A 57671-nucleotide genomic window follows, 5' to 3' on the forward strand; every position below is an offset into this window, starting at 1 on the left:
CAAAGGATTGTTCATCCCTCCATCTCAACCGCTATCACCCTCCACTCATATAGCAATTAAGATGCGTCGGCCCTGCGCCAGCTCGCCTAACACTTGACAGAACGGGCTTGCGCCCATAGTCTACTAATACTCGCAGCGTTGAGCGCGGGGAAGGATTTTCATGGTGAATCGTTCGATCTCCGCGTGTTGTCTGTGCTGCTGTGAGAGCAGCGCTACGCGAGCGTCTCGATAAGCTAGGAATCCGACAGACAGGATTGAGCTAAAACGAGACCCACCCGCGACAAGCGTGGTGGGATTTTTATTTTCGGGACGAGTTACGAAGGACCAGGACGAAAACCTTCGTGGCTTATGAGCACCGGTGGCGAAGTGGTTAACGCGCTGGTCTGCAAAACCAGTATTCATGGGTTCAAATCCCATTCGGTGCTCCATAAATTCAATAACTTACTGGATTTTCCGTAGGGCCTTAACACCACTAAACACCACTGAGATAAAATATGAGTATTGCTGGAGGCCCGCAATGCTCAAGAAAACGGTCGATCGGTATCAACACGGCTCTGTACGAAAAGTAAAACGGGCACAGGGATTCGCCTGGGAGTTTCGCTACTACCTCATGGAAGGGTCGGTACGGAAACCGAAAGTACAGACCTTCGACTCGGCGATCTACAAGACCGAAAAAGCTCTCCGTCAACACTTGGAGAGCTTCGTCGTTAAGCTGAACGAGAAAACCGAATACGCCCGCTCTGCCGGCGTTACGTTCGGCGCTCTGCTCGACCGCTACATAGCCGAGGAGATGCCTCCGCGAAAGTCCACGAAGGGTGGATACCTCTCCATCATCAACAGCAAGCTGCGGCCTCAATGGGGCTCCCTTCTCTTGTCTGAGATTCGGCCCGCTCAGGTTCATACGTGGTTGCAACATCTCGACCTCGCACCTGTGACGAAGGGGCATATCAAAAGCCTCATGCACAAGCTCTTCGATCTTGCGACATTGTGGGAGTATCTGCCCCTTGAGCGGCGCAATCCCATCGAAATCGTCAAGGTGAAGAACGTCACGATGCGGACGAACGAGGTGATTGTCTTATCGGCTGAACAGTTCCGTGAGATCGCGCCGAAACTGCCTGAGCACGTCAACATGATCGCGATGGCTGCAGCATGCCTCGGTCTTAGAGTGAGCGAGATTTTGGGCTTGCAATGGTCGGACATCGATTGGGAGAAGCAGACAGTTTCTATCCGGCGTAGCGCCTACCGTGGTGCTATCGACGACACGAAGAATAACTCCTCGAAGGCCAAGCTCCCCTTGCATCCCACCCTCGCGACATTGCTCCTTGCCTGGAAGATCAAGTGGTCTGAGCGTGAGGAGCTAATGCAGAAGCGCGCGGCATTACGGACGCGTAAACGGCCTCTCAAGAAGAACGAATTTGGATGGTTGTTCGCCAATCCCAACACTGGAATGCCTTACATGTCGCCCAGCCTTCAGCAGCGTTGGATTCGGCCCGCTGGCGAGGCAATCGGACTGGAAGGTTTAGGCTTTCATTCGTTGCGCCACTCGTATCGGACTTGGCTGGATTCGGCGGGCGTAGCCCCCGGCGTCACCAAGGACTTGATGCGTCATTCCGCCATCAGCACGACGTTCAACGTCTATGGGCGAGCGCTGTCACCTGAGAAGCGAGAGGCAAACAACAGAGTCATCGAAATGCTTCTGCCCTCTCTACCTTCTCCCGCTGAACCTAGCTAGCCTCAAGCCAATCTCTGAGCCGTTCTTTAGAGAAACGCCACAGCTTCCCTACGCGGACGGCAGGGATTTTGTGAGCTCGTGCCATCAGTCGCAGGGTCTTTGGGTGGCAATGTAGGACGGCGGCAGCCTCCTTGAGATTCAGCACATTGTCCGATGAACGATCCTGCTCATGGGGAAAGCGGGCCTCATGGATATTGTCCATCGTGACGCTCGCGGGGGGCTTCTTCATGTCAACCATGGTGACTCCAGTACGCAAGGCTTACGTCCGATTCCAACTTGGCTGATGCCGTAGCTGTATGTCCAATGAAAAGTTGTGCGGGAACTATTACTCGGAGGAATAGTGCTTCGGCCAACCCAGAGGAAAGTCACTCACATCTTACTGACGAACAGGGGTTCACAGGTTTCGTCCGGAGTTTTGGGCCCATGAGTCAGATTGATTTTCGTCTCCTTCAATCCGCCATTGTGTTAGCCGACGAGTTGAACTTCTCTCGTGCCGCTTCCCGCCTCCACTTGACCCAGCCTGGGCTTACCAAGCAGATACAGGATCTGGAGTCTCAACTGGGCGTCATACTCTTTGAGCGAAGCAGCCAAGGCGTTGAGCTCACGGAGCCTGGCCGGGTCTTCATAGAACATGCGAAACTCGCTGTGTTTCATTTGGAACGTGCCGTGCATTTGACTCGCGCGGCGGCCAAAGGAGCGGAGGTCGTCGTCAACTTCGGAAGCTCTCCATATATTGACCCGTACATCGTTTCGACTGTGCTCTCCGTTCGGCTTCCGCTATTTCCAACGATGCGTGTCCATACTCACAGTCATTTCTCGCACGAACTGATGCGCCAAGTCAGTTCGGGTGAACTGGATATTGCTATCGTCGCGGCTGGAGAAGAGAACTCACGCTTGAACTTCTTGGAACTCGAACGCCATCCCCTGTTCGCCCTTATGAAGACTGAGCATGACGCCGCGCGAAAGAGATCCGCCTGTTTAGAAGACTTTGACGATCGAGTATGGGTGCTATTTGGAAAACATGTTCACCCTACGATGCACGACTTGATCCTCTCCCGTGCCGAACTACTCGGTGTTAAGCCTAGCGAAATTCACTATTTCACGACGGCGGAAGAGGCAGCTTACCTTGTGGCCAAGCATGAAGGAATAGCCTTCTTGAATCGCACTAGCGCTTGGCGGGTCGCTCGAAACGGACTGACGATGCGCCCCTTAGATGAACCGACCCTTGCGGTAAAAACAACGCTCATCACTCGCGCGGAAGACAGAACTCGTTTGACTAGCGAGTACGTGAGATCAGCTAAGAGGAAGCTCGAACGGAAAAGTGACGGCGACCAGCAGAGGCTTCCATTGGCCGTCTAACGGCGGAGACGCTCGTCTGTCTCTTCAATCACCGCTTCGTTCAAGGGGCCTTCACGTCCACACTGCGAGCAATGAAAAACACCAGCGGCATCAGGCATCCCATCTGGATCTTCGCGCCGCGATGCACGGCCGCATTCAGGGCAAATATGTGCGTGAGTTAACTGAATCTCCTTAAGATCTTCCTTCTTGTTGTCCAAAATTTACGCCTATCTCGACTGTTGTCGTAATTTCGGAATGCGGTGTTGACTGCGATTCGGCAAAGCACAGCGCGTCATCACCCGAATTGTGACTAATCACGGTTCATGAGCCCTTCCGGCCTGACCTCAGCTCACCGCCTGAGCAGACGAGGGCGCGTTGGCGCTGAGCGGAGTGAAGTTGATCATCCCAGCCCGCGGTCGTCCGCCGGTGCTCAGGTGTCCACGATCTTCGGGATGATGTAGGTACCGTCGCGCAGGTCGTAGTTGATGAGGTCGGGCTTGCCGTCCTTCATCTCGTACACGCTGAACTTCTCGCTGGCCGTAGTCTTGATGTAGGTGAACTTGTCGTCGTGGTAGATCGACTGGACGGCGAAGGGGTCTTCGTTCTTGAACGTGTAGTCGAACTTGAGCTGCAGCGGATACGCACTCTTGTACTCGTCTACCGCCTGGGTGACATGGCTCTGTAAAGTAGCGAGCTGCTGTTTGGCCTGGTCAAGCTGTGCAGCGGGAACGTACTGCGCCGGTCCTGCCGAGGCTGTGATCGAGGATTGGTCGGCAGGCTGGACGATGACCTTCAGGTCAGGGTCTCATGGAGCTGATTCAGTTGGCGAAGCTATACAAGAAGCCTATACAGTTCTTCTTCGGCAGTTGAGCGCCATACAGTCATAACAAGCTCGGGTTGGAGGCCGGAATTGCGAGGCTGTGCGAACTCCTGACCTTGTGGTGTCCATCCTGTAATGACAACAAGCCGACGTAGTATTACCAATCGAATGCCGGGTGCGTAAGCCATCAAGGCCTACGCATCTTGCATGCACAGGCTTTGATTTCGTTTCACCTTCGACGATCTGTCCCAATGCTTCATAGCCTTCAGATCCTCGCGCTCCTCACGTTTACTTCCAATAGCTCCTAAGTAGACAGAAGCTGTTATTCCTTTGAGGCACCGGATCGGCCGGATCGCTTAGAGATTGCACTCTTCGGCAATCGCGGTACCGACTGAACTCCCGCCCAAAGCGTTGCGATCGTCTGCTCGGTCACGAGAGTCTGGTCAGACAATCCAGGTACAACTCCTTGAATAACAAATAGTGTGGCGAGGCCAAAGATCGTAAACCACCAGGTGTGGGCTATCACGATGTCACCCCTATTTGGCAATCCTTCATCCTTGGCAACATCGAAAAAGAGCTGCACGAAACGCGCGAACAACGGCGCGCCCAGGTCGTCGATGTATTGTCCAGCGCGGACGCCGTTTCTGTTTTCAGGCCCGAACCAGACGTTGCGGAACTGCTGTGGATGGGCAATGCAGAATTGAATCAAGCCGCGTGAAGTCGCAAAAAGACGCTCTTTCGGTGACAGATGTTTCGCTGCAACCGCGTCGAAGTCCTGAACCATCAGCCCGATCGTCTCGCTGCTCAACTCAGCAAGAATGTGCCACTTGTCGGGGAAATGCTGATAGATGACGGCGTGCGTATAGCCGATCTCTTTAGCGATCTCGCGAAGCGTCACGGCTTCGTAGCCGCGATCGGCAAACATCTTGCTGGCGGCGGCAAGGATTTCGCCCCGCAACCTCTCCTTGCGCTCTAGCCGTCGACTTGGTGATGTGGATGTCACTTCCATAGCTTAGTCTGTTTGGCCGCTTGCTGCGACCAAATGTAGATTTATAACCATTGGATACAAACCATCGATTATTTTGCAACCAATGGTTACATTAGACCTCTAATTGTCAGACCGCGTATTTGGATTGGCGGCCATATACGAGGCAAAAGGAGAATGCGATGAAAGTTCTAGTGATAGGAGCGGCGGGCAAGAGCGGCGAGGCGCTGGTAAATGAGGCGCTTGCGGCCGGACATAAGGTGACGGCTTTCGTGCGCGGTACTTCGCAGTACAAGAAGGAGAACGTCAGAGTTATTACGGGAGACGTGCTGGACGCGGCTGCGGTCGACGTTGCAGTTGCCGGACAGGATGCTGTCATCGACGCGTTGGGCGGCAAGACGCCTTGGAAAGTGACGACGATGGAAACGAACGCCGCACACAATATTGTGGACGCGATGCGGCGCAATGGCGTGCGCCGGCTACTCAAGATTTCAGTGGTGGGTGCGGGCGAGAGCGTCAAGAACGCCGGCTTCTTCAACGAGCACGTACTCATGCGGACGTTTTTGAAGGGTCTGCTGGTGGACAAGGCGGGCATGGAAGCCAAGATCGAAGGCAGCAACTTGGACTGGACGCTCGTGCGGCCGCCGATGTTGACCGACCACGAGAAAACCGGCATTGCTAGGGTGCTGAGCACGGAGGGTGGCGAGAAGGCGCACAAGATCGGGCGGACCGATCTGGCAGCCTTTATAGTGCAGCAACTGGAAAGTGGCCAATATGTGCGGCAGGCAGTGACGGTCACGACCACATAGCAAGGCCTCCGCGAGGATCAACCAACTCATCGAGGCGATCCGATCGGCTTTGTAAAGGCCTGTAACGACTCATGCGACAGATAGCTGTGGAAACTCACGGGACTAGCGGAGTGCTAGCTGCGCAAATCACGCTGCAAGAACGAACAAGGAGAAACGAGCATGTATTTAGTCATGGGCATTACAGGAAACGTTGGGGGCGCCACTGCGCGGCACCTGCTGAAGCAGGGAAAACAGGTACGAGCACTAGTGCGCGATCGCGAGAAAGCGGCGAAGTGGGTAGACCAAGGTGTGGAGTTGGTTGAGGGCGACTGGAGCGATGCGGCAGCCATAGCGGCGGCGCTCAAAGGCGTTGAGGGCGCGTTTGTCATGTTGCCGGCTGTATGGGCGCCCTCGCCTAATTTCACAGAAGCAAAGGGCCTGATTGCGAACTATGTCGAGGCGCTGACCAAGGCAGTGCCTCCGCGGGTGGTAGCGCTCTCGTCGATGGGCGCGAATAGAACAAGCGGGTTGGGGATGATTACGGCCTTAGCGCTTTTGGAGAATGGTTTTCGCAACCTGACCTTTCCAGTCGCATTTGTCCGCGCAGGCGGCTTCTTCGAAAACTTTCTTTTCGGCTTGCAGGCCGCCCAGGGCGGAACATTACCGGTCTTCTACAATCCTACCAACCGAAAATTGACAATGGTCGCGACGGATGACATCGGCGCAGAGGTGGCAACTCTTCTCGCCGGGCCGACGTGGTCAGGGCATCGCGTCATCGAGCTGGGTTCGATGGTAAGCGCGGATGAAGTGGCCGCACAATTGGGTGAAGTCCTGACACTCGACGTAAAAGCCTTCGCACTTCCGCGTGCCGCCTGGGCGGAAGCGTTCGAGCAGTTCGGTGTCCCGAAGGGCCACACTGGGCCCGCCGAAGAAATGTACGAGAGCGTTAACGCGGGATGGATGGACCTCGGAGTCACGGGTACGGAGCACGTAGCGGGTACGACGTCTCCACGCGATGTATTTGCGGCTGCACAGAACGCCGTCAAGGCGTAGGTCCGGGGCAAGCTTAACCAGCCCGGTTCCCTGGAAACTGCGGAGCTAACGTCAGCGGGTGGAACCGGACGGCTCATCGTCCGGTTCCACCCTGTCGAAAGGCCATCCGATCCCAACCGCAAGACGAGGATTCTTATGAAAACTGAACAGACAATAGATAAACCCGTGCGGGCAGGTCGAGCAATTCAAATAGCCGCGATGGTAACAACCGGCCTTGTCGCTTTCATGTGGGTGTACTTCGGAAGGCTATATCTCATTCACGATCCCGGAGAATGGAGGATTGCCAATCAGCAGCTCGGATACCCGCTCTATATCATCCCTCTGATTGGCGTAACCCACATCCTTGGTGGCGTGGGCCTTCTGATTCCCAATGTGCCTCGATTGACTGAGTGGGTCTATGCTGGTTTCTCGATCACTCTTTTACTCGCGTTCTATTCACAACTGAACGGCGGTGGCAGTACCTGGGATAAGTTTGATCCGATTCTCGTCATGGCGTTCGTCTTCGCTTCGTATGTATTGAGACGCTGCATGCGCGCAAACAGGTGGTCGATATGAAGAAACGCTCGGCGCAGTTTTGTTTTCCAGGCACGCCGTTAGCGGCACCATCTGTCCGGCCAAACGCTCTTATGAGGACTTCCTTAATCTAAGAGCACTACCTTTAAAAGTGTAAACTGTCATTTGACAATTTACACTTTATCTCTTACCTTCAGTCTGTGGCCCTCCTGCGACTACCCGAGCTGCGACCTTGGCTTCTCCAACGCTATGGCTCGGCGAGTACGCTGGCTGCCGCGTTGGGCGTGACCCGGCAAACTGCGCACAATTTGCTCACCGGCCGCACGTTGCCAAATTTGGCGAACTGCACAAAGCTAGGACTGAGCCCGGCTTTCGTTTGTGAAGAAGCGATGGGAGGCAAGGAAATAATGAGTCTCGATCAATATCTCGTACAACGCGACTTGGATCGTAGATCCGCCAGTCTTCTCTCTAAAGCAGATCTGAACGCCGCATTGGCCGGTCCACGCGGCGCGACAATGATGAAGAGTTTGATGAAGGAGACCCACGCTGCGGCATCCCTGATCGGAGCCATCGATGGCATCCTCTTTCAATGGGATGATGGACGACAACCGGGAGGAAGTCTATCGGAGCTTCTGAAGCTGTCCCCTGTCGGCGCGCAATTCAAACGGATCATGTCTGCACCGGCGGGAGGTTCCGTTCGTGGCTATCGAATCGATTTCGGTTGGGTGACTACTGCTTCAGGACGCGGAGCGAAAGAAGTGCCAACTGAAGTGTGGAGGCTCACGCTCACCGCGAAGGATGGCGTTCTTGGTTGGAATGTGAACACGAATGAGATCGTCGGCGCGTCGTCAGTTGTATTGGCAGGACAGATCGTGAAGCGGTTGATCGAGTATCGAGATGAATTCATGAAAACCCGTTAAAGATCCAAGCCATGACTTCCAGTTGCTTATAGCAGCGGCTAGTTCCAGACTTTGCGAATTAGTACCGCTAAACGCGCTCGTCATCAAGAACCACCCTGATTTCACATCGGCTGCACGCGTTACAGCCGCATCGAAAACAACACCACTTTAATACCACTGAGAAGATTCCTTTGCGTACTTTTCAGGGTTTTTGAGGGTGGTGTAGTTCACATAAGTATCTGAAAGTAAAGGTTATGGCGCATCTGCAAAACCAGTATTCGCGGGTTCAATTCCCGCCCGGTGCTCCAAAATCCAAAGCCATAAAGAGGCTAAGAAATCCGAAGGGCCGCTTTCCCATTGCAGGAGGCGGCCCTTTCGGTTACGGCTATTAGGGAGGTAAGAGTGCAGATACGCTTACTGTATCTAATGACTCTTGTATACCTTAGAAACCATTAAGACCTGATAAAGATAAGCATTAAAGTACGATAAGGGACCTGGGCAGGCGTGGCCGGGTGCTGTCGAGAAAGATCCTCATACGGAGCGCTTCGGCGCGCTGAACAAAGATAAGGCGCTTCTGGCGGCGGATGTGGTCCGCGTTTTCAAGGAAATCGAGTTGGGCCTCATCGTAATCTGCGCCCTCATCCAGCCGAACGATGCGTTCCTCAATGGTCTTGCGGAAGCGCGGGCTGATCTCAATGCCTTCAAGGGTGGAATTTTCGCCGGTCATTCTTGCTTTGCTCCCGTTTTTCGCTTTGATTCCTGCATAGACCAAAATTTTGCGGTGCGGCTCAAGTTTTCCGCCGATGAGTCGATAGTATCGATGCGCCTAACTCTCTGCCAGATTACGTCCTGTGTAGGATGACGGCAGACTTTGGTAACAAGTGTCTGAAAACAGGACAATTAGCCGGTACGACTTGCACAGTCCTCTCCCGGGTCCGGATTACGCGTTCCTCATTCGCGTCAACCCGGACCCGGGATTCATAGCACGTTAGCGCTGTGCTGCGCCCGTGCCGGGAGAAGACGTGGCCATGGAGAGAACCATTTTGGTTCCGTCATCGAGTTGCACGTCCTGACGTGCGCTTAGAAGCGCTCCGGAGGCGTTTGAGAATGGCTGGCCGGATGAGCTGGAAGCGATGAGCACTCCTGGGACAGCCGTGGTCTTGATGACGACATTGCCGTTGCGGGCGACCGTTGTTCCGGGTGCGGGACCACTGGTTGAGTTGGTTGCGGGGCTGGCGCCGGGGCTAGAGTTTTCTGTGGCGGAACGAGCGCCTGCTGCTGTGGCCGCTCCAGTGCCGGGACTGGCTGTACCGTTGGGGGCAGAGCCGCTGGAAGTTTGAGGCGATGAGCTGCTGCTGTTCGGCATTGCAGCGCTGGCATCCATGCTGCTTGAGCCAGCGGGGGTAACGGTCTGGATCGCGGATTTGATCGGCATGCTCTGGCCGGATTTGATCTCGGCCTGATCAAACTGAAGTGTGACGCGACCGTTGTCTTTATTCGCTATATAGGCCTGTGCCTCCGTGACGTGGCCGACGATCTTTGAGCCTTTGGGAATGACGGTGCCGTCCGCCATGGTGGCTTTTTCAGTGGTTTTCAGCTCAACTTTGTCGCCGGCTTTCGCAGTTTTGGAGTTGAGTTTGGACGTGAGCTCTCCGGTAACGGGGCTGAGAGCGAGGGCTTCCGGCTGAGCTGGCTGCCCGGGGGCGGCCTGACTGGACTGCGCGGTTGGGGCCGACTGTGCATTGGGCTGTGGTTGAGGCTGCGGGGCATCGGGTTGCTGCGCGGCGACGGAGAAGGTGCAACAAGTCGCCAGAACCAGGGGAGCAAGACTGAGGTGCTTCATTCGGGGAAACCTCCTTGGAACTTCCTTGCTTCGGTCTGCCATCCCGTTTCATGGAGGGCAGGCAGGCCGAGTTGCCAGAGTAGGACGGAGCCTTATGCAAAGAGGTTGCCAGAAGGTTCCAAATAAGAGCGAGGCATGCATAAAATGAAAATCGCTATCGCAAGTGCGTGCCTGAATTGCAAAGTGGGCGCAGACGAGAGCCCTTTCGAGCTTTCATCCTGCGCCCACTGGCGTCCTGGGGGAGGACATCGAGAATCTTTTTTGTATTTTTTCTAATCAATTTCGCGCAGCCTGCCTCCTCGGCAGCGGGGGCCCATGCAGAACTGCGCGAAAACCACCTATTGCCGTTCACTGCCGAAGAAAATGAAGAAGTGCCTGCGTGCCGTCACCGGAAATAAATATTTTGCGCGCAGGGTGAGAGGTTATGAATGGACATAAACCCCTTGCGCCGCAGGCAGCCTTGCTTTGAAAACAGTGCTGCCGGCGGCTAAGGCTGTTTTGTTTATGTTTTGAAAATTCGCAAGAGGAATACCAACCACTGCAATTGGTGCCATAAGTACAATCTTCATGAGAAAGTGCCTCTTTATCTTTAAACGAAACGTGCTCTATATACAGTGGGCTGGAGGATATATATAAACAACAGCCAGCCCGGTTACTTATATAGATGCAGGTATAGAGCCAAATGGCTGCCTGATCAGGAAAGTATGGTGTAAACAACGGAATATCTATGAATTGCGGAAGGCTGGCGCAGGTTGGATGATAATCGTCTCGCGCAGACGAGGGTGTAACTTCTTCCTAGTTAGGGAAAGATTTCCTCGGTGCTATCTGAGCTTCGGGGTTACTGATCTTCGCTCTTAGGCGCGTAGTAGCCTTTACGGACCTGAACCTTCATGTCGTCCCCTTTGCAGGTGATAGAGACCTTGCGGAAGGTGCCATCCATCTTTTCATTGGTGGGCTTATAGGTGGCAACGTACTGCGAGCGCAGTTCATCGCCTATCTGCTGGAAGGCAGCTTCAAGCTTTTTACCGTCATGGCCTACGTTGATGAGCCGGCCGCCGGACTCCTCGCTGAGGCGCTTTGCCGCCGAGTAGCCGGAATAGCCAAAATTGCCATAACCCTGCACATCGGCGATGAGGATGACGTAGATGAGCGAATTGGCGCGCACGGCGGATTCAATGGCCTCGCCGATCTTGTGGTCGCTGCCCTGGTCGTCGCCGTCGGTCAGGATAATCATGGCCTTGCGGCCTGTCTCCTGGTTGAATTTCTCGCGGGAGGTGAGGTAGATGGCGTCGTAGAGCAGTGTGCCCTTGGGGTCGCCGTGGATGGGAATGGTGCCGCCGCCTGCGCCGGGAATACCCGTGCCGTTGCCGCCGGCGGTGTTGATTTCTGCTTTCTGCAGGGCGCGTGTGAGCATGCGGGTGCTATTGGTGAAGTCCTGCAGTAAATCGACGTTTACGTCAAAGGAGAGGACAAATGCCTCGTCTTTTTTGCGGAGGACCTGCTCAAGAAAGCGGCTGCCGGCGTCCTGTTCAAGAGGAAGAACGCGCTGCTGGCTGCCGGAGGTATCGAGCAGGATTCCCAGGGTAAGCGGAAGGTCGGACTCAGCGGTGAAGTTCTTCCAGGTCTGCGGATCTTTGTTCTCCGCCACGGAGCAGTCGTCTTTGGTGAGATGCGGAGCGAGCTGGCCGCCCTTGTCTTTCACGGTGAAGTAGAGATCGACAAGGTTGGTGTTGATTCTGAGAGTTGGCGTCGGGATGTCCTCGACCGGCTGGGCGGGTGCATTGCTGACCGGTGGCGCATCCGGCGAGGGCGGAAGCTGCGCATGCGCTTTTCCGCAGAGGAAAAATGCGGTCAAAAGCGCGGCGGAAAGCAAAGGAAGCTTCTTCATCGGCATCTCATCTAATTAGACGTTAAGGCGCGTTGAAAAGAGCATAGCGCATTACCGGTATCAGCGGGTTCGGTTATGGACAGAGCAAACAACGCGCAGGGTCATGCGTCTGATAGTCTGAACCATGCGCGAGTCCCTAAACGACTGGGAGGACCGCCATCGCGGCCCTCGGATGGGACCGTGTGGAGGACGTGAGATACCTGTGAAGCCTGGATTGCACATTTCGGCGCTAACGGCGCTTTTGAGCCTGACCTTTGCTGCCGCAGCTCAGCAGCAACCGCAGCAGACCCCGCAGCAACCGGTTCCGGATGCTCCTACGCCGCAGCAGGCGACGCAGCCGCTTACCAACGCGGCGAGCGGGCCGATCAAGCCGGGCGGAGGAGCTGGAACCGAGCAACCAGCAGCCGGAAGCTCCGGATCGCAGGATATTCAGGGGCCGGTGCCACAGCAGCCAACAGCGCAGCCTCCACGGTCAACTCTGCAGCCGCAGGATAACCAGGCTCCGCCCGTGACCATGACACCGGCTGAGATTGGCGCCGCAATCCGAATCAACGTGACATACGTTGAAGTTCCGGTAACGGTAAAGGACTCGAAGGGCAATGAGGTTCCGGGGTTGCAGTGGCGCGACTTCAAAGTTTACGAAAACAACAACTATGCGCCTCTGAAGGTCTTTACTACGGATTCTTACCCGCTTTCGATTGCATTTGTGGTGGATCAGAGCCTGCCGCGCGACCAGATGGAGCAGGTGAATACTTCGCTGGGGGCCCTGCAGGGCGCGCTGACGCCGTTTGACGAGATCGCTGTTTTTACCTACGGCAATGGAGCGCGCAACCAGTCGGGCGGGTTCACGGGAGCCCAATCGGCACGCGTACCGTACATCCTCTCCATGACGAAATCCGCGGGTGCCGAGCAGCTGAATCCGGTGAACGATGGCCCGTTTGCGAGCTGTAACATCCGCGAAAACGGCAACTGCATCGATCCGAATCTGCAGGCAGGCAAGTCAGCAGGCAGCGGCTACTTCATGAATATCCCCAAGGAGATTCACACGCTGAATGATGCGATTCTGGCGGCGGCGAAGGAGCTTTCCTCACGGCCACAGGGACGGCGGCGCATCATCTACGTGATCTCCGACGGTAAGGAAAGCGGCAGCAAGGCCCCGTACAAACAGGTGCTGCAGTATCTCCAGACCAACCACATTCTTGTGTACGGCACGCTGGTAGGTGAAGCCGCACGCTGGGGCGAGGGACGGCTGAGCCGCATCCACCTGCCCTTTACGATGTATGACAACATCCTTGTGAAATACACGCTCAACACCGGCGGCACGCTGGATTCAGCCAATGGCGTGAACCACATTGAAAAGACCTACAGCGACCTGGCCCGCGAGGCGCGCACGCGGTACACGCTGGTGTATGCAAGCCACGAGCCGCTTCTTGACGGCAAATACCGCAAGATTGATGTGCGCGTGAGCCGCCCGAACCTGGATGTGACTGCACCGCTGGGTTATTATCCCGCGGCCTCCGATGCGGCCACTCATTGATTGCTTGCTTCGGGAAAAAGAACAGGGCCTGTGCAGAGGATGCACAGGCCCTTGGTCTTTAGCGCTACCAGGCAAGAATCAGCTGGCGCGCGGAATCTTCTTATGCGCTTACGACTGCTTCTGCCCGTCCTGCGGAGGCGCTGGCGGGGGGGTGACAGTGTGCTGCGCGGTGGTCGTAGGAGCGGGATCGGTTATGCCCTTCAGGCCTTCCTTGAAGCCCTTGAGTCCCTCACCAAGTCCTTTGCCCAGTTCCGGCAAACGACGTGCACCGAAAAGCAGAAACGCCACGACGGCAAGTACGATGAGATGCCACGGCTGCAATAGATCGCCCATTACCTGACTCCTTTACGCGTCCTCCTGATGCCCGGCGCGCTTCCCTGAAAGATTATTGTCGCACAAAAGACAGAGACCAGAGAGCAGGGCTCAGAGATCAGAAAAACTCAATAGAGCATTCGTTGAGACGCTCGGGGCGAACTAAGCCGGGCTAATTGACTCGCGCGGGGTTCCCCAGGCGTTCGGTCACCATGGAGACAAAGCTGCCGAGATCTTCCTCTTCGCCCATAGTGAGCCGGCGATGGACCTTCATGAGCGGAAAGAGACGTGAGCCGCGCACATCTATAGCAGGCATAGCGGATTGCGCGCCTACCTGCGCGCCCGGATATTGCGTCATCTCCCAGATGCCGGCATAGCGGCGGCGAAGGACTTCGCCCAGGTAGCTGCCCCAGAGACGCGTCTCAAACTCCACATCGCGCTCCGGGCTTTCACTGACCAGGATGAGAATCTCATCGAGCGCATCGATAGAGCTGGAGGAGTAATCGAGGGTATGGTGGTACTCGCGCCGCGCCGCCTCAACGGCTCCCGAGGCGTAGCCCTCCATCATCGCATTCAGATCGGCGAATGCCGTGGACTCCAGACGTTGGCGCAGATTGCTCATTGCTTTAAGGATAAATCCCCGAAGGGCTGCAGGAAACAGCCCTAGACCAATGGCGCCATTTGCTTGGTGTTCTGGTAGGTGTGCTGGATGCGGTGAATGACCGTGATGGTAGAGAGCACGGCGAGAATCCAGAGAACCGGAGCCATTACGCCCCAATGATTGAAGAGCGCGCCGAGGATGATGAGCACAATGCGTTCCGGGCGCTCCATGAAGCCCACTTTGCAGGAGCCGATGAGAGCTTCGGCACGGGCGCGGGTGTAGCTGACCATGAGCGACGTGACCATGACAAACGCCGCGAGCACCACGTAACGGAAGTGGTTGACGCGGGCGTAATAGACCAGCAGGCCGAAGAAGAGCACCACGTCCGAGTAGCGGTCAATCACCGAATCGAAGAATGCGCCGAAGACTGTGACCTGGCCTGTACGGCGCGCCACGCGGCCATCGACCATATCAAAGAGGCCGGCGCCGATGATGACAAGTCCGGCGTAAAAGAACATGCGTCCGGCATTGGTGACGTCCGCGTGGCCGAAGAAGAAGGCCGCGAGGATGTTGATCATCAGGCCGATGAATGTGAGCACGTTTGGGGAGATGCGGGAGAGTGCGAGTCCGTGGACAATCTTGTCCAGGAGCCATCCGCAGGCGCGGCCAAAGCCACCTGTCCAGGTCATTAAAGGCTACCTCTGATCATTCGCTCCACTTTTACTTCCCTGAGCCGGATTCCGCCGGAGCGCCGTCTGGCTGAGTCTCGCTGGCTGCGGCAGTTGCAGCGGCTTCATCGTGGATGGTGGTCAGCTTGAGAACCTCAAGCTCGCGCTTGCCGTTGGGCGTGACAATGGTGGCGACATCCCCCACACGCTTGCCCACCAAGCCGCGGCCAATGGGCGAAGTGGTGGAGATCAGCCCCTTGGTCACATCCGATTCCTCGCTGGTGACAAGGCGATAGAGAATCTCTTCGTTCTTCTGCGTGTCGAAGACCACTACTGTGGAACCGAAGCCGGCCTTGTCGCGCGGAATGTTGGCGAGATTGACGAGCGACAGCTCAGCCATGCGCTTCTTGAGCTGGCCCAGGCGCGCGTTGACGAAGACCTGGCGCTGCTTGGCCATGTGGTATTCGGCGTTCTCGGAGAGATCGCCCAGCGCTACGGCCTTCTTGATCTCGGCAGGCAGCTCATGCGCCAGCTCGTACTCAAGCGCCTCGATATCTTTTTGAAGCTGATTTTTAATGTGTTCCGGCATCCAACGTCCACGGCGACAGCGCCAGCAAATGCGCTCCGCATCAGGTAGTAATACTTAACAATCCATTATAAAGCAGGCAGATGAGCGGGGTTCCTGGGCCAAAGGCACTCCGTTTGCCGACCGCTGCGATATGCTTTTTAGAGAGGATTCCCACTTGTTTCGTTTTCGTCTCTCTGCCTGCATGCTTGCTCTTGCTCTGGCTGTCGGATGCAAGGCCCAGCCGCCTGCCAACGCAAATGCTCCAACCGGCTCTGATCTGAACCGCCGTATCGAAGTCATGGTCCGCGCCAAGTTCGAGCTGCCGCAGGATTACAGCGTCAATATCGGCGCTCGCAAGCCCTCGCAAATGCCTGGGTACGATTCGCTGACGGTCACACTGACCAAGGGCACCGAGACGGCGAACCTTGATTTTCTCATTTCTACCGACAACAAGAAGCTGGCGCGTCTGCAGAATTTTGATCTGGCGAATGACCCGGTCTTTCATATCGATCTGGCCAACCGGCCTGTCCGCGGCAACGCCTCCGCGCCGGTCACGATCATCAATTTTGATGACCTTGAATGCCCCTACTGCGCACGCATGCATCAGACGCTTTTCCCTGCTACGCAGGAGCGCTACAAGGACAAGGTTCGCTTTATCTACAAGGACGATCCGCTCACCGAGATTCACCCCTGGGCGATGCACGCCGCGGTGAATTCCAACTGCCTGGCCGCGCAGAGCGGACCTGTCTACTGGCAATACGTGGACTACCTGCACGGGCACGGACAGGAGATTACAGGCGAGGACCGGAACCTGACGCGCAGCAACGCTGCCCTGGATCGCATTGCCCGCGATTTTGCCGCCGTTGCACATCTGGATGACGCAAAGCTCAACGCCTGCCTGGCAAAGCAGGATGAGACCGCGGTGCGCGCCTCTGCGAGTGAGGCCGACAAACTGGGCATCAATGGTACTCCAGCGCTGTTTGTGAACGGCGAGCGGATTGACGGCGCACAGCCACGCGAGGAGGTCTGGATGGTGATTGATCGCGCATTGCGCGAGGCTGGCGTGGAACCGCCGCCGGCAGAAGCGCCCGCACCTGCAAAGGAAAAGCAGGGAGAAGGTGGCACGAAGTAGAAATCGAAGGCAAAAGATTGCCTTTCCGGCTCACAATTCCCGTTTCGTCCGGTCTTTACAGCCTGTTATCCTGATGTACTGGAAGCTGCTCCGCTTCCGTGAGGAGATTCAGGTTGCAACTCGAAGCTCGTTTTCCGGAGCGCGCGCGTCCGGTTTTTGCTCTGTTTGGCACAGTTCTTCTGCTTGCCTTTGCCGGTTGTCATCACGCTCCCGGTCCGGATGTCGTAGCAACAGTCAACGGCAAGGAGATTCTCCGCGCCGACCTGGAGAAGTACTACACCGCCAGCCAGACCGACAACGCTCAGCCGCCCGCACCGGAGCAGGCAGATATGGTCCGCCTCAATATTCTTGGCGGCATGATCAATGATGAGATCGTGCAGCAGCGCGCAGCCAAGCTGAACCTTGTGGCCAGCGACGAGGACGTGAATGCCAAGATCACTGAAATGAAGACTCCTTATACGCAGGAGGAGTGGGATAAGCAGCTCAAGCAGCGCAACATTACGATGGACGATCTTAAGCGTGACGTCCGCCGGCAGATCACGGCCACAAAGCTAGTCAACAAAGAGATCGATTCCAAGATCAACATCACGGACGCAGAGATCAGCGCCTATTACAACGCGCATAAGGCCGAATTTAATTTGATTGAACCGCGCTATGGGCTCTCACAGATCCTGGTCAGCGGCAATCCTCCTCAGCAGGGCGCGGCACAACAGCAGCGCAAGGCTCCGAATGAGGCCGAGGCGCGAAAAGAGATCGAGACCATTCGTGGGCGGCTTCTGAATGGCGAGGACTTTGCCAATCTGGCCGCGCAGTTTACGGAGAATCCGAATCTGGCGCAAAATGGCGGCAATATGGGCCTGGTGACCGAGACCGACCTGCACAGGGACCCAGATGTTTATAACGCTATCGGCGCGCTCAAGCCAGGCCAGCTTACGCCATCTCTGCCGGTCTACGATCCCCGAGATCCCGGCCACAAGGTCGTCATGGGCTACCAGATTTACAAGCTGAACAGCCGCGAGCCTGCGGGACAGCGTGATCTGAGCGATCCACGCACGCATGAGTTCATCCGCGAGAGCCTGCGCAATGGCAAAGCACAGCTACTCAATAAGGCGTACCAGGAGATGCTGCACGATCAGGCCGCGGTGCGAAACTACCTGGCCGAGCAGATCCTGAAAGAGGGCACGCCGTAGAGAAGAGATCAGGGGTCAGAGATAAAACAACAAGGCCGGGGATTGCTCCCCGGCCTTGTTGTTTTGAGTGTTGCGCTGCTTTAGAAGTTCAGTGTGATCTTCGCCGTCAGCGCGCGCGGTGTGACATAGTGCGTACCGCTGAAGGTGGAGAGGAAGTTGTAGAGCGCGTACTTGTCAGTGAAATTGATGGCCGTCAGGTTGAGATTCACCTTGTAATGGTCCGTGCGGAAGATGTTGTCCTGGCCGACTGTTGCGTCAAACAGGTTGCGCGGAGCGATGCGTGTGGGACTGAGGTCAGCATCTTCGGTGCCGGGCTTCGGGATCGAGATCAGGCTGGAGGTTAGCTGCGTGGCGATGCAGCCCGGCTGGCCATCGGTCATGATGGGGTTGCCGATTGTGGCCTTGGCCCCGTTGCAGGATAGACCCGCTTCAAACTGCTGGTCCGCAGTGAGGCCCCCCAGATTGATGAATGGCTGGCCGTTGAGCAGGTTGGGATTGCCGTTTGCATCCACAGAGAACGGAGAACAATCTGTGTTCGCATTGGGGTTCGCGTTGTAGCAAGGTGCTGACCCGGCCACGAGACCTGAATCGTAGCGCCAGTTAAAGCCTGCCCATGGCCCGCGCTTGCCGATCTGATATTGCAGGTGCGTGGTCTGGTTGAACTTTTCGTCGTGGTCAATACGGAACGGCGCGCCACCCTGGCCTACGGTGGCGCCGGCGCCGGCCGACTGCGGCGGGAAGAAGCGGGCCGCAACTGAGGAGGCCACGAAGTACGCGCTGATGTGACGATGCTCCGGCATCTCGGCACGCAGGGCGTAGCCGGGAATCTTGGAGTTGTGCCAGTCGATGGGGAAGGTGATGGGCGTATTGCCGAGCACCGAGAAGTCGAACGCGTTGTGCGTGTACTTCCAGATGTACTCGCCGCTTACAACCGCCCAGGTGCTGAAGGCCTGCTGAATGCTGGCGTGAAATTCATTGCGGAAGCCGGGCTGGAGCGTGCCTGAAGCGCCCGGCGAACAGGCCAGCAGCGGCGACAGCACAGGGTTCGCGCAGCCTTCGCTCGAAAGCACGAGGTTCTCGTTGAAGGGAGTCTCGAGGGTACGCGCATACGAGACACCGAGAACTGTGTTGGAAGGCTTGATCTTGTACGCGACACCGGCACGCGGCTCGGCCTGGCGGGCAACAGTGAGGCCGTTGTAAAGGTCGCCGCGAATGCCAACGTTGGCGGTCCAGTTGCCGATCTTGATCTGATCCTGCGCGTAAAGGGCAAGCTCTTTTACATCCGTGTGGCCAAAGTAGAAGTAGGATGCACCGCCGCGCGTCAGGTCGTATGGCGTCAGCACCGGAAGATAGTTGGGATTTTGCTGGCCCTGTGGACAGGAGTCCGCGGTATAGCCCGGCAGAGGATTGCCATTCGCATCCACGCAAGGAGCGCTCAGGCTGTATGTAGAATCCACGATGCCCAGCGCGTCGCTTTCACGCAGGAAGGTCTGGCCATACTGCGCGCCGAGCTTCACGTTGTGAATGCCGCGCGTCCAGGTGAAATCCGAGTGCACGGCAGCGTTGGTAAGCGTGCGGTTCTGGAAGATGGATGAGGTTTGCAGGTTCGCCGGCCCCAGATCCGCCAACGCATCGTCGCTGGGATAGTAGTGGTACAGATCCTTCCGCATAAAAGCGCCGAAGTTCCATACAGTGTGGTCATTGAGAACACGCGTATAGGTGGGCGAAATATTGAAGGTGCGGATCTGCGAGCGCTGGTCCGCATCGCCTGCATTTCCGAAGACCGGGCTGGCGCTTGTCCCATCGCTGACGATGTTCTGCACATTTAAATTGTCGTAGGTATTCGGCGTCTGGAACCATGAACGGCTGTAGTTCAGATCGAGGTGCATCGAGTCGACCGGGGTCAGCATGTAATCGATGCGGTCAAAGACATTTTGCTCGTTTCCCTTGTCATGAAAGACCGAAAACTCCGGTGGGTCGAGAAAACGGCCACTGTTCATGCCGTCGGCTTCGAGGAAGTTGCCCCAGTTCTTGCCGCCGTAGGAGAGATCGAAGCCGCCGGTAACGGAGCCAAAGGAGCCATAGGTGGAACTGATGCTGCCGGTGGGCTTGGTGATTCCCTGACCGGAGCGGGTGGTGGCCACGATTACGAGGCTGGTCTTGCCGCCGAACTCAGCCGGCGGAGCGCCGGAGATGACTTCAATGGACTGAATCGAGTCCGAGGGAATCTGGTTAGAGAAGACCTTGCTTTGCTGATCGGTGATGGATTGGCCATCAATCGAGAATGAGTTGGAAGCGTGATCGCCAAGGCCATGGAAGAGGCCGTTCGAGTCCGCCGCGACGCCGGGGGTGGTACTTGTCACAAGCGAACTGAGCGAAGAAGACTGGCTTTCCATCGGCACCTTGATGAAGAGATCACGATCCACATCGGTATGGAAGGTTGGATCATTCTCGGTAAGATCGCCGCTGCTGGCTTCCACTGTCACGGTGTCGATGTTTCCGCTTATCTGCAGAACAAGCTTGAGCGTGAGGCCGACGCTCGAACGGAGCTCGGCGGGCTGGCTCAACGATGCAAACCCCTTGGCCGAAACCGTGACCTTATACCCGTTAAACGGAACGTTGGCGAAGACAAACTGGCCGGTAGGATCACTGGTTGCCGTCTTGTTGAAGCCGCTGATCGTATCGGTGAGATGAATGACGGCGCCCGGAATGACCGCGCCAGAGGAATCGGTGACTGTGCCGCGAACCGCGCCGGCATTGCCTGACTGACCAAAGACTGTGACTGGCAGGAACAGCGCCAGGGTAAGAAGGATGCGGCGATTCAGGCCGCGAAGATGCAGCATCATTAAGCTTCTCCAAAAGGGTTTGCATGTGCGTCTGCGGGCCTGTTTGGCTCCGGAGCACAATGCGCGCTGAAAAATATGAAAAGTCGCCAGCCGGATACGCCAAAGCCGCTGTTTAAAATTGCGGATGGAGTTCAGGCTGCGGAAGGCGCGCTACCGGACCGAAGGAGGAGGGCGGGTGAAGAGAGTGGGATGCCAGGGGCGGCGCGCAATTGTGCGAACCTGAACGGCAGGCGCATGCGTGCCCAGCGTGACAATAACGATGGCGGCAACCGCAGCCGCAACAGGCGCGGCCGAGTGCATCACGATACAGAGCGGGCAGTTATCCGCGTCCGCGGAGAGCGGGTGGACGTGCGCCACCTGCACCACGGCCAACAGAGCCAGCAGGATCAGACAAACCACCGTTACCACCGCCGCGTTGCGCGGCAGGGCGAACAGCTTTCTGCTCCCGTTGGATTGAATTCTGCTCAGCACCAGATCCGTATCTTCCTCAACTTAAGAATACACAGAATGGGCCGCTGCGTGTATTCCTTGCGCCAAAAGAGGTCTTTGCCCACCCCCTTGGACGCCGCGCGTCTAAAATGGTGGGGCTGTCTGGGTTTCCTACCGGGATCAAGAATGAAGCACGTCGGACGACTTCTGTGGAGTTTCGCCGCGCTGCTGGCATGCGCCGCGCTCTCCTGCACGTGCGCCGCCGCGCAATCCGATCCGCAGCAACCGCCTCCGCAACAGAAGCCGCTGCCGCTTAAACCCGCTATGCCCAACACGGGACAGAACCATCGGCTGATTCTCAAGGACGGCAGCTACCAGATCGTGCGCAAGTACGAGGTTGTGGGCGATCGCGTGCGCTATATCTCCGTGGAACGCGGCGGCGACTGGGAAGAGCTGCCCGCCGATCTGATCGACTGGAATGCCACGCATAAATGGGAGCGCGACCAGGCGCAGCTTGCCGAAGACAATGCCTCACCTGCGATGAAAGAGGCTGCGGCGATCGATAAGGAAGAAGCTGCGGAACGCAATGAGCAGCTGGCGCGCATGCCTGAGGTAGCCAAGGGCCTGGAGCTGCCGGATGAGGACTCGGTCTTTGCGCTGGACACCTACCAGGGCACGCCGGAGCTGGTGGAGCTGCTGCCGAACGAGCTGGGAATTGACGCCAAGACGCACAAGGGGCTGAGCACTATCAATCCGCTGGCCGGGCAGCGCGCCGCCATTGAGCTGCCCGGCGCGCACGCCAAGGCACATCTGCATGTAAATGATCCGGCCATTTATCTTTCGCTGGACGTAACGGACGATGCTGAAAAGGTGGTCTCCCACGCGCTGACGGTGCAGACCAACAACGCGAAGGAAGTTGCCAATCGCAAGCATGGCGCACACTCGACGCAATCAGGCTTTGCCATTGTGCATGTGGATGAACGCAAAGCCGTGCGGATTGTGGGAGCGATCCACATCAGCCCGACGGGAACTGTATCTCAGACAGAAGATGTCATGCCGGCCAAGGTAGAGGTGCTGCCGGGCAAGCACTGGGTCAGGATCGTGCCGTCGCAGCAACTGGTCATCGGCGAGTACGCGCTGGTGGAGATCATCTCGCCGTCCGAGATCAACCAGCGCGTATGGGACTTCCGCGTCGATCCGCAGGCGGGCGACAACAAGGGCTCAATCGGGCCGATTTTGAAACAGTAGCTTCGAGCACCAGCCGCTAGTCGCCGGGCGCTTCGCGTCGCGCGAACTTGAGCCGTCGCTGCTCCCACTCTTCGCTGTTGAAGATGCGCGGGCCTACTTCGATCAGCCGCGGCATCATGTTGAAGACCGCAACGCGCGACCATGGACGTCCCTCGCGGGTGCGAAAGCCGCTCTCATTCAGAGTGCTGACAATGTTCGAGTAGGAAAAGTCCTGCGCGAGCAGATCCATCATCATCAGAAGAACCCGGTTTTCTGTGGGGTCTTCTTCCAGCCGCTTGCAGTCGTCCGAGATCCGCAGGCCGTAAGGAATCTCCTCACTGAAACCGCCACCCGTTTGCGCTTCCGAGTCCGGCAGCTCACGCCGCCACTCGATTGAGACCATCTGCCACCCAGATGTCATGCGCTGCTCAATGATCTGCGGACTGAATGCTCCGGAAACCACATCGCGCATCCGCTCAAAATACGCCATAACCGCCTCCTGAAACTACTGCAATACGCCGACAGAGAGCAATCGGCCTGCCATGCCGTGAAGAAGCCGCCGATTCCGTAAATACTTGCTCGCAAATGAGCTTGCGGAAGTTGCCGATCGTTCTCCTCAAGGCAGAAACTGTCCGCTTCCGGCAAAGGATGTCCGCTTTTGGACAAGCCGCGGCTATTCGCGCACAGTGATTCCCAGCGCCTTCATCTTGCGGTAGAGATGGCTGCGCTCAAGGCCCAGCAGCTCCGCGGCGCGGCTGATGTTGTTCCGCGCCTCCTCAATCTTCTTGAGGATGTAGTCTCGCTCGTAGGCGTCGCGCGCCTGCTGCAGCGTGGAAAAATCCTCCGTTCCGCGCGCGCCGGCTTTGTGCGTCAGCGGCGGCAAATGGCGTCGCTCGATCCGAAGCACACGGGGGTTCAGGATCAGCACCCTCTCTACTACGTTCTTCAGCTCGCGCACATTCCCTGGCCAGTGATACTGGCCCAGCGCCTCAAGTGCCTCTTCGGTAATCTCCATGCGTGGCCGGCCGTACTGCCGTCCAAACTCGCTCAGAAACTCGCGTACCAGCAAAGGAATGTCTTGCCGGCGTTCACGCAGCGGCGGTACAAAGAACGGCACAACATTCAGCCGGTAAAAGAGATCTTCGCGAAAGTTGCCCTTGGCAATCTCCTCTTCGAGATTCTTGTTGGTGGAGGCAATCAGACGCACATCGACACGGATGGGCTGCATGCCGCCGACGGGCGTGAAGCTATGATCGTCGAGCGCGGAGAGCATCTTGGCCTGCGTCTTGAGGCTCATGTCGCCCACTTCATCCAGAAACAGCGTGCCTCCATCGGCGCGTTCCAGAGTGCCGCGCTGCTCGGGCCTACCACCAGGCTGGCCGTGCCGCGTACCGAAAAGCTCCGCCTCGATGTGCGCCTCAGGAATTGCAGCGCAGTTCAATTCCACAAAAACGCGGTCGCGGCGTTGGCTTTCCGCATGAATGGAGCGTGCAATCAGCTCCTTGCCCGTACCGGATTCGCCGTAGATGAGCACGCGCCCGTTCGTAGGGGCCATCAGTCGAATCTGCTGCCGCAGCGCCTTGAGCGGCACGCTGTCGCCGGTAAGCACCGCACCAGCGCTGAATTGCTTCTTGAATTCAAGGTTCTCGGTGCGCAGCCGCCGCGCCTCAATCGCGTTTTTCAGCACAATCAACGTGCGGTCAATCGAGAGCGGCTTCTCGAGAAAATCGTATGCTCCGAGCTTCGTCGCCTTCACCGCCGCCTCAATGGTGCCGTGGCCGCTGATGATCACCACCTCGGGCCGCGTCTCCTTTGGAAGATTGCGTATCTCCGCCAGAACATCCAACCCGTCGCGGTCCGGCAGCCAGATGTCCAGTAGCACAGCATCGTAGGGCGCGTCTTCCACCAGCAACCTGGCCTCAGCCGCGGTGGCCGCGGTGGCTACACCGTAGCCCTCTTCACGCAAAATCTCTTCAAGCGACGAGCGGATCTCGGCCTCATCGTCCACGACGAGGATATGATTCATGAGCGGGCTTCCTTCACAGGTTCAGAATCTGCCATAGCTGGCGCGGAATACGCCGCCAGCAGCGCCGGATTTTCAATCAGCGGAATCCGCAGCAGGAACCGCGCACCCTTTGGCGTATTGCTCTCCGCACGAATGGAGCCGCCGTGCTCCTGCGCGATCTTGGCTGCAATCGAAAGACCAAGGCCTGTGCCGCGCTGCTTAGTGGAATAAAACGGCAGAAAGAGCCGCTCCCGAATCTCATCCGTCAGGCCAGGTCCTGTGTCCCCTACGCTTGCTTCCACAGCGGCGCCGTCTTCGCTGACTGTGGTGGAAACGCTCAGCACCTTGAGCAGGCTGCCTTGCATGGCTTCCGCCGCATTGTCGATCAGGTTGGCCAGCGCGCGGCGAATTGCCTCGGGGTCTGCAAAGACCGGCGGCAGATCGGGTGCAAGATCGAGCCGCAGCTCAATGCTATCCAGCCGGCCCGCAAAAAGCGCCAGCGCTTCGTCCACAATGCGATTCATCTCGCAGACGCGCGGTTGCGGCGCGGGGAACTGTGCCAGCGCGGAGAACTGATCGACCAGTGTGCGCAATGTACCCACGCAGGTAAGAATTACCTCACTGCACTTGCGAATGATATTTGCCGAATCAGGCTGGACTCCGTTCGTGCCTTCGGTGCGGCCACGATCGAGATGGCGCGCGATACGCTCGGCTGAGAGCTGAATCGGCGTAAGCGGGTTCTTGATCTCATGCGCGACGCGCTGCGCCACTTCCTTCCATGCAAGCTGGCGCTGCGCGCGCAACAGCTCCGTAGTGTCTTCCATCACCAGCACGGTTCCCGGTTCCTCCGCCGTGTGGTCTGAGTCCGCACGCGTGCCGGTGCTGAGGCTGGAACCAAAATCGAGCCGCGCGCTAGTGAGCGCCAGATGTATGGCGCGCCCATGCATGCGCATCTCGATCTCAGTGGAAGCTGCGCCCATGCGCCGTCCGCGGCGAATGACAGCCGCAACCTCCTCGGCGTACTCGGCAGGCAGCAGCGAATCCATCTTTTGTCCACGCAGAGGCGCGCCTTCGCGGTGCGAGATCAGCGCAGCAAAGGCGCGATTGGCTTGGAGCACACGTCCAGCTCCATCCAGCGTAACCACGCCGCTGGGGATGGTTTCCACAATCGTCTCCAGCTCGTGCCGCCTCTCCTCGATTGCCTGGTTGGCCGCCGTCAACTGCGCTGAAGAGGTCTCCGCCACGCGCCGGCTGGTCTCCAGATCAGAGGCCATGCGATTGAACGAGCGCACAAGGTCGCCCATTTCGCCCGCCGCCGCAATCGAGACTCGCTGTTCATACCTGCCCTCTGCAATCCGGCTCATCGCATCTGCAAGCGCTTCCACAGGTCGCGTAATTTGCCGCGAGAGAAAGACCGCAAGCCACACGCTTGAGAAAAAAATGAAGACCGTAATCAGCAGCAGCAGCAGAAAGAAGTTGCCGCGAATGTTGTGCCGGAGCCGGTAGAGCTTCCAGTACTCCGTTGCGCCGGAGCGGATGCGAATCGCCGTCTCGCTCAGCCCCTGCGGCGTGGGCAGCGCCACCAATACCAGCTTGCCGGAGGCCGTGGCTGCGGTGCCCAGCGCAAACTGCTGACCTGCAATCTCCACTATCGACTCGTCACTGCGCCGCGCCGCGGCCAGCAGGCTGGAGGAGAGCGGCTTGCCGAGCGGAATGGCACGCCCGCCATTCGTCTCATCCAGCCATGGAAGCAGGCTGGCCTGGATGTTCTCCGCCGGCGCCCCGAAGCTGGAGATCAGATGCATCGCCTGCCCTGTCTGCGGCTCATACACCAGTGCAAAGCCCCCTGCCAGCGTGATGCGATGTGAGCCGAGGACGCTTTCGAGTTCATTCAGCGGGCGATCGGGAGCGCCAGAAGCGGCAATCGATTCGGCCTCGACGCGCGCATTTGAGGTCACATAATGCGCCAGCTCCTCCACTACGCGCGTGGAGTCATCGCGCAATTGCGTGGTATTCGGCGAAAACCACCGCTCGATTGTGCGATTCATGAACTGAAAGCTGTACAGGTACATCAGAACCGCGGGCGTGAGCGCAATGAGTACTGCGCCCAGCACCATGCGATTGCGTAGACGCGCACCAAGCGCGCTTGATCCCTGGCCTGCATAAAGCTTGAGGAGGTTCCTCAACAGCAGCATCAGCAATGCGATGAGCAGCAGAAAGAGGACGACCGTAAATGCTGTAAACGCCAGCGTTTCGCCCGCGGTCTCCGGATTCAGGAAGCTGATGCGCGAGGTATTCCACCACTGCAGCGCGCCCAGCAGGAGGAAGACAAGCGCCACCCCGCCGCCAAGAAACGAGACGAGGCGCAGGCGCGGATTGCGCTCAAACAGCATGGGCAGATTATAGAGCTACGAGGGAATAGAGATCAGGGAGGAGAAAACAAAAGCCCCGCTCCGACTCGGAACGAGGCTCCAACTGTGATTCCAGTTGCTCACTATTTTCCTGTTCTCTGCTTACGCAACGGCAGTCGCGTACGGCGTCCATTCCTTCTGCAGGCTCTCCGCCACGCCGCGGTAAGTCAGCTTGCCAAGGTATGTATTCAATCCCTCGGCCAAACCGGCATCCTGCTTGAGCGCTTCCTTCGGGCCCAGGTTTGCAAGCCGCTGCAGGTAGGGGAAGGTGGCATTCGTGAGCCCGAGCGTGGAGGTATGCGGCACTGCGCCGGGCATGTTCGTCACGCAGTAATGCACCACGCCGTCCACCGTATAGCTGGGGTTTGAGTGCGAAGTGGGCCGTGCTGTTTCCACGCAACCGCCCTGATCGATAGCCACATCCACAATCACTGCGCCCTTTTTCATGCGGCTGACCATTTCCCTGGTTACAATCTTCGGCGCGGTGGCTCCGGGAATCAGGACGCCGCCAATCACCAGATCGGCCTCGTGCGTGGCCTGCGCCAGATTGTAGCTGTTCGAAGCAAGCGTGTAGACGCGGCCGTTGAAGATGTCGTCAATCTCGCGCAGACGGTTGAGATTGAGGTCCACAAGCGTAACCTTTGCGCCAAATCCCAGGGCGATGCGCGCTGCGTTCGTGCCCACAACACCGCCGCCAATCACCGTGACATGTGCCGGAGGCACACCTGGAACGCCGCCCAAGAGAATGCCACGCCCGCCTTTTTCCTTCTCAAGATACGAGGCACCCACCTGCACGCTCATGCGGCCCGCCACTTCGCTCATCGGCGTTAGGAGCGGCAGCGTGTTGTTGCGGTCGCGCACCGTCTCATACGCAATGCCAATCACCTTCGCGTCCAACAGCTTCTGCGTCAGTACCGGCAGCGGCGCAAGATGCAGATAGGTGAACAGCGTAAGCCCTTCGCGAAAATAAACGTACTCGCTTTCAATAGGCTCCTTGACCTTGACGACGATCTCGCTCTTGCCCCACACGTGGCCGGCATCGCCCACAATCTCCGCGCCGGCATCCTGGTATTCCGCATCCGGAAAGCCCGACTGCGCGCCGGCATTGGTTTCGACCAGCACCTTGTGTCCGGCTTCGGAAAGCGCCTTCACTCCGGCGGGAGTCACGCCAACGCGGGACTCTTGATCTTTGATTTCGCGGGGAACTCCGATAATCATCGCTGTGCTCCTGTACTGCGGATGGGATGCTGGTAAATCAAAAGGAGGTTCAGATTGCGCCGCGCCGATTTTATTTTGAAACGGGGAGGGCTGCTTCGGCGCGGCGGTCCAGCTCAGGGTCTTGCTAACCCTCCTGGAAGCGAATAGATGAATGGTAGAGCGCGCATTGCTGCCAATGTGTGCAATCTTCGTGATAAAACAACTTTATGAGCACGAAACGTGTATCAAATCGGGCAAAATCGCACAAAACGAGCGATCGATCTGCCGAATCACGCATTGCGGCAACCGTCGCCGGTTTTGACGAGCTCGATTCCGCGATTCTGCGCACGCTCGAAACCAACGGCCGCGCCACCAACTACGAGGTCGGTGAAGCTGTTGGCCTCTCCGCATCGGCGTCCTCACGGCGCATTCAGGCCCTTGAAGAGATGGGCGCCATTCGCGGGTACCGCGCCGTGGTGAATGACCGCATGCTGGGCCGCCAGATGACCGTCTTTGTCCGCATCACGTTGGAGCGCCAGTCCGCCTCCGTTCTTGGCGCGTTTGAAGCCGCTGTCCGCCGCATCCAGGGCATTACAAGCTGCCACCTCATGGCGGGGCAATACGATTACATGCTCATTGCCCGCGTGGCCGACATGGACGACTACGGCCGCCTGCACCAGAACGAGCTTTCGCGACTGCCCGGCGTGACGCGCATTGAAACCAGCTTTGCGCTGCGCGATGTGATGGAAGGCCAGAGGCGGTAGTCGCAGACAGGGCCGAAATCCACATGCCATTTTCATGGCAGATTCCGCCCTTCTGCATTAGTCTTGGTGTCACGCGCGACAGACTGCTCCGCACGCCCGTGTGTGCTATGCCGACGGCTTCCCGCCGTCCGCGCTGCCGCGACAAGTCAAGTTTGTTTCGAGGAGAGCCGATGCAACCCCGTTTTTCTCTTTGTTTTGGACTGGCAATTGTGCTTGCCGCCTGCGTTGCCCCGCAGATTCACGCTGCAGAAGTTCCCACACCGGTCTCCGTGCTGGGCCACACACCCGGCGATGACTTTTACCTGGCCGATTACGAAGATACGGTGCGCTATTTTCATGCATTGGCCGCAGCAGACCCCGCGCGCATGAAGATGTTTACCGTGGGCAAGACCACCCAGGGCCGCGACATTGAAATCGCTGTCATTTCATCCGCGGCAAACATCGCACAGCTTGACCAGACCAAGCAGGCAGCGGCGCGGCTGGCCAAGGACACGGACCTCAATGACGACTCTGCCCGCGAGCTGGCTCGCAGCTCCAAGGTGGTCGTTCACATTGACGGTGGCCTCCATGCAAGCGAAGTGGCCGGCCCGCAGCACACCATGATGCTGGCCTACAAGCTGCTCTCCGCCAAGAACGATCCGGAGATTGACGCCATCCTCGACAACGTCGTCCTTGTCCTCTGGCCCACGCTCAATCCTGATGGACAAGACATGGTTGTCCATTGGTATCGCCAGAATGTCGGCACCAAGTACGAAGTGAGCCCGCTGCCCGCGCTCTGGCAGGAGTACGTAGGCCACGATAACAACCGCGACGGCTACATGCTCAACATGAAGGAAGAACAGGTCGTCACCCGCGTGCAGCTTGATTACAACCCCGTTATCTTCTACTGCCAGCACCAGACGGCTCCTTTCCCTGCGCGTATCTGGATTCCGCCCTTTTCAGATCCGATTTCGTCGAACATCAGCCCCTATGTCCGCAGCTGGCTCAACGTCGTCGGCACCAATATGACGGCGTATCTCAACGCGCACAAGATGCCCGGCGCAATTTCCGAATCGCGCTTCGATAACTGGTATGCGGGCTTCATGGACTGGGCGCACGTCTTCCGCGGTGAGATTTCGTTTTTTACGGAAACCGCGCTCTACGAGTACGCCACACCGCACTTCTACACTGTTGCGGATTTCCCGAAGCCCTATCAGGATCTACGCGCGCTGACGATGTACTCAACGCCGTGGGAAGGTGGCTGGTGGCATCTGAAGGATGCTGTCGATTACATGGTCGGCGGATCGATGTCCGTACTTGACCTTGCCGCAAAGAACCGCGAGACGCTGCTCTACAACCGCTACCAGTCCGCGCGCGACAACATTCAGCACTTCCAGAAAGAGCCGCCCTTTGCGTATGTCATTCCAAGCAAGCAGACTGACACGCCGGAAGCCGCGAAGCTTGCACAATTGATGATCGACAACGGCCTCGATGTATACGCGTCGAAGGATGGCTTCACCGCCAATGGCGTCAGCTATCCGAAAGGCTCATGGGTCATTCCCATGGATCAGGCTTACTCCGCGATGGCCAAGGAACTCTTCGAGCGGCAGAAGTATCCCGACGCGATTGAGCTTGGCACCTCGAAGTCTGTCGATTTGCCCTATGACGTGACCGGCTGGACGCTGCCGTTGCAGATGGGTGTGGATGTGGATACCGTCACTGACCCGCTTGGCTCTGAGCAGCGCGCGCAGATGCAAAAGATCGATAAGGCGCAGGCTCCTGCCGCATCTGCGGAAGGCTCGGGCACAGTCTTCGCTGTCAGCCATCGCGTTAATGCTTCGTTCCTGCTGGTGAATGAGGCGCTCAAGTCCGGCGCAACTGTTTCGCTTGCGCAGGAGCCGGTAAAGACCGCTGCAGGCACGGAGCGCGGTGCGTTCCTCATCAGCGGCCTTGGACGCGAGAAGCTTGACGGGCTCGCGCAAAAGTATGCGGTCGGCGCAATCGCTGTCTCCGCACCATCTAACACGTTGCCTATCAAAAAAGCGCGGATAGGACTCTATCGTCCCTGGGCGGCATCGATTGACGAGGGATGGACTCGATGGATTTTGGAGAACTATGGCTTTGAGCCGAAGAGCCTCTACAACGCGGATATGAAGTCGGCGAATCTTCGCAGCCGTTACGATGCCATCATTCTGCCGGACATGTCTTCGCGCCAGCTTATGGATGGCTTCGGCGTAGGCATTGTGCCCGGACAGTACGCGGGAGGCATTGGGCAGGATGGCCTGAATAATCTGCGCGAGTTTGCGCGGCAGGGCGGCACGCTCATTGCACTCAACCGCACAGCCTCTGCGATCATCCCGCTGCTCTCGTTGCCGGTGCAGAACATTCTGAACGGCGTAAAGAGCGATAAGTTCTTCTGCTCCGGCGCTCTGCTGCGAGTGGAGACCGAACATTCCGATCTGCCTGTAAATTTCGGCCTGTCTACTTCGCCCGTCGTCATGTTCCAGGGCGGCCCAGTCTTTGCCGCGCTTCCCGGCGCGCACGGCGCGGTGCTGGCCACGTACCCAAAGCAGACTAATCCGCTCGAAAGCGGCCTGCTATTGCATCCTGAGGCAATTGAAGGCAAGGCCGCTGCCATTGAGCTTGCTTACGGGCGCGGGCGCATTGTGCTGTACGGCTTCAAACCGCAGTTCCGCGGCCAGTCGCACGCCACATATAAGTGGATGTTCAACGAGCTCTACTCTTACGATCATCCGGAGCTGCCGCCTATAGGGGCCGCCGCGCCAAAGAAGGATGAGTCCGCATCCTCCAAGGTTCCCAAGGCCGCTGCGGATGATGATGACGACGATTATCCGCACGAATAACGGGCTGTAAACAAAAACTGCCGGAGCGCAAATGCTCCGGCAGTTTTATTTTGTGCTCAGGAAAATGCTATGCCATCGTGAGTCGCGCACTGCCCCACAGGTCAATGCCGGAATCGACAGCATATTTGTCGATCTCCGCAAGCTCTGCCGCTGTGAAGTTGAGATTGTTGAGTGCGTCGAGTGAGTTATCCAGCTGCTCCACATTGCGCGCGCCAATCAGCGCTGAGGTCACGCGCTTGTCGCGCAGCACCCACGCAATTGCAAGCTGCGCCAAGGATTGCCCGCGTTTCTTCGCAATCTCATTCAATGCGCGCGCACGCTGAATATTCTCGTCGCTCAGGAATTGCTTCAACAGCGAAGAACCGTCCACTCCGCCACGCGAGTGCTCCGGCACGCCGTCGAGATACTTGTTCGTCAGCAGGCCTTGCGCCAGCGGTGAAAACGCGATGCAGCCTGCGCCAACTTCATCAAGCGCAGTCAGCAGGTCATCTTCAATCCAGCGGTTCAACATGGAGTACGACGGCTGATGAATGAGCAGCGCAACTCCGAGCGACTTCAAAATCGCAGCAGCCTCGCGCGTTCGATCCGGACTGTAAGAAGAGATGCCCACATACAACGCCTTACCCTGCTGCACTGCCGTTGCCAGCGCGCCCATCGTCTCTTCAAGCGGCGCGTTTGCCCATGGTCGGTGCGCGTAGAAGATATCGACGTATTCAAGGCCCATGCGTTTCAGGCTGTCATCGAGCGAGGCCAGCAGATATTTGCGCGAAGCTCCGATGCCGTAAGGCCCGGGCCACATATCCCAACCAGCCTTCGTCGAAATAATCAGCTCATTCCGCAGATTGCGAAAATCTTTCTGCAAGACTGAGCCGAAGTTCTCTTCGGCGGATCCATAGGGCGGCCCGTAGTTATTCGCCAAATCAAAATGCGTAACGCCACGGTCAAAGGCGCGGCGAATCATCGCGCGGGCAGTGTCAAAAACATCCGCGCCGCCAAAGTTCTGCCACAGCCCAAGCGAGATGGGCGGCAGCACCAGCCCGGAGCGCCCGCAGCGGCGGAAGATGGCTTTGTCATAACGAGATGGATTGGGAACGTAAGCGGATTCCATGAATCTCCTGTCAGTCTTTCAAGTGTTCAATCTGTCGCAGCATTATTCCGCATTATCAATCTGCGCGCGCTGCAACTTGTCCGAGTAGTCGACGTAGACTGCCTTCCATGTCGTATAGAAATCCAGCGCTTCTGAACCTTCGCGGTGACCGTTGCCCGTCTGTTTCACTCCACCGAAGGGTAGATGTACCTCAGCGCCGATCGTCGGTGCGTTGATGTACGTGATACCGGCTTCCAGATCGCGCATCGCTGTAAAGGCCCTGTTCACATCGCGCGTGTAGAGCGCCGTCGATAAGCCGTAATCGATGGAGTTGGCAACCTCAATGGCCTGTTCAAACGTATCGAACTCGATCACGCTTACCACCGGACCAAAGACCTCTTCGCGCGCAATCCGCATCTTCGCGGAGACGCCTGCAAAGACCGTCGGCGCAAAGAATGTTCCATTCGCAAGCGCGCCAGCAGTGAGAGCCTCGCCGCCCGTCAACAGCTTCGCGCCTTCTTTCAACGCGATCTCCGCATACTTCGTCGAAGTCTCAATCTGCTGCGCGTTCACCTGCGGGCCAACGTCGATTCCTGCTTCAAGCCCATTACCAACCTTGAGCTTTTGCGCCCGCTCAACCAATTGGCCAATGAATTTATCCGCAATTCCCTTCTGCACCAGGATCCGGCTCGTCGCTGTGCAGCGCTGGCCAGTGGTTCCAAAGGCTCCCCACAGCGCGCCGTCAAGCGCAAGATCGAGATTCGCGTCCTCCATCACAATCTGCGCGTTCTTGCCGCCCATCTCCAATGACACCGGCTTGAAGTTCGCCGCCGCGCGCTGCGCCACCAGCGAGCCAATTTCGCTCGAACCGGTAAAGCTGATTGCGCGCACTCCAGGGTGCTCCACAATCGGCGCACCAGCATCCGGCCCAAAGCCCGCAACGATATTCACCACACCCGGCGGCAGCCCGGCATCGATCAACGTCTGCACAAGGTTGTAAGTCGAAAGCGGCGTATCCTCCGCAGGCTTGATCACGCAGGTATTGCCCGCCACCAGCGCCGGAAACAGTTTCCAGCTCGGAATCGCCATGGGAAAATTCCACGGCGTAATCAGTCCCACCACGCCCAGCGGCATCCGCACGCTCATGGCGAACTTATTCTGCAGCTCGCTTGGCGTGGTTTTGCCAAAGAGCCGTCGTCCCTCGCCCGCCACGTAAAAGGCCTCGTCAATCGCCTCCTGCACGTCGCCGCGGGTCTCGGACAGAACCTTGCCCATCTCGCGAGTCATCTGCCGCGCATACTCTTCCTTGCGCTCCTTTAGCAGCTCGCCTGTGCGGTACAGAATTTCCGCGCGCTTTGGCGCAGGAACCAGCCGCCAGCTTGCAAACGCCTTCTTCGCCGCCGCCACTGCCAGGTCTACATCGGCGGCGTTCGAGGCCGGAAACTCGCCCACCACATCCGAGTTGTCCGCCGGGTTGATGTTCTGAAACGTCTTGCCGGAGCGGCTTGGCAGCCACTCGCCTCCAATGAGGTTGTGATACACCTTTGTCGACATAATTTCTCTCACTTGCCCTGCGCATCCGCACAGAAATAGTCATGCCACATCCTCGGATGGGCCAACGCTCCAGCTTATCGCATGGCAGACCGGGACGCGGCGTTACCATGCGGTGAATTACCTTCGATGCCGTTTTCAGTAACGAATGGCCGCACCTACGCGAAATCCACGCAGATTTCCATCGACAGTTCAACTCTGCCCAACTAGCCTCGCCCTTGTTTGCGGCACGGCCCCCTGACAGCAAACTCTCCCGCAAATTCCTCTCGGAAATACCAACCATCCAACATTTGTTCCGAAACGGTTGCCCTGGCCAAATCACTGAAAGGCTGGAGTCCCTCTCCACCCTTGATCAAGGAGAATCGCATGTTCACTCAAAAGCACCACCAAACCTCCGTGCGCATCTGTACTCTGCTCAGCGCATCTTTGACGTTCTCCATTCTGGCTGCTGCGCAAACCGCCGCAACCATTTCCCATGTATCTGCTGAACCCACCATCATCTCCCTGGCTGCCTCCCCGCAGGCGCGCGCAATGCATGTCACGCCCGTTCAGGGAGAGCCTTCCTTTGAAAACACGCCATCCAACTTCCACGCCTTTGCCTCTGCAAAAGTGGGCGAAGATGCCGGTGTTGAAACCCTCACGGTGAACTTCTCCGCCGCCACGCAAATCACAAAAATCGAATCAAAGAGCAAGGACTTTATCCTGGAATCCGGTGGCACCTGCCATGAAGGTAACGCTTATTCCGCAGGCCAGAGCTGCACACTGCAGGCGCGTTTCTCTCCCCAGGGCGCAGGCACTCGCACGGGCAAAATCACCATCGAGCACTCCGCTTCTGTTCAGCCCTTCGCGCTTGGTATTGGTGGCTACGGTTACGCTCCCGTACTCAGCTTTACGCCTGCGATTATGACTACCGTCGCCGGCACGTATCCCGCCTCCAAAGGCCTGCTCACCAGCGCACGGAACCTCACCGTGGACGGTAACGACACGCTCTATGCAGCCGACACCGGAGGCAACGCCATTCGCTCCATGGATTCGAGCGGAAACTGGACGGTTCTGGCCACCGGCTACACGTCTCCGTGGGGAATCGCCGTCGACACCATGGGCGAGGTCTACTTCGATCTGAGTGGCTCAAACAACATGTATGAGATTTTTGACTACGGCCCGATAGTACAGCTCGCCGGCACCACCACCGGAGCCTGCACTGCCGCTACGCCCTGCACGCTGAGCAGCCATGCTATTGCATCTCCGGGTGTCATGGCCATGGACCGGAACAACAATCTATTCTTTGCGGATGCAGACCAGGGCGTAGCCATGTCAACAGTCCAGCCTCTTTACCCAAATCTGATTTATCTCTACAATCCGTTCCCCTTTCAAACCAATCCGTCTTCTCCCATTACCGTCGACAGCGGCGACAACCTCTATAGCGTGTGGGCCGACGGCAGCGAATGCCAGATCATGCAGTCCAGCCTCTACGATGCTGAAAACTCAAAGGTAGCTTTCAACAAGGTAGCCGGTGGGCATACCTGCGGCTTCGCCGGCGATGGAGGCCAGGCTGGGAATGCCGAGATAGGCGCAAAGATCGGCCAGATGGCCTGGGATCTCGCTGGCAATCTCTACTTCTCAGACACCAGCAACAACCGCATCCGCCGCATTGACTACATCACCGGCCAGATCAACACCATCGCCGGCAACGGAGCAGCGGGCTATACCGGCGATAATGACTCGGCAACGCTAGGCACCCTCAATGCTCCTACCGGCGTAGCTGTTGACTCACAGGGGCAGGTTTACATCATCAGTTCGGCGGCAACCGGCCAGGTCATCCGCAAGCTAGGACCAAACGGCTTCATCTACTTCGCCTCGCAAATCAAGGGCACGGCTAGCACAGCACATACTGTCACCGTGTCCAACACCGGCAATAACACGCTCACCCTGACCAATGCAGTCATCACCGGCGCCAACGCCAGCGATTTCAAGATCGATCCGGTCACCACAAGCTGCATGCTCACTGCGGGCTCCACGCTTAACTCCGGCCAGAGCTGCAAGATTGGTTTGATCTTCACACCCGCTGCCGCCGCCATCCGCACCGCCAGCCTGGTCTTTGCCGACAACACGGTCACCAGCTCCAATACCGTTCAGCTCTATGGCGCCGGCGCCCTACCCTCGGCCACACTCACCATCAACTCGCCTGCCTCGGGCGCAATCGTCACGGCGGGTACCGCAATTTCTTTCAAGGTGACGCTGTCGGGCTCGCCGACACCTACCGGCACTGTTACCCTGACGCTGGATGGCGCGGCCCTCGCCGGCAGCCCGGCCAACCTCACCACCGGCTCTGCTTCGGTCAACGCCGTCACATCGGTCGTTGGCTCGCATACGCTCAAGGCCGTATACAGCGGGGATGCCAACTGGGCCGCCGGAACCGCCGCCTCAGTCACCTACACGGTCAAAGCGGCAGCCGCAATTAAATGCGTTATGTGCGGTATCGGCCGTCCCATACACATCATCAGCGAGCCACGCTTCTCCTTCGTGGACCCACGATAACTCTGCACTCAACCCAAAGCAGCGTGGGCGGCAGGCTTGCCAAAGCTTTCCGCCCGCTGCTTTTCTCTAACAAATACGGCGACGTCTCTAAAATCTGCCGACTTGCAAAACCAAGTTAAGAAAAATTCTGCAGCAGACTCAAAGAAGAACAAAAATGCGGGATCGTTCCTGACTTGATACGCCTTGAACACATTTCTGCGCGTATTCCACGCTTTTCCTCCTGAAAAACTGCGATATTCTGAATGCGCGGCGACTCCAGGCATGACGCAGAGGGCGCTAAAGCCGCCCCGCAGCCTTCGCTCCATCCTGTTTACACTGCTTTGTTCCCAGTCACCGTACAATAACCGTAGAGGTAATCCTGAGTTTCCAATGTCTTTGAACGGCTATCCCTCGCGTCCCCCGCGCTCGCACGGCTTTCGGTCGCTATTCAGCATGTTTTCAAGCGACCTGGCCATCGATCTTGGCACCGCCAACACTCTCGTCTTCGCCGCTGGCAAAGGCATCGTCGTTAATGAGCCTTCCATCGTCGCCATCAATAAAAATACCGGCGAGGTGGAAGCCGTAGGCAAAGAGGCCAAGGACATGCTGGGCCGCACGCCCGGCAACATTGTGGCCATCAAGCCTATGAAGGACGGTGTCATCGCCGACTTCAAAGTGACAGAGAAGATGCTCAACTACTTCATTCAGAAGGCGCATAACCGCAAGATGCTGGTGCATCCGCGCATCGTCATCGGTGTGCCATCTGAGATCACGCAGGTTGAAAAGCGCGCCGTCGAGGACTCCGCCTACCGCGCAAAGGCGAGCGAAGTCTATCTCGTCGAGCAGGCCATGGTAGCCGCCATCGGCGCGGGTCTGCCCATTACCGAGCCTTCGGGAAACATGGTCGTCGACATCGGCGGCGGAACGACGGACATCGCCGTCATCTCGCTCTCCGGCATCGTTTACTCGCGCTCCGTCCGCATGGCCGGTAACCAGATGGATGAGGCGATCACTAATTACCTCAAGCGCAAATACAACCTGCTCATCGGCGAGCGCACTGCCGAGCACATCAAGATGGAGATCGGGTCAGCTTTCCCGCTCGACAAACCGCTCACGATGGAGATCAAGGGCCGCAACCTCATTGAAGGTGTGCCCAAGACGATCACCATTGACGACTCGGAGATCCGCGAGGCCCTCGGCGAGTGTATTGCCGTCATCATGAACGCCATCCGCGTCGCGCTTGAGCGCACTCCGCCTGAGCTATCGGCTGACATCTCCGACCGCGGCATCGTCCTGACCGGCGGCGGCGCGCTCATCAAGAACCTCGACAAGCGCATCCGCGAGGAAACCGGCCTGCCGGTCTCGGTTGCTGACGATCCGCTGGCCTCGGTCGTCCTCGGTACCGGCAAGATGCTGAGCGACTTCCGGCTGCTGCGCAAGATCAAAATTGATTAGAGAGAACAGAGATCAGGGTTCAGAGATCAGAATATTTTTCCCGCAGCACTCGACCTTGATCTCTGAACTCTGATCTCTGACCACTGGCCTTCATGGAATCCTTCTTCTTCCGCTACCGGAATCTCATCGTGCTGCTGGTGTTGCTGGTGGCGCAGATTCTTGGGCTTGCCATGCAGGTCCGCCGGACTGCGGAAGGCAGCAATACTTACGATCCAACCGACAGTAAGAGCGTGCAGCTCATTCGTCTCTGGGCCAACGCCATCGTCTCCCCGCCGGAGCGCGCCGTACAGAACTCGAAATCCGGTGCCGGATGGATCTGGCAGAACTATTTCGACCTCCGCAATGTCCGCCAGCAGAATGAGGATCTTCGCGCCCAAGTTGACCAGCTACGTCTGGAGCAGGCCGAGATGCTCGAGGACGTTCGCCAGGGACAGCGCTTGCAAGGCCTCAATAAATTTGAGGAAAAGTACCTCTATAAAACGCTCACCGCACAAGTCATCGGCGGCAGCGGCTCTGATCTCTCCCGCGTCTTTTACCTCGACAAAGGCAAGGACGAAGGCATTGCCCGCGACATGGCTGTTATTACGCCGGAAGGCATCGTGGGAAAGGTTCGCGAGGTTTATCCGCACTCGGCGCAGGTGCTGGCCATCAACGACCAGTCCAGCGGCGCAGGCGTCATCCTGGAACAGACGCGCGTCCGTGGCATTCTCCGCGGCAACGCCGAGGGCCAGCCCGCTATTGTGAACATCCTCGCGGACTCGCGCATTAAGCCAGGCGAAAAGGTTCTTAGCGGCGGCGGCGACCAGATTTTTCCCCGCGGTTTGCCCGTCGGTGTCGTCGACAGAGTTGAAAAAGATCCTGACCGCGACGGCTTTATTCAAGTCGTCGTCAAGCCGGCAGCAAATCTGAACGGCCTGGACGAGGTTCTGGTGATCACCGACTCCGAGCCGCGCTTCAACGACAAGCAATTGAAGGACCTGGCCCAGAGCGAGTCTGAAAAGAAAGCGGACGCTGCCGCGCTGAACGAGCAGAAAAAGGCCTCAGAGATTCTGGAAGAAAAGCTACCCGGACTTACCGATCCCAACGCGCCCAAGCCCGCACAGGATGGCGCGCAAACCGGCACAGGCGGCGCAAGCGGAACCGCTCCCGCCGCGCCTCCTGCGCCAAAACTGCTCGCGCCGCAGCATGCCGACCGTTTTACGCCGGGCTATACAGGGAGCACCGCCGGCCAAACCGGGAGTCAGACCGGCGATGGAGCCAATTCCGCGCCCAGACCCACCGCACCGAAGACCGCGCAGCCCGGAACCCAGCCCACAATCCAGACCGGCACAAATCCTGCGCCAAAGCCAGCTCAACCTGGAACAAAGCCCGGCACAACCACGAAGCCAGCGCAGAGGCCCACAACTACTCCGGCACAGCAGGCCCCCACGCAACCAAAGACCGACAGGCTTGACGATACCGGCTCCAAACCAGATACCCCCAAGCAGCCATCTAACCCCAACTAGCAATCGCCACAGAGAAAGGAGCATTGATGTCGGTACTCACGGCCAACTCACGGCGCGATCTTGAAATTCACCGCTATCCTGCGCCGCTCTATCTGCTGGTTCCGGTGGCCGCGCTGGTGCTGCAGGCACTGCTTTCGCGCTATCTCTCGCGTTTCCCGTACTTCGACATCCCGCTCGTCATCACGGTTTACTTCGCGCTTGGCCGCCGCAGCCCTATCCAGGGCATGTTTCTCGGCGTTTTCGTCGGCATCTTTGAGGATGCGCTGACGCACCATGCTATTGGCATCAACGGCATTGCCAAAACTGTGGCTGGCTTCCTCGCGGCCTCGATGGGTGTCCGCATTGATGTGCAAAATGTATTTATCCGCGTGCTGCTCAACTTCGTGCTGACGCTCTTGTGCAGCGCAATCTATCTCGGCATCTACCGCGGCCTGCTCGGCATTGAGTTGGACTGGAGCTGGTTCACCCTCCTCTTCCAGGCCCTGGGTAACTCCGCCATAGCGCTTCTTCTCTTCCCCCTGCTTGATCGCTTCCAGATCAGGGATTAGGAAGAGGGAAACCATACGCAGGAAATATTTGTTATTGATGCTTTCGAAAATCAATCGGAAGTATCCTAGGAATAAGCGGCTCGGAGAAATAAGCGAATCGCGCCTCATCTATGTTTTCTGAGAACTTCAATCGCGGCGAAAAGCTCTCCACCCTTAAATCGGCGTCGGTGCAGTACGGCATCCTGCTGATTATGCTGGCTCTCGGCGCCGGCCTGTGGCGGCTGCAGGTCCTCGGCGCCTCGAACTTCAAGGAGCTGGCCGAGGAAAATCGCATCCGCAAGGAGCCCATCATGGCTCCGCGCGGCAAGCTGCTGGACCGCGATGGCCGCCTGCTCGTCGATAACTATCCCTCTGTCTCCTGCTTCCTGGTTCGCGAGCAGAACAAGAATCTCGATGCCGACCTGCCGCTCATCGCCCAGGGGTTGCACCTCGATCTCGACCAGCTTCAGGCTACGCTCAAGCACTTCCGCGCCGCGCCCGGCTACCAGCCCATCCCTATCAAGCAAGACATCAGCCCCGATGAGCAGGCCTTCATCGAGGCGCACCGCAATGAGCTGCCCGAGCTCGAAACCATTGATATGGAGCGGCGGCTCTATCCCCGCGATGGCTTCGCCGCACACCTCATCGGCTACGTGGGCGAGGTCAGCGAAGAGGACCTGAACAACAATCCGCGTTTTGCCGCCTACGAGCCCGGCCAGGTCGTCGGCAAGGCCGGCGTTGAAGCCACTTACGATCAGATTCTCCGCGGTGAAGACGGCTCTCGTGATGTCATCGTCGATTCGCATGGCCGCGAAATGGGCTATCTGCGCACCCAGCACTCCACGCCGGGCCAGGATCTCAAGCTCACCATCGATCTCGACATCCAGCGCACCGCGGAGCTGGCTCTTGGCGAGGCTAACGGCGCGGTCGTCGTCATGGACCCGCGCAACGGCGAAGTGCTCGCCCTCGTCTCGCACCCCAGCTATGATCCCAACGCCTTTGCCGTCAAGATCAAGCGCGACGACTGGAACAAGCTCATCACTGACCCGCGTCACCCGCTGATGAACAAGGCCATTCAGGATCAGCTCGCCCCCGGTTCCACCTTCAAGATCATCATGTCCGCCGCAGGCCTGCAGGAGGGCGTGGCGCAGGACATGAGAGTCAACTGCCAGGGCGGCGGAAGCTTCTACGGGCGCTTCTTCAAGTGTGACAAGCATCACGGCGTACTCGCGATACAGCAGGCCATCCCGCTCTCTTGCGATACGTTCTTCTACGCGCTCGCGCAAAAGCTCGGCATCGACACAATTGCGAGATACGCCACCTCCCTCGGCCTTTCGCAGAAGACGGGCATCGATCTGCCCAACGAAATGGCCGGCATCATGCCCTCCACGCAATGGGAGTGGCACAACTACCACCAGAAGTACTACGCCGGCAACACCATCTCGGTCGGCATCGGCCAGGGCGAAACGCAGGTCACGCCCATCCAGCTCGTCCGCGCGCTCTCCGGCATCGCGTCCAACGGGCATCTGGTTCGCCCGCACCTCGTCGATCCCGGCGAGCTTCCCGCCCAGTTTCGCACAGCGGTTTACGATACCTTCCCCGGCTCGGCCGAGAAGAGCGTCTCGCTCGACAACGATACCTGGATGACGATCACGGACGGCATGGCTGCTGCCACGACCTCCGGCACAGCCGCTGCCGCGCACATCAATGGAGTCGACTTCGCGGGAAAGACCGGCACTGCGCAGGTAGTCGGCGGCGGAGACACGCATACCAAGGGCGGCGCGCGCACTCCGAACTCCTGGTTCGTCGGCATGGTTCCCCGGCGCAATCCGGAGATCGCCGTTGTCGTTCTGCAGGAGCACGGCGACTGGGGCGCAAACTCAGCCCTCATCGCGCAGAAGATCATCATTACCTACGTCAACAAGAAGCGCAGCCAGGACCACAACCTGCTCCAACAGGCCGGAACGGAGCAGAAGCCCGTCGAAGTCGGAGCCGTCTGGTCGAATCCTGAGCCGGCTGATCCGAAACACGGGGCCGGGCAGCATGCATCGGAGCAAACCGCTGCATCTGTGAGCGCGGGCCATTTCTTCGTGAACCCGGCACAGGCGTCAAAAGATCTTGCCGCAACGCCCGCCGCTTCGCTCTTTCCGGCTTTCGTCACTCCCATCCGCTGGCGTAAGGAAGGCCAGGACTAAACATGCGCCGCTTCCTTTCCTTCCGCGACTTTGACTGGGGCCTGCTGCTGATGGTGCTTATCCTCTGCGGCATCTCCGTCATGGAAATCTATTCGGCCACGCTGCACACCAAGTACGTCGGCGGCCATTTCCACACTAAGCAGGTCTACTACATTCTCGGCGGCCTCGTCGCCATGTTCATCTTTTCCAAGATTGACTACCACAAGCTCCTCGAATGGTCCCCCTGGGCCTACGGCGTCTTTCTCCTTTCGCTTGTAGCCGTCAAGCTCGTCGGCCAAAAGGTCCTCGGCGCGCGCCGCTGGATCTCCTTTGCCGGCATCCACTTTCAGCCTTCGGAATGGGTCAAGCTGGTCCTCATCCTCGCTGTCGCCCGCTACTTCGCCAACCTCGGCGGCCGCGACCTCACGTGGAAGGAGATCGGCAAGGCCTTCGCCCTGGTCGGCGTGCCCATGCTGCTCGTCCTGGCCCAGCCTGATATGGGAACGGCTCTGACCTACTCGCCTATCCTCTTCGCCGGCCTCTTTCTCGGCGGCATCAACTGGAAGCAGGCGCTCATCCTCGTCACCACCGGAGCGGTCCTTGTCATCGGCGCATGGGATTCCGGAAAAATCCTAAAGCCGTATCAAAAGGCAAGGCTCACCGGCTTCATCAACCCGGACAATGACCCCCGCGGGGCGGGCTACCAGGTCCTTCAGGCCAAAATCGCTGTCGGCGCAGGCGGCATCTGGGGAGCTGGGGCGGAAAAAGGCACGCAGACCCAGGGAGCATTTATCCCTATCCCCCATGCCGACTTCATCTTCGCCGCCTTCGGCGAGGAGCACGGCTTCGTAGGCGCAATTTTTGTGCTCCTGTTATACTTTCTGGTATTGATGCGTTTGATTCAAAACGCTCAAACAGCCGCAGACCTGTCCGGCTCCCTCATTATTATGGGCGTCGTGGCTGTGTTGACCTTCCAGATCGCGGTCAACGTGGGCATGGTCATCGGGTTTATGCCCGTCACCGGAATTCCTCTACCGTTAATGAGTTACGGCGGATCTTCGGTGTTGTTTACTTTCATGGCGCTTGGCGTGGCAATGAATGTCCGCATGCGACGGTTTGTAAACTAAGGTTTTTTAATTGTTGAATCTCCGCGCCGCCGCTGGCGAACCGCGGAGCCAAAAAAGATTGAATGATTCGCCGGCAGGTTCCACGGGGAGCCGCTTGAGCCGGCAGGAAATTGGGTTCATGAGCAGGCAGAAACGGGTAAGCCGCAGTCACAGGGAGATGGTGTACATGCACCCGGCACATTTTGTGCTGTCCTTCCTGGCGATCTTCAGCGGCGAAACGGCCCCGTTGGCGTCCGTCCTCCGAGCGGCGATCAACTGGGCGGCCACAAACTTTCTGCATACGGATTACCTCCACAGACATTTCGCGCAGCCGGCTTTTGCCGTCGCGCTCTCCGGTTTGGCTTATGGCCCGCCGCCCGCAACCGCGGGCCGGATCGCGGCCTTCGGCCTTCCGGTGTCTCCCCGGTCATCCCTTCCGCTTATTTCCCTCCCCTGCCGTCTCCGCGCCGCCCTGTGACCTTGCCGCTGGCCCCATCTCACAAAAGATGGGCGGAAAGGTACGATGGCAAAAGAGATTTGCATTTCCTCCACGCCGCATGAGACGCGGCTGGCTATCCTCGAAGACGATCAGCTCTCCGAGATTTACTACGAACGCGAGAACGAATACACGCTCGCGGGTTCCATTTACAATGGTCGCGTCACTCGCGTCCTTCCCGGCATGCAGTCGGCATTCGTGGACCTTGGTCTTGAACGCGACGCCTTCCTTTACGTAACAGATTTCCTCGAGATGGAAGATCCCGAGGACTCGGACGAGGTTGAAAAGGCCTCCATCTCAGCTCCGGCTCGTCCCCGCGAGGTCCGGTCTGGAGAGGCACGGTCTGGAGAAGCCCGTACCGGTGAAGGCCGTTCCGGACAGCAACGCAGACCTGAAGCTGCATCCGTTCCCGCAGTCGAAATTGAGTCTCCCGTAGCCGAACCGGCTGAACCCTCCAACGCGGCAGACGCTGCCTCCTCAGAAGATGAGGAAGCTGGCGGAGCACGCCGCTGGCGCGGACGCCGTCGCCGTCGCGGAGGCCGCGGACAAGCGTTGCCTGTCGCCGATCCCGTCGAGACCGAGTCCACCTCTGAGACCTTCCTCGATGCCAATCTCGGCGAGCCCTCCGAAGATGCTCCGCATCACTCTCACCAGATTCACGCCTCCGCCGGGGAACAGACCGCCGCGGCGCCAGTCGAGCTGCCCGGTAAATCCCGCAACGCGGCCCGCTCTGCACGTTCCGAATCCCGCCCGGAGCGCGAAGCCGCTTCCTTCGTGCTCCCCGGCGAATCGCTTTCGAAGTACGGTGGCGAGACTGCCCCCGTGTCCAAAGCGGAAAAGCCCGCAGCGCCAGCCCGCAGCGCGTCCACTGCCAAGCCAGCCAGCCTGATTGAGTCCCCCATCGAATGGGACGGCACCGGCCTTATGCCCGGCGAGTCGCTCGCCCGGCATCGCAGCCGCCAGCCCGAGCCCTCAGCTCCGATTGAGGCCGAGCCACAAGGCGTCTTCGCCGATGCCCACTCCGATTCTCACGAGAGCGAGCAGGCTGCCGACCTCGCTTTCGTCGAACACAAGCTCGAAGAGGCCACGCTAGAGGACGATCTGCACCTGCATGACGACGAGCAGGTCGAAGCCTTGCATAGTGCCGCTCTCGAAGCCTTTGGCCACACGCACGAAGAGCGCATCCTCGACGAATTCACCGGCGAAGCGCACGCGCCCATCGTGGAGGACGAAGAGTTCTCACCCGAACATGTTGATGAGCCCGCAGAACCGGAAGCCACTGAATCTCACTCTGAGCAGGCCTCTGCCGAACCCAAATTTGAATTTGAGTTTGAGGAAGAAGAGCAGGAAATCGCTCCTCACGAAGTGAAGAGCGAAGAGAACCGCAGCGCCTCGCATCATGTGGACCCAACCACTCCCAGCGAGTTCCGCCTTTTCGGTCTCGGTGGAAAAAAGAAAAAAGACGAGACGCACGAAGCTGAGCCGGTTCCGGCAGCCGTTGCCACACCCAGGCCCACCACAGTCGCCTCCGTCTCTGCCTTCGCGCCCGGCAACGGCCTGATCGAAGAAGAGATGGTCGACGGTGAGGAGTCGGCAGCGTCGCATCATCTCCACCGTCACACCGAACAGGATCTCGACGAATACGAGGAGACTGAGCAGCTTAGCGCACACTCCGGCGAGCTCGCCGCGGCCTTCAAGGAAGCCCGCGCCGGTCACAGCCTCGATGAAGAAGAAATCAGCACAGTAGCGGATCTCGACGAGGAGGAAGACGAAGCCTCTGAAGAGACCGCGGCTGCTCCTGCCACACGGGATCGCAGCAGCTCCGGTCGCGAACGCGGCGGCCGCGGACGCCGTAACGACCGTGGTGGCCGCACCGGTCAGGCCACCGGCGGCCAGAACAATCGCCGCGGCGGAGGTATGTCGCGCCGCACCGCGCAGACCTCCGATCTGCCGATCATCTCGGACCTGCTGAAGCCGGGCCAGGAGATCCTCGTTCAGATTGCCAAGGAGCCTATCGCCAAGAAGGGCGCGCGCATCACCAGCCATATCGCCCTGCCTGGCCGCTTCCTGGTCTTCATGCCCACCGTCTCGCATGTCGGCGTCAGCCGCAAAATCGAGAGCGACGAAGAACGCCAGCGCCTCAAGCGCATCCTGATCCACGAGCGTGGCGAAGCCTCCGGTGGATTCATCGTCCGCACCGCGGCTGAAGGCACATCGGAAGACGAGCTCCGCTCCGACCTGCGCTTCCTCATCCATCTCTGGGATGAGATCAAGCAGCGCTCGGAGAGCTCTAAATCCCCGGCGCTCATCTACCACGATCTCTCGCTCATCGAGCGCATTCTGCGTGACCAGATCTCGGACGATTTCTCGTCCATCTGGGTCGACAATGAAGCCGCCTACGAGCGCATCGTGCGCTTCCTCAATCGCTTTTCGCCCACGCTCGTGCGCCGCGTCAAGCTCTACACCAAAGAGGTCCCGCTCTTCGAGCACTTCGGCGTCGAAGACGAAATCTCCAAGGCCCTGCGCTCCAAGGTCTGGCTCAAGTCCGGCGGCTCGATCGTCATCAACCAGACAGAAGCCCTGGTCGCCATCGACATCAACACCGGCAAGTACGTCGGCAAGACGGCGCGCCTCGAAGACACCATCGTCAAGACCAACCTCGACGCAATTCCTGAGATCGTCCGCCAGATTCGCCTGCGCGACCTCGGCGGCATCATCATTATCGACTTCATCGATATGGATGAGCGCAAGAATCGCTTCCGGGTCATGGCCGCGCTTGAAGAAGCTCTGAAAACCGACCGCGCCCCTACCAAGGTGCTTCAGTTCAATGACTTCGGCCTCGTCGCCATCACCCGCAAGCGCGTCAAGCAGTCGCTCGAGCGCACGCTCTCAGTGCCCTGCCCCACCTGCCAGGCCACCGGCATGGTCAAGAGCTCGGCCACTGTCGCCAACGAGATCTATATCGAGCTCCGCAAGATGCGGAAACACTTCGAGGGAGCCGATGTCATGCTCCGCGTCCACCCTGAGACCGTTAAGGTTCTCAAGGCCAACAACGCGGGCTGGCTCACAGAGTATGAAGACCTCGTCGGCAAAAACATCCTGGTCAAGAGTGATGTCTCTCTGCACCCGGAGCAGTTCGACATCCAGGGCTGAGTTCCACCATGCTCGAGTGACAAGGCCGGGGATTCTCCTCCGGCCTTTGTCTTTGAGAGCAACCACTGCCCCAAACTGGTGTCTAACAAATTGAAGGAAGAAGTGCGTACCCCGCACTGTCCGCTTCCCGAGATAGTTCACGGCCGTTTGTTTACCAATTTCACTTCTAGAGGTCCAACCATGTCTTCTCGTCGCTTGTTTAGCCTGAAGCGCAGTTTTTCAATCGTGAGCGCCGCCATTCTGCTCACCGCGGGCGTTGTACGAGCCCAGTCCCCCGACACATCCGCCGCACCACTGGCATCAGGCGAATCAAGCTCGTCCCAGAGCTACCAGTTCCTCGCCGACGACCTGAACGCCGCGGCCGAGCCCGCTGCATCAGGCGGCGGGCAGTACGACAACCACGGCGGAGGCTCGAAAGGCCGCTTCAGCCACTGGGCCTTTGAAGCTGGAGCGGGCGCCAATGCCCCCATCGGCAACGATCAGGGCGTTATCACCTGGGGCGGCAACTTCACCGTCGGCGCGGGTCTTCATCTGAGCCGCCGCCTCACAGTCCTGGGCGAGTATCAGTTCATGGACAATAAAATTCCCGGTTCGCTTATTGCGGCGGGAGGGTCTGACACGGGCAATGCGCACATCAATTCCATCACCGGCGCAATTCTCTTCGATCTTGTTCCCGAGAAATGGTCCACCGGCGTCTACGCGGTGGGAGGAGGGGGCTACTACCACATGTCCACCAACTTCACCGATTTCGAGTGCTGCGACTTTTACGGCTATGAGGTTCCAGTCACTGCCTTTTCCATCAGCTCGAATCAGCTGGGCGGAAACCTCGGTATCGGCATCTACCATAAGCTCGGCGGCACTTACGGCGACGGCACGATGCGGCTCTTCGCCGAAGCGCGCTATACCTTCCTCAATTCGCCGGGGCTGTCTTATCAGGGCTTCTACATCGGCGGCGGAACCACAGAGCTGATCCCGGTCACTCTAGGCGTCCGATTCTGACGGATCATACAAACAATGAGCGCCTTGCAGTCCATGCAAGGCGCTCATGCTTTTACCAGAGCTTCTGTTCTTTTTGGGTCGGCGTCCCCACCTCGCCACGCTCAATGCGTTTGAGAAACTCCCGCGCGAGCCGTTGCTCACCCGGATGGCTCTCCCCATGCATTGTGCACAGGTCCAGAAACTCATCCGCCAGCGCATTCCGCTCATCTGATTGATTCAGAATCGCCTGCAACGCGCCGCCAAGCTCGCGTAGCTGTGTCGCCTCCGGCCAATCCTCGCCTCCGGCAAACGACACATCCGAAAACAATCCGCGCCGCCCTTGAGCGCATTCTTCCAGGCATGCCATCAACTGCTCACGAAACGCCCCAACCAGCGGCGCAAACTGTTCGGCATCCAGCTCATTCGGCTCTACAGGATCCATCCCGGGTCACTTCCCCTTCATCAGCGCTTCAACCTCATCCGCCGTATGCGGCAGGTCCGCCGTCAGGTCGATCAGCTTGCCGTCCTTGCCCACCAGGAACACGCACTCAATCCGCACGCCAATCTTTTCTTCCGGAATGTAAATACCCGGCTCAATGGTAAACACCATCCCCGGCTCCAGCACTGTCGGATAGTTGCTCGGATCGTGCACATCGATGCCCACCATGTGGCTCAGCGGATGAATCCAATACTTGCCCAGCGGTTTCCCATCCAAGCTCTTGCCATGCGTGTTCACGTAGTCGTACGCCACCTTGTCCAGCCCGTCCGGGTCTGTATGATAGCGGTCGCCAACCTTCGACTTGCCCGACACAAACGCGTCGATCGCGGCCTTCTGTGCGCCCAGCACCACGTCGTAAATCTCCCGCTGCCGCGCCGTAAAATGTCCGCCCACAGGCACCGTGCGCGTAATGTCGCTCGCATACATGGAGTACTCACACGCCGCATCCACCACAACAATGTCGCCATCCTGCATGGTGCGCGTGTTCTCCGCGTAATGCAGCGTCGTCGAGTTAATCCCCGATCCTACAATAGGCGCATAGCTCGCCCGCTCACAGCCATGTTTCAGCCATGACGCATACATCTTGCCCGCCACCGTGCGCTCCGTCACGCCCGCCTTCACGGCCTTCATCATCACGCGCTGCGCCGCCTCGGATGCCTCGCTCGCCTTCTTCAGCAGGTCAATCTCACCTGCATCCTTGATCTCGCGCAGCTGCGTCGTCATCTCCGCCACATCATGTGCCGCAGGCAGGCTGCTCGTTCCCATCTCCGCTGCCGCAAACTGAACCAGCGCGGCTGCATGCGCATTTCCAGCCTGCGTATACATGTGATTTGCCACGCGCCGGTCCGCGGAAATCAGATCATTCAGCACCTTCGGCAGATCCGTCATCGGACGAACCTCATCCACGCCGACCTTTTCCGCCGCGCCCTGCGTCGCCGCATCCAGCTTGATCCCCGTGTACTTCTCCATCCGCATATTCCGCGTAGGCAGAAACAGAATCTCCTGGTACTTGTGCCCCGCCTCTGGAAAGAGCGTTGAGTTAATCCCGGAAGCCGTGGACTCGCCCACAATCAGCAGCGCTGCCCCCGGCTCATTCCACCCCGTCGTGTAATAGAAGTCCTCATCCTGCCGGTAGGGATCGAGATCAAGCAGCGGCTCTTCAGCCGCAAACAACACGGCCACGCCGCCATTCAGCTTCTGAGCCAGCGCCACACGCCGCGCGTGATACGTCGCAGCAGGCTGTTTTTCAATCGCATGTGCCTGGGGAACCAACGCAGGAACCAATCCTGCAAGGACAAGAAGGGCAATCAAACCAAAGATTCGGCGCATGGAACCAGCCTCAGACACGCACCAGCCTCTGTCAAGCCGATAATCTCATCGCCACACTCACAACAACGCAGCCGTCTCCGCCGCCGCTCTCTCCTGCGTCTCAAATACGCGCAGAAACATCTCCACAGGCATCGGCCGGCCCAGATACCATCCCTGGCCGAGCATCGGCAGCGGACTTGTCCGGAAATACAGCGCCTGTTCCTCGGTCTCAATCCCCTCCACCGTCACCTGCAAGCCCAGTGAAGCGGCAAGCGATAAGATCTGCGGCAATATCAGCACCTGCACTGATTCCGTGCCCACCGACTGCGTGAACGCCTTATCGATCTTCAGCCCATCCACCGAGAGATCGTGCAGATACGCAAGGTTCGAGTAGCCCGTGCCAAAGTCGTCGATATGAACCGAGTGCCCTTTACTGCGCAGCCGCACAATCGCATCCTTCGCTGCCTGCGAGTTGGCGGCAGCCCGCTCCGTAATCTCCATCACCAGGCACTGTGCAGGGACTCCTGCCTTCGCCGTCGCCTGCTCCAACATGGGCAAAAAAGCCGGGTCGTCCAGGTCCTGCGGCGCAATATTGACTGACAGGCGAAACTCAGGGCAGGTGGGCAGTAGAACGCTCAAATCCGCAAGGGCTTTGCCCGCAATCAGTCGCGTGATCTCGTTCACAAACCCGCGCTCCTCTGCAATGCGGATAAAGACTTCGGGGCTCACATCGCCATGTCCCGCATCCGTCCAGCGCGCCAGTGCTTCAGCCCCGACAATCCTGCCGGTTTTGAGATCCACCACCGGCTGATATGCCACCTGGATCGCCTTGCGCCGAATGGCTCTGCGCAGCCGCTGCTCCAGCGACTGTCTGCGACTGTATGCCACAGAACATGTAAACCCCAGCAACGCTCCGCATAGCGCTGAAAGGACTACATACGCCGTCCGCTGGCCGCTCTCAGTCTCCAAAGCTTCATTCGCTGTGGCATACGCTGTTACGCAGAATGCAAAACGGTCAGAGCAACGCGTTGCGTATAGCACGTCACCAACTTGCGCCGAGCCTTCCGTTGTCAGAATGGCATTCCCGGTCAGCGGCAGATCGCCCAGCAGCCGCGTTTGGCCATTGTCGCCGCCCCGGTTCGTAACCGTGTAGTGCATGGAGCTCGATTGGAACTCCTTCCGGTTGAAAGGGCTGTACACAATCAGCGCATTGCCCTTCTCAACCGCAGGCGCCATCTGTCCCTGAATGCGAAACAGATCCATGTCCCGATAAAATCGCGTCCCATCCGCTCGCGTCACGCCCTGCCCGAGCCTGGCGTCGGCTCCTGTCACCCGGCCCAGCATTGCCGTGCAATCTATCCTGCCGTTGCGAACCCGGCCCCCATCCTTCAGGTATTCCGAGGCATAGATGAGCTTCCGGAAATGTTCAATCTCGGCATCTGAGCAATACGGGTCGGTGGAAGCATTCAGCTCGTCCAGCACCGCTCTTCCCTCGGCGGAAGAGACATCTCCCCCCGTGCGAATCCGCTCCGCATACTGGTCCAGCTTGCCCGTCATATGACGAAGCGTGAAGTCCCGGCCCCACCAGTAGCCGGCTAGCGCACCGCATACGCCGGTCAGCAGCATGACGCCAACTACGCCACTAACACGTTGCTTGAGGGTACTCATAAGAAAGTGCCCGCCGGGAAATCGTTGGCCCTCCCGGGAGAAGTACCTCCAATTTTGTGCGATCCTGCGGCCTTAGGCAAGGAGAAACCACGTTGTCCGCCTTTCACGGCAATTTCTCCTGTCCAATCCAAAACCGGTTGCTGGCTCGCGTTACGAACCCCACGCCGCGTCCCGCCAATCGAGCCTGTGCTTCATGCCACGGCCCCACATACCGCACCACCCTTGGTAAGCGCCGATAGACTCCAGGCAATATCTGCCTCGCACGCTCCACCGCATAAAGCTCTTCATCGGCAAATGGCAGCCGGAACGCGAGTCGCAATCGCTCCGGCATCCACGCCGCCGTCAGCGCCCGGTACCAGTGCGGCGGCTTCACCCGGCTCCCCGCTCCAGCCAGCAGATTCTGCCCCATTGCCCGCGCCCGCTCACTCACGCCCAGCACGTCAGACACCTCCATCTCGCGGCAATACGCCTCAAACGCATTCCAGTCCGCCGGCAGCGCCTCCGCGGGCAAACCAAACAGCGCCGCAAGCGTCTTCGTCTCCGCGTAATACGCCTCGCGATCCGCCGCGCTCATTGGCCCCAGCACCGTCACATAGGCCAGCACCGCAGTCTCCATCAAAGTGGCGTAAACCCACTTCAGCGCCGCAATTTCATTGGCCTGGTACTGCGATCCCCGCTGGCACCCCGCCACATCCTCCCGCATCTCGCCCGTAATCCGCATATGCAGCCCGTGCAAATTCCGCGCCGCCCTCAGCGCCTGATCCAGTGATCCGAAGATCATCGCGTACACCACGCGAAACGTATTGTGGAACCGCACAATCGGCCTGTCCATCACCTGCGAGTGATCCTGAATCGCCTGCGCCACCCACGGATGCGCCAGTTGCAGCAGCGCCGCCCGGCCCGCTCCCAGAAACAGCCCAGCCTCACAATGCACCCGCCAGCACATGGAATCCGGTCCGAAGACTCCCGCACGCCGGTCCAGACCCCGCTCCATGCAGCCACGCTCAATCGCATGGAGCAGCGCCTCGCTGTCCGCGCGCAGCACCGGCTGAGGTCTTAGCCGCACCGTCTCTGAACTTACCGCAGGATCCATCAGCCTGCAGACTATCGTGTTTCCGAACACGTGGAAATCTCCTGGCGACACCGTGCCTCATTTGTATTTCCTCAGAAATCGCCGTAATATAAATAGGCAGACGCGTTTATCCGCTGACTAACCGTGAACATACCGGCTGGCGGACAGACAAGTGGGCGAATAGCCCACTTTTTATTTGGCTTGAAATTCCCTCCAAAATCCGTCGCAACACGAACGGTTTTGGAGCCGGAAGCACGGTATTGCAAACGGCCATAAGTTGCCGTAACGGAAGAAGATGGCAGTAAAGCTCGACGCAATTCGGAACGCAGCGCAGCGGGTCGCCTCATCGCTCGGCCTGGACGTAGTGGACGTGGAATTAGCCACTGCTGGCCGTGAGCGCACCCTTCGCGTCCTGATTGAGAAGAACGCCGAAGGCCGCGCCGCGCTGAAAGCCCAGCTCGCCTCCGGTGCTGAAAATGAAGAACTTCCGGAGGCCCTGCGCGAAGGAACCCTGAGCGTCGAGCAACTTTCCGGCGTCACGCATGAAGACTGTGCCGCTCTCAGCCGCGACCTCAGCGTAGTGCTCGATGTCGAGGACCTGGTCCCCGGCGGCGAATATCTGCTCGAAGCCAGCTCACCCGGCCTCGACCGCAAGCTTACGAAGCCTGAAGACTTCGAGCGTTTTAAAGGCAGCTTAGTCAAGATCCAGACTTTTGAGCCCATCAAGAACAACCGCCATTGGCAGGGCCGGCTCACGGAGACCAAAGGCGAAAGCATCATCGTCGACCTCGGCGCCGTCAAACAAAATTCAAAGAGCCGGAAGTCCGGCGTAACCACGGTAGAAATCGCCTTTCCGAACGTCGAAAAAGCGCAGCTCGTACCGGAGATTTAGGAAAGACAGGAACCAGGAGACTTGGGGATTGAAAACAGCTTGACGCAGACCCGAACAGTCCGCTGATCCCAAAGTGTCTCAGTTGCCGCACCGCAGTCGTAACCCGCGAGAGCCAGCCCTCGCAATCACAGCGCGAAGGAAGTACCTAAAAACATGGCAAGCCCTTTGTATCAGAGCATCGAGTTGTTGAGCCGGGAAAAAGGCATCGAGCCCGAGATCGTCGTCGGCGCGGTGGAAGAAGCTATCGCTCTGGCCACGCGCAAGTACTACAAGACTCAGGAAAACATGCGCGGCGAACTCAACAAGGAGACCGGCGAAATCACGGCTTATGTCTACAAGACGGTCGTCGCCGACGAGGAGCAGATCGAGGATCCGGTCAACCAGATCACTCTGGCTGAGGCCAACGAGCTCGCGCCCGGCGTTGAAGTCGGCAGCGAGATCCGCATGTACAAGGACACCTCACCGCTCGGCCGCATCGCCGCCCAGCTCGCCAAGCAGGTCATCTTTCAAAAGGTTCGCGAAGCCGAGCGCGACACCGTCTTCCAGGAGTACGCGCACCGCGAAAAAGAAGTCCTCAACGCCACAGTCAAGCGCATTGAAGGGCAGGACGTCATCTTCGACCTCGGCAAGGCTGAAGCCCGCTGCCCCAAGCGCGAGCAGTCGCGCCTGGAATCCTTCACCGTGGGCGAGCGCGTCCGCGTCGTACTCATCAAGGTCGATCGCGCCGCCAAGGGTCCGCAGGTCATCGTCTCCCGCGCAGCGCCGGAGCTCGTCTCCAACCTTTTCCAGAGCGAAGTTCCCGAAATCTACGACAGCACCGTCGTCATCCGCGCCATCGCCCGCGAAGCCGGCGAGCGCACCAAGATCGCCGTCATGAGCCGCGACAAGGATGTCGACCCCGTCGGCGCCTGCGTCGGCATGAAGGGCATGCGCGTGCAGTCCATCATCCGCGAGCTGCGCGGCGAGAAGATCGACATCATCGAATTCAGCGAAGAAATTACCACCTTTGCTGAGAAGGCTCTGCAGCCCGCCAAGGTCAGCCGCGTCTCCATCACGGACCTCACGGACAAGCAGCTTGAAGTCATCGTGGACGACACGCAGCTCTCGCTCGCCATCGGCAAGAAGGGCCAGAACGTCCGCCTCGCCGCCAAGCTCCTAGGCTGGAAGATCGACATCAAGTCCGAAGAGGAGAAGCGCCAGGAGGTCGAGCAGCAGATGCAGGCCATGTCCGGTGGACCCACCACACCCATCGAGCAGGTCACAGAGCTCGGCGAGGGCATCATTCAGAAGCTCGTGGCCGCCGGTATCACCACAGTCGAAGGCCTGGCCGACATGACCCCCGAGGAGCTCGAAGAGATTCCTGGAATCGGCGAAAAGACGCTGGAGAAGATCAGCGTCGCCGTTCGCCACTACTTCGGCCACTTTGAAGAGGGCGAAGAAGCCCCCGCCTCGGCCGAGCATCGCGAAGGCGAGTCGACCACCGAGCACGTGGCCCACTCGGAGCCGGGCGAAGCTGAAATTGCCACGCCGGAGGCCGCAGAAGCCACCGCGGAAGCAGAAGAAGAGAACGCAGAAGACGTACTTCAGGAAGCCGAATCCGTGGAAGCCGCGGAATCTGACTCCGAGGAATCCGCTTCTGCATTGGAAGAAGCAGTCGAGAACGCGCCGGAAGCCAGCGAAGACGAGAGCGAAGCGTAATTCATTATGCTTCGCGCATTTTCTTCAAATTCGGGAGATAATGGAATTTCCGGCACTGGAAATTCCATCCAACAGAATAGCCAATGCCAAGAGGTAGCTATGAACTCTTAGCACTACCGGCAGCACACATCGAAAAGAGGCGGATGAGTAAGGTTCGAATTAACGATCTGGCACGCGAAATAGAGGTTAAGAGCCGGCAGGTTCTCGATCTGCTGACAAAGTTGGGTCTTGGAGACCCCAAGATGACCCACTCAAGCTCTATCGAAGACCATGAAGCGGAAAAGGTCCGCGCCCATTTTGGCGGCGGAGCGCGCGGCTCCGCGGGTTCTTCGCGTTCGCCACAGGGCCTTCAGCCCAAAGTCGATCTCTCCAATATCTCCAAACCCGGAGACGCTCTCAAAGCCATCCTGGCGCGCAAGCAGGAGCAGGAAGACGCAGCCCGCCGCAGCCACGCACCGGTGAAACCGGCCGTTGTGGCAGCAACTCCGGCCCCGGCGGCAAGACCTGCCGCCGTAACCGCACCTGAGCCAAGGCCCGAGACCAACCCGGCCCCACGCAAAATTGTTCCCGCACCACGTCAGGCCCCCAATATCGTCATTCCTTCCACCCCGGCCATTGCCTCGCGTCCGCCGGTCGCTGCTGTCGTCGCAAAGCCTCCCGTAGGCGTAGTCACCGCTACCGTGGCGCGCCCGGCCGTAGCCACAGCTCCGCCCTCCACAGTAGTCGTCAGACCACCCGTAGTCGTTGCGCCTAAACCCGGCGTACAGGCAGACAGGCCTTCCTTCGCAGTTAAGCCTGCGGAATCGGCTCACACCCCGACGACTCCAAGGCCTGCGGCTGCTCCGCAGCCCGCACAGGCTGCAAAGGTAGGCGTCGCGTCTCCATCAGTCGCGCCCGCTGCGATTGCGGAGACGCCCGCTGTTCCCGCGGCTGCTTCAGTTGCCGCGCCGGAAGCGAAAGCTACCGCGCCTGCCGTTGAAACAGCTCCGGTTCCAGTTGCCGCGGCTGCACCGGCTCCCGTCGCAGCCGAGCCCGCTGCACCTGTTGCAGCAGCGCCCGCCGCTCCGGCTCACGTAGCTCCTGCAGCTCCGGCCCCGCCCGTTCGCCGCGTCGTCATGCCCCAGACCGGGCCGCGTCCCGTCTATAAAGCGCCTGTTATAACCCCCGCAGCGGCTGCAGCCGCTGCCGCTGCCGCCGCTCCCACCACGCAACAGGGTGGCCTGCAGCGCGGTCGCCCCATCTTCGATCGCCGTCCCGCCGGTGCACCCGGTGGCCCGGGCAGCTTCCAGCAGCGCCCCGGTCAATACCCCGCCAGCCAGCATCCCGGCAGCGGTCCACGCCCCAAGCATCCTACCCGCACCACGCCCGGCGGATTCACGCCTGGAGGTGGTCCCGGCGCTCCGGGCGGACGTCCCGGCTTCGGCCAGCGTCCCGGCTTTGGTGCACCTCGTCCCGGTGGATTCGGAGCACCCCGTCCCGGTGGCTTTGCTCCGGGTGGCGCGCCTACAGCTCCACCTACTGAGCCAGGCCGCAATCGCGGCGCAGGCGCCAGAGGCCGTGGCCGTGGCGGCCAGCAGTACCCCAAGACCAAGGAAGGCCCAATGAAGGGTTATGCGCCTCCGCCGCGTTACGGCGGGTCGCAAATCCCCATGGAGCCGCTGCCCATCACCCGTGAAATCACGGTAACGGAAGGCATCAGCGTCAAGGATCTCGCGGAGAAGCTCGAAATCCGCGCCAAGGACCTCATCGCCACCCTCCTCATGAGCGGCATCTTCGCCACTGTCAACCAATCTCTCGAAGCCGAGATGGTCAAGGATCTCTCCGCCAGATTTGGCGCGGCAGCCAACATCATCTCCTACGAAGAAGAGCTCGAAAACCAGGCCATCGAAGACGTTCTCGACACCGAAAACATCGGCATGGTTGAAATCGCGCGTGCTCCCGTCGTCACCATCATGGGCCACGTCGATCACGGCAAGACCTCGCTGCTCGACGCCATCCGCGAAACCGACGTCGCCGCAGGCGAAGCTGGCGGCATCACGCAGCACATCGGCGCCTACAAGGTGAAGTTCACCAAGGAAGGCTCACCCGCCTCCGGCCGCGAGATCGTCTTCCTCGATACCCCGGGCCACGAAGCCTTCACCCGTATGCGTGCCCGCGGCGCCAAGGTCACTGACATTGTCGTCATCGTCGTCGCAGCCGATGACGGCGTCATGCCGCAGACCCTCGAGGCCATCGATCACGCCAAGGCCGCTGACGTGCCCATCATCGTGGCCGTCAACAAGATCGATAAGCCTGAAGCCAACCCCGAACGCGTCAAAAAGCAGCTTGCCGACCGTGGCCTCATTCCTGAGGAGTGGGCCGCTGGCGAGCAAGGCACCGTATTCGTTGAAGTCTCA

Annotated in this window: 48 protein-coding genes and 1 tRNA gene (1 of these 49 running past the window's edge); 25 read left to right on the top strand and 24 right to left on the bottom strand. The window is 58.7% G+C overall.

Features of this window, described 5'->3' with window-relative positions; all coding sequences use genetic code 11:
- Nucleotides 1–352: 352 nt before the first annotated feature.
- Nucleotides 353–428, top strand: a tRNA-Cys gene (locus VO84_RS04110).
- An 89-nt stretch (nucleotides 429–517) separates the two neighbouring features.
- On the top strand, nucleotides 518–1732 hold the full coding sequence (locus tag VO84_RS04115; RefSeq protein ID WP_058186026.1) for a tyrosine-type recombinase/integrase: 1215 nt from the start codon (nucleotides 518–520) through the stop codon (nucleotides 1730–1732).
- Here the strand turns inward: VO84_RS04115 and VO84_RS04120 are convergent.
- Nucleotides 1725–1961: a helix-turn-helix domain-containing protein gene (locus tag VO84_RS04120; RefSeq protein ID WP_197413885.1), complete on the bottom strand. Its 237-nt coding sequence runs from the start codon at nucleotides 1959–1961 to the stop codon at nucleotides 1725–1727. The genes VO84_RS04115 and VO84_RS04120 overlap by 8 nt on opposite strands.
- 194 nt (nucleotides 1962–2155) lie before the next feature.
- Here VO84_RS04120 and VO84_RS04125 point away from each other — a divergent pair, with 194 nt between their 5' ends.
- On the top strand, nucleotides 2156–3091 hold the full coding sequence (locus VO84_RS04125; protein ID WP_058186028.1) for a LysR family transcriptional regulator: 936 nt from the start codon (nucleotides 2156–2158) through the stop codon (nucleotides 3089–3091).
- Between the two features lie 409 nt (nucleotides 3092–3500).
- On the opposite strand, the gene VO84_RS22015 is transcribed toward VO84_RS04125, so the two are convergent.
- A complete protein-coding gene (locus VO84_RS22015) occupies nucleotides 3501–3866 on the bottom strand; it encodes a TrbG/VirB9 family P-type conjugative transfer protein (RefSeq protein WP_082661698.1) in 366 nt (121 codons plus the stop codon).
- A gap of 346 nt (nucleotides 3867–4212) precedes the next feature.
- Entirely contained in the window at nucleotides 4213–4899 is a 687-nt protein-coding gene (locus tag VO84_RS04130) for a TetR/AcrR family transcriptional regulator (protein WP_082661699.1), read from the bottom strand.
- 158 nt (nucleotides 4900–5057) lie between these two features.
- On the opposite strand from VO84_RS04130, the gene VO84_RS04135 reads away from it, so the two are divergent.
- The 4 genes from VO84_RS04135 (at nucleotide 5058) to VO84_RS04150 (ending at nucleotide 8149) form a co-directional block, all read left to right on the top strand.
- The gene (locus VO84_RS04135; RefSeq protein ID WP_058186030.1) at nucleotides 5058–5684 is read left to right on the top strand and encodes an NAD(P)-dependent oxidoreductase; all 627 of its coding nucleotides are present in this window, start codon (nucleotides 5058–5060) and stop codon (nucleotides 5682–5684) included.
- A 159-nt stretch (nucleotides 5685–5843) separates the two neighbouring features.
- Nucleotides 5844–6716 carry an NmrA family NAD(P)-binding protein gene (locus tag VO84_RS04140; protein ID WP_058186031.1) on the top strand — a complete coding sequence of 291 codons (873 nt, stop codon included), beginning with the start codon at nucleotides 5844–5846 and terminating at the stop codon, nucleotides 6714–6716.
- A 198-nt stretch (nucleotides 6717–6914) separates the two neighbouring features.
- A complete protein-coding gene (locus tag VO84_RS04145) occupies nucleotides 6915–7271 on the top strand; it encodes a DoxX family protein (protein ID WP_197413886.1) in 357 nt (118 codons plus the stop codon).
- 266 nt (nucleotides 7272–7537) lie between these two features.
- Nucleotides 7538–8149: a hypothetical protein gene (locus tag VO84_RS04150; protein WP_197413887.1), complete on the top strand. Its 612-nt coding sequence runs from the start codon at nucleotides 7538–7540 to the stop codon at nucleotides 8147–8149.
- A gap of 454 nt (nucleotides 8150–8603) precedes the next feature.
- Here VO84_RS04150 and VO84_RS04155 read toward each other — a convergent pair whose 3' ends face one another.
- The 4 genes from VO84_RS04155 to VO84_RS04165 all read right to left on the bottom strand — a co-directional run bounded on the left by VO84_RS04155 (nucleotide 8604) and on the right by VO84_RS04165 (nucleotide 11859).
- A complete protein-coding gene (locus VO84_RS04155) occupies nucleotides 8604–8855 on the bottom strand; it encodes a hypothetical protein (RefSeq protein WP_157439717.1) in 252 nt (83 codons plus the stop codon).
- A 261-nt stretch (nucleotides 8856–9116) separates the two neighbouring features.
- Nucleotides 9117–9971: a hypothetical protein gene (locus VO84_RS04160; protein WP_058186035.1), complete on the bottom strand. Its 855-nt coding sequence runs from the start codon at nucleotides 9969–9971 to the stop codon at nucleotides 9117–9119.
- A gap of 422 nt (nucleotides 9972–10393) precedes the next feature.
- On the bottom strand, nucleotides 10394–10540 hold the full coding sequence (locus tag VO84_RS22385) for a hypothetical protein (RefSeq protein WP_157439718.1): 147 nt from the start codon (nucleotides 10538–10540) through the stop codon (nucleotides 10394–10396).
- A gap of 269 nt (nucleotides 10541–10809) precedes the next feature.
- A complete protein-coding gene (locus VO84_RS04165) occupies nucleotides 10810–11859 on the bottom strand; it encodes a VWA domain-containing protein (protein WP_058186036.1) in 1050 nt (349 codons plus the stop codon).
- Between the two features lie 202 nt (nucleotides 11860–12061).
- Here VO84_RS04165 and VO84_RS04170 point away from each other — a divergent pair, with 202 nt between their 5' ends.
- Nucleotides 12062–13396 (top strand): VWA domain-containing protein, encoded by a 1335-nt coding sequence (locus VO84_RS04170; RefSeq protein WP_058186037.1) that lies wholly within the window; start codon nucleotides 12062–12064, stop codon nucleotides 13394–13396.
- 108 nt (nucleotides 13397–13504) lie between these two features.
- On the opposite strand, the gene tatA is transcribed toward VO84_RS04170, so the two are convergent.
- From tatA to VO84_RS04190, 4 genes are all read right to left on the bottom strand, one after another.
- On the bottom strand, nucleotides 13505–13729 hold the full coding sequence (gene tatA, locus VO84_RS04175; RefSeq protein ID WP_058186038.1) for a twin-arginine translocase TatA/TatE family subunit: 225 nt from the start codon (nucleotides 13727–13729) through the stop codon (nucleotides 13505–13507).
- A 151-nt stretch (nucleotides 13730–13880) separates the two neighbouring features.
- On the bottom strand, nucleotides 13881–14330 hold the full coding sequence (locus VO84_RS04180) for a hypothetical protein (protein ID WP_058186039.1): 450 nt from the start codon (nucleotides 14328–14330) through the stop codon (nucleotides 13881–13883).
- A gap of 41 nt (nucleotides 14331–14371) precedes the next feature.
- On the bottom strand, nucleotides 14372–14998 hold the full coding sequence (locus VO84_RS04185; protein WP_058186040.1) for a CDP-alcohol phosphatidyltransferase family protein: 627 nt from the start codon (nucleotides 14996–14998) through the stop codon (nucleotides 14372–14374).
- Nucleotides 14999–15029: 31 nt separating this feature from the next.
- Nucleotides 15030–15566 (bottom strand): GreA/GreB family elongation factor, encoded by a 537-nt coding sequence (locus VO84_RS04190; RefSeq protein WP_058186041.1) that lies wholly within the window; start codon nucleotides 15564–15566, stop codon nucleotides 15030–15032.
- A 154-nt stretch (nucleotides 15567–15720) separates the two neighbouring features.
- Here VO84_RS04190 and VO84_RS04195 point away from each other — a divergent pair, with 154 nt between their 5' ends.
- Together VO84_RS04195 and VO84_RS04200 are read left to right on the top strand one after the other, a co-directional pair.
- On the top strand, nucleotides 15721–16677 hold the full coding sequence (locus VO84_RS04195; protein ID WP_231737778.1) for a DsbA family protein: 957 nt from the start codon (nucleotides 15721–15723) through the stop codon (nucleotides 16675–16677).
- 113 nt (nucleotides 16678–16790) lie between these two features.
- On the top strand, nucleotides 16791–17867 hold the full coding sequence (locus VO84_RS04200; RefSeq protein WP_082661700.1) for a SurA N-terminal domain-containing protein: 1077 nt from the start codon (nucleotides 16791–16793) through the stop codon (nucleotides 17865–17867).
- A gap of 80 nt (nucleotides 17868–17947) precedes the next feature.
- On the opposite strand, the gene VO84_RS04205 is transcribed toward VO84_RS04200, so the two are convergent.
- Together VO84_RS04205 and VO84_RS04210 are read right to left on the bottom strand one after the other, a co-directional pair.
- Entirely contained in the window at nucleotides 17948–20713 is a 2766-nt protein-coding gene (locus VO84_RS04205; protein WP_231737779.1) for a TonB-dependent receptor, read from the bottom strand.
- 150 nt (nucleotides 20714–20863) lie between these two features.
- Nucleotides 20864–21184 (bottom strand): hypothetical protein, encoded by a 321-nt coding sequence (locus VO84_RS04210; RefSeq protein ID WP_058186043.1) that lies wholly within the window; start codon nucleotides 21182–21184, stop codon nucleotides 20864–20866.
- Between the two features lie 144 nt (nucleotides 21185–21328).
- Between VO84_RS04210 and VO84_RS04215 the strand changes: the two genes are divergently transcribed.
- Complete coding sequence (locus tag VO84_RS04215) at nucleotides 21329–22390, top strand: hypothetical protein (protein WP_058186044.1); 1062 nt, start codon at nucleotides 21329–21331, stop codon at nucleotides 22388–22390.
- A 16-nt stretch (nucleotides 22391–22406) separates the two neighbouring features.
- Here the strand turns inward: VO84_RS04215 and VO84_RS04220 are convergent, their stop codons facing one another.
- The 4 genes from VO84_RS04220 to ald all read right to left on the bottom strand — a co-directional run bounded on the left by VO84_RS04220 (nucleotide 22407) and on the right by ald (nucleotide 28003).
- The gene (locus tag VO84_RS04220; protein WP_058186045.1) at nucleotides 22407–22859 is read right to left on the bottom strand and encodes a recombinase family protein; all 453 of its coding nucleotides are present in this window, start codon (nucleotides 22857–22859) and stop codon (nucleotides 22407–22409) included.
- A 183-nt stretch (nucleotides 22860–23042) separates the two neighbouring features.
- Nucleotides 23043–24395 carry a sigma-54-dependent transcriptional regulator gene (locus VO84_RS04225; RefSeq protein WP_058186046.1) on the bottom strand — a complete coding sequence of 451 codons (1353 nt, stop codon included), beginning with the start codon at nucleotides 24393–24395 and terminating at the stop codon, nucleotides 23043–23045.
- Complete coding sequence (locus VO84_RS04230) at nucleotides 24392–26767, bottom strand: sensor histidine kinase (protein WP_058186047.1); 2376 nt, start codon at nucleotides 26765–26767, stop codon at nucleotides 24392–24394. The genes VO84_RS04225 and VO84_RS04230 overlap by 4 nt, the downstream gene beginning before the upstream one ends.
- Nucleotides 26768–26887: 120 nt before the next feature.
- Nucleotides 26888–28003, bottom strand: coding sequence for an alanine dehydrogenase (gene ald / locus VO84_RS04235; RefSeq protein WP_058186048.1), 1116 nt, complete (start codon nucleotides 28001–28003; stop codon nucleotides 26888–26890).
- Between the two features lie 206 nt (nucleotides 28004–28209).
- Here ald and VO84_RS04240 point away from each other — a divergent pair, with 206 nt between their 5' ends.
- Entirely contained in the window at nucleotides 28210–28746 is a 537-nt protein-coding gene (locus tag VO84_RS04240) for an Lrp/AsnC family transcriptional regulator (protein WP_082661701.1), read from the top strand.
- 170 nt (nucleotides 28747–28916) lie between these two features.
- A complete protein-coding gene (locus VO84_RS04245; protein ID WP_058186049.1) occupies nucleotides 28917–31589 on the top strand; it encodes a M14 family metallopeptidase in 2673 nt (890 codons plus the stop codon).
- Nucleotides 31590–31656: 67 nt separating this feature from the next.
- Here VO84_RS04245 and mgrA read toward each other — a convergent pair whose 3' ends face one another.
- Nucleotides 31657–32697, bottom strand: a complete 1041-nt coding sequence (gene mgrA / locus VO84_RS04250; RefSeq protein WP_058186050.1) for an L-glyceraldehyde 3-phosphate reductase — start codon at nucleotides 32695–32697, stop codon at nucleotides 31657–31659.
- A gap of 42 nt (nucleotides 32698–32739) precedes the next feature.
- A complete protein-coding gene (locus VO84_RS04255; RefSeq protein WP_058186051.1) occupies nucleotides 32740–34230 on the bottom strand; it encodes an aldehyde dehydrogenase family protein in 1491 nt (496 codons plus the stop codon).
- 363 nt (nucleotides 34231–34593) lie between these two features.
- Between VO84_RS04255 and VO84_RS04260 the strand changes: the two genes are divergently transcribed.
- The gene (locus VO84_RS04260) at nucleotides 34594–36765 is read left to right on the top strand and encodes a choice-of-anchor D domain-containing protein (protein WP_058186052.1); all 2172 of its coding nucleotides are present in this window, start codon (nucleotides 34594–34596) and stop codon (nucleotides 36763–36765) included.
- Between the two features lie 8 nt (nucleotides 36766–36773).
- Here VO84_RS04260 and VO84_RS22390 read toward each other — a convergent pair whose 3' ends face one another.
- Nucleotides 36774–37028, bottom strand: a complete 255-nt coding sequence (locus tag VO84_RS22390) for a hypothetical protein (protein ID WP_197413888.1) — start codon at nucleotides 37026–37028, stop codon at nucleotides 36774–36776.
- A gap of 106 nt (nucleotides 37029–37134) precedes the next feature.
- On the opposite strand from VO84_RS22390, the gene VO84_RS04270 reads away from it, so the two are divergent.
- The 8 genes from VO84_RS04270 to VO84_RS04305 all read left to right on the top strand — a co-directional run bounded on the left by VO84_RS04270 (nucleotide 37135) and on the right by VO84_RS04305 (nucleotide 48159).
- The gene (locus VO84_RS04270; RefSeq protein WP_058186054.1) at nucleotides 37135–38199 is read left to right on the top strand and encodes a rod shape-determining protein; all 1065 of its coding nucleotides are present in this window, start codon (nucleotides 37135–37137) and stop codon (nucleotides 38197–38199) included.
- A 92-nt stretch (nucleotides 38200–38291) separates the two neighbouring features.
- Nucleotides 38292–39704: a rod shape-determining protein MreC gene (mreC, locus tag VO84_RS04275; RefSeq protein WP_058186055.1), complete on the top strand. Its 1413-nt coding sequence runs from the start codon at nucleotides 38292–38294 to the stop codon at nucleotides 39702–39704.
- Between the two features lie 26 nt (nucleotides 39705–39730).
- Nucleotides 39731–40252: a rod shape-determining protein MreD gene (mreD, locus tag VO84_RS04280; protein WP_058186056.1), complete on the top strand. Its 522-nt coding sequence runs from the start codon at nucleotides 39731–39733 to the stop codon at nucleotides 40250–40252.
- Between the two features lie 110 nt (nucleotides 40253–40362).
- On the top strand, nucleotides 40363–42426 hold the full coding sequence (gene mrdA, locus VO84_RS04285; RefSeq protein ID WP_082661703.1) for a penicillin-binding protein 2: 2064 nt from the start codon (nucleotides 40363–40365) through the stop codon (nucleotides 42424–42426).
- Nucleotides 42427–42428: 2 nt separating this feature from the next.
- Nucleotides 42429–43532 carry a rod shape-determining protein RodA gene (gene rodA, locus VO84_RS04290; RefSeq protein WP_058186057.1) on the top strand — a complete coding sequence of 368 codons (1104 nt, stop codon included), beginning with the start codon at nucleotides 42429–42431 and terminating at the stop codon, nucleotides 43530–43532.
- Nucleotides 43533–43650: 118 nt separating this feature from the next.
- Nucleotides 43651–43989, top strand: a complete 339-nt coding sequence (locus VO84_RS04295) for a hypothetical protein (RefSeq protein ID WP_157439720.1) — start codon at nucleotides 43651–43653, stop codon at nucleotides 43987–43989.
- 45 nt (nucleotides 43990–44034) lie between these two features.
- The gene (locus VO84_RS04300; protein ID WP_058186059.1) at nucleotides 44035–47160 is read left to right on the top strand and encodes an Rne/Rng family ribonuclease; all 3126 of its coding nucleotides are present in this window, start codon (nucleotides 44035–44037) and stop codon (nucleotides 47158–47160) included.
- Nucleotides 47161–47340: 180 nt separating this feature from the next.
- Nucleotides 47341–48159, top strand: a complete 819-nt coding sequence (locus tag VO84_RS04305; protein ID WP_058186060.1) for an outer membrane beta-barrel protein — start codon at nucleotides 47341–47343, stop codon at nucleotides 48157–48159.
- Between the two features lie 52 nt (nucleotides 48160–48211).
- On the opposite strand, the gene VO84_RS04310 is transcribed toward VO84_RS04305, so the two are convergent.
- From VO84_RS04310 to VO84_RS04325, 4 genes are all read right to left on the bottom strand, one after another.
- A complete protein-coding gene (locus tag VO84_RS04310) occupies nucleotides 48212–48580 on the bottom strand; it encodes a hypothetical protein (protein ID WP_058186061.1) in 369 nt (122 codons plus the stop codon).
- A gap of 6 nt (nucleotides 48581–48586) precedes the next feature.
- Entirely contained in the window at nucleotides 48587–49966 is a 1380-nt protein-coding gene (locus VO84_RS04315) for an aminopeptidase P N-terminal domain-containing protein (protein WP_058186062.1), read from the bottom strand.
- Nucleotides 49967–50023: 57 nt separating this feature from the next.
- Nucleotides 50024–51613 (bottom strand): EAL domain-containing protein, encoded by a 1590-nt coding sequence (locus VO84_RS04320; protein ID WP_082661704.1) that lies wholly within the window; start codon nucleotides 51611–51613, stop codon nucleotides 50024–50026.
- Between the two features lie 103 nt (nucleotides 51614–51716).
- Nucleotides 51717–52736, bottom strand: coding sequence for an oxygenase MpaB family protein (locus VO84_RS04325; RefSeq protein ID WP_197413889.1), 1020 nt, complete (start codon nucleotides 52734–52736; stop codon nucleotides 51717–51719).
- Between the two features lie 244 nt (nucleotides 52737–52980).
- Here VO84_RS04325 and VO84_RS04330 point away from each other — a divergent pair, with 244 nt between their 5' ends.
- The 3 genes from VO84_RS04330 to infB form a co-directional block, all read left to right on the top strand.
- A complete protein-coding gene (locus VO84_RS04330; protein WP_058186064.1) occupies nucleotides 52981–53577 on the top strand; it encodes a ribosome maturation factor RimP in 597 nt (198 codons plus the stop codon).
- Between the two features lie 153 nt (nucleotides 53578–53730).
- On the top strand, nucleotides 53731–55275 hold the full coding sequence (nusA, locus tag VO84_RS04335) for a transcription termination factor NusA (RefSeq protein ID WP_058186065.1): 1545 nt from the start codon (nucleotides 53731–53733) through the stop codon (nucleotides 55273–55275).
- Between the two features lie 143 nt (nucleotides 55276–55418).
- Nucleotides 55419–57671 carry the 5' portion of a translation initiation factor IF-2 gene (infB, locus tag VO84_RS04340; protein WP_058186066.1) on the top strand. Its footprint extends 1092 nt past the window's final position, so only the first 2253 of its 3345 coding nucleotides appear in the window; it begins with the start codon at nucleotides 55419–55421; its stop codon lies beyond the right edge, outside the window.

Source organism: Occallatibacter gabretensis (assembly GCF_001449115.1).
GTDB lineage: Bacteria > Acidobacteriota > Terriglobia > Terriglobales > Acidobacteriaceae > Telmatobacter > Telmatobacter gabretensis.

Bases quoted from the DNA above. Each gene is read 5' to 3' on its own strand.
- VO84_RS04115 (WP_058186026.1), top strand. From the start codon at position 518: ATGCTCAAGAAAACGGTCGATCGGTATCAACACGGCTCTGTACGAAAA.
- VO84_RS04120 (WP_197413885.1), bottom strand. From the start codon at position 1,961: ATGAAGAAGCCCCCCGCGAGCGTCACGATGGACAATATCCATGAGGCC.
- VO84_RS04125 (WP_058186028.1), top strand. From the start codon at position 2,156: ATGAGTCAGATTGATTTTCGTCTCCTTCAATCCGCCATTGTGTTAGCC.
- VO84_RS04130 (WP_082661699.1), bottom strand. From the start codon at position 4,899: ATGGAAGTGACATCCACATCACCAAGTCGACGGCTAGAGCGCAAGGAG.
- VO84_RS04135 (WP_058186030.1), top strand. From the start codon at position 5,058: ATGAAAGTTCTAGTGATAGGAGCGGCGGGCAAGAGCGGCGAGGCGCTG.
- VO84_RS04140 (WP_058186031.1), top strand. From the start codon at position 5,844: ATGTATTTAGTCATGGGCATTACAGGAAACGTTGGGGGCGCCACTGCG.
- VO84_RS04145 (WP_197413886.1), top strand. From the start codon at position 6,915: ATGGTAACAACCGGCCTTGTCGCTTTCATGTGGGTGTACTTCGGAAGG.
- VO84_RS04155 (WP_157439717.1), bottom strand. From the start codon at position 8,855: ATGACCGGCGAAAATTCCACCCTTGAAGGCATTGAGATCAGCCCGCGC.
- VO84_RS04160 (WP_058186035.1), bottom strand. From the start codon at position 9,971: ATGAAGCACCTCAGTCTTGCTCCCCTGGTTCTGGCGACTTGTTGCACC.
- VO84_RS22385 (WP_157439718.1), bottom strand. From the start codon at position 10,540: ATGAAGATTGTACTTATGGCACCAATTGCAGTGGTTGGTATTCCTCTT.
- VO84_RS04165 (WP_058186036.1), bottom strand. From the start codon at position 11,859: ATGAAGAAGCTTCCTTTGCTTTCCGCCGCGCTTTTGACCGCATTTTTC.
- tatA (WP_058186038.1), bottom strand. From the start codon at position 13,729: ATGGGCGATCTATTGCAGCCGTGGCATCTCATCGTACTTGCCGTCGTG.
- VO84_RS04180 (WP_058186039.1), bottom strand. From the start codon at position 14,330: ATGAGCAATCTGCGCCAACGTCTGGAGTCCACGGCATTCGCCGATCTG.
- VO84_RS04185 (WP_058186040.1), bottom strand. From the start codon at position 14,998: ATGACCTGGACAGGTGGCTTTGGCCGCGCCTGCGGATGGCTCCTGGAC.
- VO84_RS04190 (WP_058186041.1), bottom strand. From the start codon at position 15,566: ATGCCGGAACACATTAAAAATCAGCTTCAAAAAGATATCGAGGCGCTT.
- VO84_RS04205 (WP_231737779.1), bottom strand. From the start codon at position 20,713: ATGATGCTGCATCTTCGCGGCCTGAATCGCCGCATCCTTCTTACCCTG.
- VO84_RS04215 (WP_058186044.1), top strand. From the start codon at position 21,329: ATGAAGCACGTCGGACGACTTCTGTGGAGTTTCGCCGCGCTGCTGGCA.
- VO84_RS04220 (WP_058186045.1), bottom strand. From the start codon at position 22,859: ATGGCGTATTTTGAGCGGATGCGCGATGTGGTTTCCGGAGCATTCAGT.
- VO84_RS04225 (WP_058186046.1), bottom strand. From the start codon at position 24,395: ATGAATCATATCCTCGTCGTGGACGATGAGGCCGAGATCCGCTCGTCG.
- VO84_RS04230 (WP_058186047.1), bottom strand. From the start codon at position 26,767: ATGCTGTTTGAGCGCAATCCGCGCCTGCGCCTCGTCTCGTTTCTTGGC.
- ald (WP_058186048.1), bottom strand. From the start codon at position 28,003: ATGATTATCGGAGTTCCCCGCGAAATCAAAGATCAAGAGTCCCGCGTT.
- VO84_RS04240 (WP_082661701.1), top strand. From the start codon at position 28,210: ATGAGCACGAAACGTGTATCAAATCGGGCAAAATCGCACAAAACGAGC.
- VO84_RS04245 (WP_058186049.1), top strand. From the start codon at position 28,917: ATGCAACCCCGTTTTTCTCTTTGTTTTGGACTGGCAATTGTGCTTGCC.
- mgrA (WP_058186050.1), bottom strand. From the start codon at position 32,697: ATGGAATCCGCTTACGTTCCCAATCCATCTCGTTATGACAAAGCCATC.
- VO84_RS04255 (WP_058186051.1), bottom strand. From the start codon at position 34,230: ATGTCGACAAAGGTGTATCACAACCTCATTGGAGGCGAGTGGCTGCCA.
- VO84_RS04260 (WP_058186052.1), top strand. From the start codon at position 34,594: ATGTTCACTCAAAAGCACCACCAAACCTCCGTGCGCATCTGTACTCTG.
- VO84_RS22390 (WP_197413888.1), bottom strand. From the start codon at position 37,028: ATGCCTGGAGTCGCCGCGCATTCAGAATATCGCAGTTTTTCAGGAGGA.
- VO84_RS04270 (WP_058186054.1), top strand. From the start codon at position 37,135: ATGTCTTTGAACGGCTATCCCTCGCGTCCCCCGCGCTCGCACGGCTTT.
- mreC (WP_058186055.1), top strand. From the start codon at position 38,292: ATGGAATCCTTCTTCTTCCGCTACCGGAATCTCATCGTGCTGCTGGTG.
- mreD (WP_058186056.1), top strand. From the start codon at position 39,731: ATGTCGGTACTCACGGCCAACTCACGGCGCGATCTTGAAATTCACCGC.
- mrdA (WP_082661703.1), top strand. From the start codon at position 40,363: ATGTTTTCTGAGAACTTCAATCGCGGCGAAAAGCTCTCCACCCTTAAA.
- rodA (WP_058186057.1), top strand. From the start codon at position 42,429: ATGCGCCGCTTCCTTTCCTTCCGCGACTTTGACTGGGGCCTGCTGCTG.
- VO84_RS04295 (WP_157439720.1), top strand. From the start codon at position 43,651: ATGAGCAGGCAGAAACGGGTAAGCCGCAGTCACAGGGAGATGGTGTAC.
- VO84_RS04300 (WP_058186059.1), top strand. From the start codon at position 44,035: ATGGCAAAAGAGATTTGCATTTCCTCCACGCCGCATGAGACGCGGCTG.
- VO84_RS04305 (WP_058186060.1), top strand. From the start codon at position 47,341: ATGTCTTCTCGTCGCTTGTTTAGCCTGAAGCGCAGTTTTTCAATCGTG.
- VO84_RS04310 (WP_058186061.1), bottom strand. From the start codon at position 48,580: ATGGATCCTGTAGAGCCGAATGAGCTGGATGCCGAACAGTTTGCGCCG.
- VO84_RS04315 (WP_058186062.1), bottom strand. From the start codon at position 49,966: ATGCGCCGAATCTTTGGTTTGATTGCCCTTCTTGTCCTTGCAGGATTG.
- VO84_RS04320 (WP_082661704.1), bottom strand. From the start codon at position 51,613: ATGAGTACCCTCAAGCAACGTGTTAGTGGCGTAGTTGGCGTCATGCTG.
- VO84_RS04330 (WP_058186064.1), top strand. From the start codon at position 52,981: ATGGCAGTAAAGCTCGACGCAATTCGGAACGCAGCGCAGCGGGTCGCC.
- nusA (WP_058186065.1), top strand. From the start codon at position 53,731: ATGGCAAGCCCTTTGTATCAGAGCATCGAGTTGTTGAGCCGGGAAAAA.